At 32.1% G+C, this 57671-nt stretch carries 53 protein-coding genes and 1 pseudogene (1 of these 54 running past the window's edge); 22 read left to right on the top strand and 32 right to left on the bottom strand.

The window, feature by feature from the left end:
• The 6 genes in view from ACQYZ7_RS04155 to tssD are tightly spaced (at most 58 nt apart) and all read right to left on the bottom strand, a layout consistent with a single transcriptional unit that may run on beyond the window.
• Positions 1-531 carry the 5' portion of a hypothetical protein gene (locus tag ACQYZ7_RS04155; protein WP_430728521.1) on the bottom strand. The gene continues 57 nt to the left of window position 1, outside the view, so 531 of the gene's 588 nt are visible here — the first part of the coding sequence; its start codon is at positions 529-531; its stop codon lies off the left edge, out of view.
• Between the two features lie 4 nt (positions 532-535).
• Positions 536-1864, bottom strand: coding sequence for a tetratricopeptide repeat protein (locus tag ACQYZ7_RS04150; RefSeq protein ID WP_430728520.1), 1329 nt, complete (start codon positions 1862-1864; stop codon positions 536-538).
• 11 nt (positions 1865-1875) lie between these two features.
• Positions 1876-3636 carry a type VI secretion system Vgr family protein gene (locus ACQYZ7_RS04145; RefSeq protein ID WP_430728519.1) on the bottom strand — a complete coding sequence of 587 codons (1761 nt, stop codon included), beginning with the start codon at positions 3634-3636 and terminating at the stop codon, positions 1876-1878.
• Between the two features lie 12 nt (positions 3637-3648).
• Positions 3649-4251, bottom strand: a complete 603-nt coding sequence (locus ACQYZ7_RS04140; protein WP_430728518.1) for a hypothetical protein — start codon at positions 4249-4251, stop codon at positions 3649-3651.
• Between the two features lie 3 nt (positions 4252-4254).
• The gene (locus tag ACQYZ7_RS04135) at positions 4255-4752 is read right to left on the bottom strand and encodes a hypothetical protein (protein ID WP_430728517.1); all 498 of its coding nucleotides are present in this window, start codon (positions 4750-4752) and stop codon (positions 4255-4257) included.
• Positions 4753-4810: 58 nt separating this feature from the next.
• On the bottom strand, positions 4811-5209 hold the full coding sequence (gene tssD / locus ACQYZ7_RS04130; RefSeq protein ID WP_430728516.1) for a type VI secretion system tube protein TssD: 399 nt from the start codon (positions 5207-5209) through the stop codon (positions 4811-4813).
• 373 nt (positions 5210-5582) lie between these two features.
• On the opposite strand from tssD, the gene ACQYZ7_RS04125 reads away from it, so the two are divergent.
• Genes ACQYZ7_RS04125 through bioA form a run of 5 tightly spaced genes read left to right on the top strand, consistent with a single transcriptional unit; the run spans position 5583 to position 10096 of the window.
• Positions 5583-6710, top strand: coding sequence for an aminotransferase class I/II-fold pyridoxal phosphate-dependent enzyme (locus ACQYZ7_RS04125; RefSeq protein WP_430728515.1), 1128 nt, complete (start codon positions 5583-5585; stop codon positions 6708-6710).
• An 8-nt stretch (positions 6711-6718) separates the two neighbouring features.
• On the top strand, positions 6719-7099 hold the full coding sequence (locus ACQYZ7_RS04120) for a DUF2007 domain-containing protein (RefSeq protein ID WP_430728514.1): 381 nt from the start codon (positions 6719-6721) through the stop codon (positions 7097-7099).
• The gene (bioD, locus tag ACQYZ7_RS04115; RefSeq protein WP_430728513.1) at positions 7096-7704 is read left to right on the top strand and encodes a dethiobiotin synthase; all 609 of its coding nucleotides are present in this window, start codon (positions 7096-7098) and stop codon (positions 7702-7704) included. Before ACQYZ7_RS04120 ends, bioD begins: the two co-directional genes overlap by 4 nt.
• The gene (locus tag ACQYZ7_RS04110; protein ID WP_430728512.1) at positions 7705-8850 is read left to right on the top strand and encodes a hypothetical protein; all 1146 of its coding nucleotides are present in this window, start codon (positions 7705-7707) and stop codon (positions 8848-8850) included.
• The gene (gene bioA, locus ACQYZ7_RS04105) at positions 8831-10096 is read left to right on the top strand and encodes an adenosylmethionine--8-amino-7-oxononanoate transaminase (protein WP_430728511.1); all 1266 of its coding nucleotides are present in this window, start codon (positions 8831-8833) and stop codon (positions 10094-10096) included. The genes ACQYZ7_RS04110 and bioA overlap by 20 nt, the downstream gene beginning before the upstream one ends.
• Here the strand turns inward: bioA and ACQYZ7_RS04100 are convergent.
• Entirely contained in the window at positions 10082-10519 is a 438-nt protein-coding gene (locus ACQYZ7_RS04100) for a cytochrome c oxidase assembly factor Coa1 family protein (RefSeq protein ID WP_430728510.1), read from the bottom strand. The genes bioA and ACQYZ7_RS04100 overlap by 15 nt on opposite strands.
• Positions 10520-10607: 88 nt before the next feature.
• On the opposite strand from ACQYZ7_RS04100, the gene ACQYZ7_RS04095 reads away from it, so the two are divergent.
• Together ACQYZ7_RS04095 and bioB are read left to right on the top strand one after the other, a co-directional pair.
• The gene (locus ACQYZ7_RS04095; protein WP_430728509.1) at positions 10608-11771 is read left to right on the top strand and encodes a beta-ketoacyl synthase N-terminal-like domain-containing protein; all 1164 of its coding nucleotides are present in this window, start codon (positions 10608-10610) and stop codon (positions 11769-11771) included.
• A gap of 106 nt (positions 11772-11877) precedes the next feature.
• On the top strand, positions 11878-12975 hold the full coding sequence (bioB, locus tag ACQYZ7_RS04090; RefSeq protein WP_430728508.1) for a biotin synthase BioB: 1098 nt from the start codon (positions 11878-11880) through the stop codon (positions 12973-12975).
• A 16-nt stretch (positions 12976-12991) separates the two neighbouring features.
• Here the strand turns inward: bioB and ACQYZ7_RS04085 are convergent, their stop codons facing one another.
• The 4 genes from ACQYZ7_RS04085 to ACQYZ7_RS04070 form a co-directional block, all read right to left on the bottom strand.
• The gene (locus tag ACQYZ7_RS04085) at positions 12992-13588 is read right to left on the bottom strand and encodes a methyltransferase domain-containing protein (protein WP_430728507.1); all 597 of its coding nucleotides are present in this window, start codon (positions 13586-13588) and stop codon (positions 12992-12994) included.
• A gap of 108 nt (positions 13589-13696) precedes the next feature.
• Positions 13697-14284, bottom strand: a complete 588-nt coding sequence (locus ACQYZ7_RS04080; RefSeq protein ID WP_430728506.1) for a porin family protein — start codon at positions 14282-14284, stop codon at positions 13697-13699.
• 23 nt (positions 14285-14307) lie between these two features.
• Positions 14308-15081 carry a membrane metalloprotease gene (locus ACQYZ7_RS04075; protein ID WP_430728505.1) on the bottom strand — a complete coding sequence of 258 codons (774 nt, stop codon included), beginning with the start codon at positions 15079-15081 and terminating at the stop codon, positions 14308-14310.
• Between the two features lie 117 nt (positions 15082-15198).
• The gene (locus ACQYZ7_RS04070; protein WP_430728504.1) at positions 15199-16251 is read right to left on the bottom strand and encodes a hypothetical protein; all 1053 of its coding nucleotides are present in this window, start codon (positions 16249-16251) and stop codon (positions 15199-15201) included.
• Between the two features lie 128 nt (positions 16252-16379).
• On the opposite strand from ACQYZ7_RS04070, the gene ACQYZ7_RS04065 reads away from it, so the two are divergent.
• The 4 genes from ACQYZ7_RS04065 (at position 16380) to ACQYZ7_RS04050 (ending at position 21335) form a co-directional block, all read left to right on the top strand.
• On the top strand, positions 16380-16889 hold the full coding sequence (locus tag ACQYZ7_RS04065) for an RNA polymerase sigma factor (protein WP_430728503.1): 510 nt from the start codon (positions 16380-16382) through the stop codon (positions 16887-16889).
• Positions 16890-16938: 49 nt separating this feature from the next.
• Positions 16939-17850 (top strand): FecR family protein, encoded by a 912-nt coding sequence (locus ACQYZ7_RS04060; RefSeq protein WP_430728502.1) that lies wholly within the window; start codon positions 16939-16941, stop codon positions 17848-17850.
• Positions 17840-20368, top strand: a complete 2529-nt coding sequence (locus ACQYZ7_RS04055) for a TonB-dependent receptor (protein ID WP_430728501.1) — start codon at positions 17840-17842, stop codon at positions 20366-20368. The genes ACQYZ7_RS04060 and ACQYZ7_RS04055 overlap by 11 nt, the downstream gene beginning before the upstream one ends.
• A 94-nt stretch (positions 20369-20462) precedes the next feature.
• The gene (locus tag ACQYZ7_RS04050; protein ID WP_430728500.1) at positions 20463-21335 is read left to right on the top strand and encodes a cupin-like domain-containing protein; all 873 of its coding nucleotides are present in this window, start codon (positions 20463-20465) and stop codon (positions 21333-21335) included.
• Positions 21336-21369: 34 nt separating this feature from the next.
• Here the strand turns inward: ACQYZ7_RS04050 and ACQYZ7_RS04045 are convergent, their stop codons facing one another.
• From ACQYZ7_RS04045 to panB, 6 genes are read right to left on the bottom strand one after another with little or no spacing between them, the layout of a single operon-like run.
• On the bottom strand, positions 21370-21732 hold the full coding sequence (locus ACQYZ7_RS04045) for a hypothetical protein (protein ID WP_430728499.1): 363 nt from the start codon (positions 21730-21732) through the stop codon (positions 21370-21372).
• A 25-nt stretch (positions 21733-21757) separates the two neighbouring features.
• Positions 21758-22039 carry a TM2 domain-containing protein gene (locus ACQYZ7_RS04040; protein WP_430728498.1) on the bottom strand — a complete coding sequence of 94 codons (282 nt, stop codon included), beginning with the start codon at positions 22037-22039 and terminating at the stop codon, positions 21758-21760.
• Positions 22040-22074: 35 nt separating this feature from the next.
• Positions 22075-22467, bottom strand: coding sequence for a VOC family protein (locus ACQYZ7_RS04035; protein ID WP_430728497.1), 393 nt, complete (start codon positions 22465-22467; stop codon positions 22075-22077).
• 1 nt (position 22468) lies between these two features.
• Entirely contained in the window at positions 22469-22927 is a 459-nt protein-coding gene (locus tag ACQYZ7_RS04030) for a DUF1801 domain-containing protein (RefSeq protein ID WP_430728496.1), read from the bottom strand.
• Positions 22928-22951: 24 nt separating this feature from the next.
• Entirely contained in the window at positions 22952-23890 is a 939-nt protein-coding gene (locus tag ACQYZ7_RS04025) for a 2-hydroxyacid dehydrogenase (protein ID WP_430728495.1), read from the bottom strand.
• Positions 23891-23941: 51 nt separating this feature from the next.
• Positions 23942-24760: a 3-methyl-2-oxobutanoate hydroxymethyltransferase gene (panB, locus tag ACQYZ7_RS04020; RefSeq protein ID WP_430728494.1), complete on the bottom strand. Its 819-nt coding sequence runs from the start codon at positions 24758-24760 to the stop codon at positions 23942-23944.
• A 167-nt stretch (positions 24761-24927) separates the two neighbouring features.
• On the opposite strand from panB, the gene ACQYZ7_RS04015 reads away from it, so the two are divergent.
• The 5 genes from ACQYZ7_RS04015 to ACQYZ7_RS03995 all read left to right on the top strand — a co-directional run bounded on the left by ACQYZ7_RS04015 (position 24928) and on the right by ACQYZ7_RS03995 (position 27938).
• Positions 24928-25401 (top strand): nuclear transport factor 2 family protein, encoded by a 474-nt coding sequence (locus ACQYZ7_RS04015; RefSeq protein ID WP_430728493.1) that lies wholly within the window; start codon positions 24928-24930, stop codon positions 25399-25401.
• A gap of 5 nt (positions 25402-25406) precedes the next feature.
• Positions 25407-26327: a TolB family protein gene (locus ACQYZ7_RS04010; RefSeq protein WP_430728492.1), complete on the top strand. Its 921-nt coding sequence runs from the start codon at positions 25407-25409 to the stop codon at positions 26325-26327.
• 15 nt (positions 26328-26342) lie between these two features.
• Entirely contained in the window at positions 26343-26915 is a 573-nt protein-coding gene (locus ACQYZ7_RS04005) for a sigma-70 family RNA polymerase sigma factor (protein WP_430728491.1), read from the top strand.
• A 7-nt stretch (positions 26916-26922) separates the two neighbouring features.
• Positions 26923-27183, top strand: a complete 261-nt coding sequence (locus ACQYZ7_RS04000; RefSeq protein WP_430728490.1) for a hypothetical protein — start codon at positions 26923-26925, stop codon at positions 27181-27183.
• 113 nt (positions 27184-27296) lie between these two features.
• Positions 27297-27938, top strand: coding sequence for an O-methyltransferase (locus ACQYZ7_RS03995; RefSeq protein ID WP_430728489.1), 642 nt, complete (start codon positions 27297-27299; stop codon positions 27936-27938).
• Positions 27939-27990: 52 nt separating this feature from the next.
• On the opposite strand, the gene ACQYZ7_RS03990 is transcribed toward ACQYZ7_RS03995, so the two are convergent.
• Positions 27991-29109, bottom strand: coding sequence for a histidine decarboxylase (locus ACQYZ7_RS03990; protein WP_430728488.1), 1119 nt, complete (start codon positions 29107-29109; stop codon positions 27991-27993).
• Positions 29110-29274: 165 nt separating this feature from the next.
• Between ACQYZ7_RS03990 and ACQYZ7_RS03985 the strand changes: the two genes are divergently transcribed.
• Entirely contained in the window at positions 29275-29739 is a 465-nt protein-coding gene (locus tag ACQYZ7_RS03985) for an Lrp/AsnC family transcriptional regulator (RefSeq protein ID WP_430728487.1), read from the top strand.
• 19 nt (positions 29740-29758) lie between these two features.
• Here ACQYZ7_RS03985 and ACQYZ7_RS03980 read toward each other — a convergent pair whose 3' ends face one another.
• The 8 genes from ACQYZ7_RS03980 to ACQYZ7_RS03945 all read right to left on the bottom strand — a co-directional run bounded on the left by ACQYZ7_RS03980 (position 29759) and on the right by ACQYZ7_RS03945 (position 39618).
• Entirely contained in the window at positions 29759-30040 is a 282-nt protein-coding gene (locus ACQYZ7_RS03980) for a Sec-independent protein translocase subunit TatA/TatB (protein ID WP_430728872.1), read from the bottom strand.
• A 98-nt stretch (positions 30041-30138) separates the two neighbouring features.
• Positions 30139-30432 (bottom strand): FoF1 ATP synthase subunit delta/epsilon, encoded by a 294-nt coding sequence (locus ACQYZ7_RS03975; protein WP_430728486.1) that lies wholly within the window; start codon positions 30430-30432, stop codon positions 30139-30141.
• Positions 30433-30510: 78 nt separating this feature from the next.
• Complete coding sequence (gene atpD / locus ACQYZ7_RS03970; RefSeq protein WP_430728485.1) at positions 30511-32022, bottom strand: F0F1 ATP synthase subunit beta; 1512 nt, start codon at positions 32020-32022, stop codon at positions 30511-30513.
• A gap of 169 nt (positions 32023-32191) precedes the next feature.
• Complete coding sequence (locus tag ACQYZ7_RS03965) at positions 32192-33547, bottom strand: OmpA family protein (protein WP_430728484.1); 1356 nt, start codon at positions 33545-33547, stop codon at positions 32192-32194.
• A 119-nt stretch (positions 33548-33666) separates the two neighbouring features.
• Positions 33667-34860, bottom strand: coding sequence for a glycine C-acetyltransferase (gene kbl / locus ACQYZ7_RS03960; protein ID WP_430728483.1), 1194 nt, complete (start codon positions 34858-34860; stop codon positions 33667-33669).
• A gap of 46 nt (positions 34861-34906) precedes the next feature.
• The gene (locus tag ACQYZ7_RS03955; protein WP_430728482.1) at positions 34907-38029 is read right to left on the bottom strand and encodes a UvrD-helicase domain-containing protein; all 3123 of its coding nucleotides are present in this window, start codon (positions 38027-38029) and stop codon (positions 34907-34909) included.
• A gap of 75 nt (positions 38030-38104) precedes the next feature.
• Complete coding sequence (locus ACQYZ7_RS03950; protein WP_430728481.1) at positions 38105-38941, bottom strand: ZIP family metal transporter; 837 nt, start codon at positions 38939-38941, stop codon at positions 38105-38107.
• A gap of 8 nt (positions 38942-38949) precedes the next feature.
• Positions 38950-39618 carry a metal-dependent transcriptional regulator gene (locus ACQYZ7_RS03945; protein WP_430728480.1) on the bottom strand — a complete coding sequence of 223 codons (669 nt, stop codon included), beginning with the start codon at positions 39616-39618 and terminating at the stop codon, positions 38950-38952.
• A gap of 133 nt (positions 39619-39751) precedes the next feature.
• Between ACQYZ7_RS03945 and ACQYZ7_RS03940 the strand changes: the two genes are divergently transcribed.
• From ACQYZ7_RS03940 to ACQYZ7_RS03925, 4 genes and pseudogenes are all read left to right on the top strand, one after another.
• On the top strand, positions 39752-42106 hold the full coding sequence (locus ACQYZ7_RS03940; protein ID WP_430728479.1) for a TonB-dependent receptor: 2355 nt from the start codon (positions 39752-39754) through the stop codon (positions 42104-42106).
• Positions 42107-42241: 135 nt separating this feature from the next.
• Positions 42242-45022 (top strand): TonB-dependent receptor domain-containing protein, encoded by a 2781-nt coding sequence (locus tag ACQYZ7_RS03935; RefSeq protein ID WP_430728478.1) that lies wholly within the window; start codon positions 42242-42244, stop codon positions 45020-45022.
• A 95-nt stretch (positions 45023-45117) separates the two neighbouring features.
• Entirely contained in the window at positions 45118-47340 is a 2223-nt protein-coding gene (locus ACQYZ7_RS03930) for a hypothetical protein (RefSeq protein ID WP_430728477.1), read from the top strand.
• Between the two features lie 554 nt (positions 47341-47894).
• Positions 47895-48080: pseudogene (locus ACQYZ7_RS03925) on the top strand (thrombospondin type 3 repeat-containing protein); the annotation flags it as partial.
• A 657-nt stretch (positions 48081-48737) separates the two neighbouring features.
• On the opposite strand, the gene ACQYZ7_RS03920 reads toward ACQYZ7_RS03925, so the two are convergent.
• From ACQYZ7_RS03920 to rimP, 5 genes are all read right to left on the bottom strand, one after another.
• Entirely contained in the window at positions 48738-49163 is a 426-nt protein-coding gene (locus tag ACQYZ7_RS03920) for a hypothetical protein (RefSeq protein WP_430728476.1), read from the bottom strand.
• Positions 49164-49250: 87 nt separating this feature from the next.
• Positions 49251-50222 (bottom strand): M43 family zinc metalloprotease, encoded by a 972-nt coding sequence (locus ACQYZ7_RS03915; RefSeq protein ID WP_430728475.1) that lies wholly within the window; start codon positions 50220-50222, stop codon positions 49251-49253.
• Between the two features lie 362 nt (positions 50223-50584).
• Positions 50585-53473, bottom strand: coding sequence for a translation initiation factor IF-2 (infB, locus tag ACQYZ7_RS03910; protein WP_430728474.1), 2889 nt, complete (start codon positions 53471-53473; stop codon positions 50585-50587).
• Positions 53474-53596: 123 nt separating this feature from the next.
• Positions 53597-54853, bottom strand: coding sequence for a transcription termination factor NusA (gene nusA / locus ACQYZ7_RS03905; RefSeq protein WP_430728473.1), 1257 nt, complete (start codon positions 54851-54853; stop codon positions 53597-53599).
• A gap of 12 nt (positions 54854-54865) precedes the next feature.
• The gene (gene rimP, locus ACQYZ7_RS03900; RefSeq protein WP_430728472.1) at positions 54866-55327 is read right to left on the bottom strand and encodes a ribosome assembly cofactor RimP; all 462 of its coding nucleotides are present in this window, start codon (positions 55325-55327) and stop codon (positions 54866-54868) included.
• Between the two features lie 164 nt (positions 55328-55491).
• Here rimP and ACQYZ7_RS03895 point away from each other — a divergent pair, with 164 nt between their 5' ends.
• Positions 55492-56319 carry a universal stress protein gene (locus ACQYZ7_RS03895; RefSeq protein ID WP_430728471.1) on the top strand — a complete coding sequence of 276 codons (828 nt, stop codon included), beginning with the start codon at positions 55492-55494 and terminating at the stop codon, positions 56317-56319.
• Positions 56320-56459: 140 nt separating this feature from the next.
• Here the strand turns inward: ACQYZ7_RS03895 and ACQYZ7_RS03890 are convergent.
• Positions 56460-57671, bottom strand: a 1212-nt coding sequence (locus ACQYZ7_RS03890; RefSeq protein ID WP_430728470.1) for a hypothetical protein, incomplete at its 5' end; no start/stop codon positions are given.

The following is a 57671-nucleotide window of genomic DNA, read 5'->3' as shown; positions in this document are numbered from 1 at the left end:
ACCTCCAAATTTCATTAAAAATTTTAACCCTCCTAACATGGCAAGTTTCATAACAACTCCCATTAAATCGGGTACCTGAGGGCCACCTACAATAACAGGAGATCCTGACGGTATAGGTATTGTAGTAGTGGTAGGCGTATACATATTGGGCGACCCTAAAGGAATCCCTATGCAACTACAAGTCATCATGTTATAACTTGCAACACTAAAGTAAGAGCCATCTACTTCTACTGTTTTACTACCAAAAAAATGCAAGCCTTCGTGGTCTATTAATGGCATGGTTGCAGGGTAAAATCCAGCCCCTAAAGGAAAGTGTTTCATGGTGCCTAAAGTAGCCATAGTACCTGCATTTGCTCGCTTTTGATTGTTTACATATACATTGGTACCTATAACTGGAATATAATCCATTGGGTCAAAAATCATTCCTATAAAAGGATGAGGTATGGGAATTGGTGCTGGTGATGGTGGTATAGTTACAAAATGAATGTCTATACCCATTGCTATATTCGTATGTTTTGATGCTGGTTGCATAATTTTAGGTATTCGTTATCATATTAACTGGTTCTATCATCTCTTCAGGTTTGAGTTTTTTCCAATTCTCTCCCCAAATACTCTTCGCTAAGCTTTCAATTGTTGCAGCTATATCTAATTCATTATTTCCATAATACTTGTCATATAGCTTACCACACACTAAATAAAAAGTAGTGTAACGTAACATTGTTTTATCCAGTTCTTTTACTGTTTCTAAACAGTTATTAAGTAGCTTATAGGCTTCTTTACTATTAAATTGTTTTATAGATAATTCTGAAGCTAATCGAATTGCTTCAATATAAGTTGGATAAACCTGATAACTTTCAGCGATCTCTGCTGTTTTTAAATAGTATTCGATCGCTTCGCTTTTATTTCTTTTTACATGATAAGTAGCTGCTGTAAAGTTATACCCTTGAATTAAGAGGGTTTCACAAACTGTGTCATCTTGAGTAATTCCATCATAACATGTTGCTATGGCTCTTTTGAATTTTTTTAAAGCTTCATCATACTTTTTTAGCTGAAAATACGCACTACCGTAAGTAATAAGTACTGTTGCTTCTAAACTTTTACTTGCTGCTTCTTTGGCAACTTCTATACCTTTATTTCCCCATAACTCAACTCCTCGTAAATTTTCTTTTTGAAGTTCTTCAAATACATTTAAAAGACAGGTATTTATAGCAATTCCAGGTTCATGAGCATCTCCAGAAGAAGCTACTATTTCTTTCATGGCCTGAAACATTCGTAAATTAGCCTCTATACTTACTTCTTTTATATGAGCTGGTATGTACCTAAAAGCTTTACTGTCTTTATAATCTACAACCATTATTCGAAGGTTATCCGGTAAAATTTCTGTTAAAGAGAGCACCCAATTCCCCCACTGTTTCCCTAACTGTTTTAAGTTTTGAGGCAACAAAACCAACACCAACTTAGTACTATTAGAAACAGATTGCGCAAAAGAACTCATACATTCTAAAAATTCTTGTTCTCTATTTTTTACAACTGTACCTTCATAAGGTTGACTTTGCCATTTTGGTAAAAATTCTTTAGGTATTTCATCTCGGTACTCCTGATTGTTCCATGTATCAATCCATGCATCTTTGAGTTTTAAAGCAAAAGGTTTCTCTTTATTATCTTCAAAAGGTATTGTAAACGGGAAAAAGAATTCTGATAAAACTCCATGTTCTCCTGATTCTAACAATACAAAAGCTTCTAACATTCTGTGCTCATTCTCTTCAATAAGCCACCTTACTAGTTTAGTGTCTTTTTTAACTTTCCTAAACCATTTAGTTTGTAATTGTGTAATTCTATGGGTAATAGCATTGTTTTCTTGCATAGCTAATTGATTTAATTCAAACTCAATTTAGCATTCCCTTTTACACTAGTTGTTACACCTTGAATATCTACTTTTTTACCTTCTAAATTATATTTACTAGTTTTTATATCTTGTGTTTTAGATTCAATTTTAAGATTCGATTGAGTTTTAATCTCTATCAAATCACTTCCTTCTTGCACTATTTTCTTAGAGTTTACAGTAACCTCATCTTTACCATCAATAGTAACTGACTTACTGGCCTCTATTTTAATTTCTTCAGAACTAAGAGTTATACTTTTAGGAGCACTAACACTAATGGTTTCATCTCCATTCAGTGTAATTGTACTTCCACTAGGATCACTAACTGTTACTTTTCCTTTTCCTTCATTATCATCAAACGTTATCGTGCTTCCACTACGAGTAGTAATGCTTTTTATTTTATTATTATCGCTTCCTCCAGCACCTGTTTTTCCATTAAAAAAACTACCCATCACAAACGGGCGATTAGGAGTATTGTACCTAAACCCTATCATTACCTGATCGCCTTCTTCTGGTATAAAAACAAACCCTCTATTGGTACTTACTTGATCGCTTTTACCTCCATCAGGGGTTAATACAGGAATCCAATTAGATTTCATGTTCTCAACTTGCCATTGAAATTTAACTTGAACTCTACCTTTATTTTCTGGATCTTTATTAGATATTACCGTAGCTAGCTGTGGTTCAGCAACAGGAAAATCAACTTCATAGTTAGTAGGCAAAACCTCTATACTTGAAGCAATCGCTGTAAAACTATTTTGATAATTACCCTCAGCTGCTTCATGTTCTATCTCTGTGATAATATATTCTCCATAAGGTTTTACCTCTTTTCCTGACTCTCCATCTTTAAATCCTGTTGCTAAAACTTTTATCACTGACCCTATCGATAAACCTTGTTTGTTTGACTTTCCTTTAATCACATGGTTACCAACCGTTTCTGAAGCCCTTAAAGATTCTATAGCTTTTTCAATTTTAGATTTATCATTAAAAACACCATTTAAGTGCTGATTTGAAGCTAGTTTAAACACATCTTTAGATGCTTTAAATGAATGAGACCCTAGTTCATTTAGTCCTTTTACATTGCTTTTTGCTTTTTCTGAATGTTTTTCATCTAATAGGTTGTTATAGGAAAATGCGCTAAAATTGTTGGGTTTAACTTCAACACCTAGATGTAGAGAAGGTAAATCTTTTCCGTAAATCAGTTCTATTGCTCCTTTTTGAGAAGAAGGTTTACCAAATAATAGCTTTTTACCATCGTAGTATAACCACTCATTATACTGTTTAGCTAAGCGTTTAATTAATGTATAATGACTTTCGTTATACTGACACTCATACTCTATCTCTTCTTTAAAAACTGGAGTTACTTCAGCTTTAACACTAGCTTGTTCTGTTACGTCTTTTATTATGCCAGACAAATCTTTTTTTAACCAAGATTGTAAATGCTTTCCTGCTTCTAACAAAATAGTTTTAGAATAACCTGAGATATGTAACCTACTCTCAAACCCGTTGTTATGCACTAATTCTATATTAGTTATTACTCCTGAAAAGCTATAATCTTCAAAAACGATCATCATATCTTTTCCAAGCCATTTTTTAGAAGCATCTATTGTGTGCGTTCCTATTTTTTCAATAACTTGATAATCTAATTCAACACAAAAAAAGTGATGATTATATATTTGTTGCGCTAAACTTATTGATTCGTAATATTCTATAAACTCCCCGTCTATACTAATTTTAGTATCAAATTTTTTCATAATTTATTTTTTTTATTCATAAAAGGTAAGCCCTTCAACATTACCCTTCTCTTTTAGTAAAGCTGTTAAATGTTTTTTTATTTTCATCATTTCTACACTAATAACACTATGGTTATCAGAACTAATTCTGTAAAGATGATTTTCATAAATTAACCATATCCAATTTATAGTATTGAATTTTATTTCTTTTTCTCTATACTTTTTCAGGCTATTAAAAACTAAAGACGCATCATTAGTTTTTTCAAAATCCCACTCTTCAATACTTATACATAAATCATTGTATTCTTGTTTTTCTTTTAACGATAAAATAGATAGAATTTTTAAGTTTTTAACTTTTAAAAAAGCTTTGTTTTCAAAATTTTGTGATAACTCTTCTAAAAAAACTTTAGGGTACTTTTTATAAATATATTTTTGAGATTCAGTAACCTTACATAGGTTAAAATTATCCTTAAGTTTTTTAAACAATTCATTAAGAGAACTATTATCTTCTTTCAATTCTGAAAACACAGTATAATACTTATTATCAATCTTTTGACCTAATGATGATGTACTCTTACATGCTAGTAAGAAAAACAACAAGATACATGTGTAAGTATGTGTTTTTTGGAAAATCATTTATCAAGGTATTAATTTTAACTTAGGTCTAGTAGCTCTTTCATAAATAACCTTAGCTAACTCTTTCGAACTAACTTCTTCTTCATTACTACACTTTGTAATTTGTTTAATTAAAGTATTAAATCTATTCCATTCTCCAACTCCACATATCTCAATACAGCCTATAGAACCAAAACCCGCTAAAGAATTAGCAGGACCTCTATGTATAAAAAGACCTGAATAAGCTCGCCAAGCCATTTCTCGCATTGTAGTTATGTAACTCCATTGCAGTGTATACTCTTGATTATCTTGAAGACCTACAACATGTGCTTCTTTAATCTTTGTACGCTTTACACCAAACCTAATAGCTTTAAATTCATGTGTTTTTTGAGTCTCTAGATTTTTTACATAAACCTTATACAAAGGAACTTCATATCTTTTTTTATCAGGACGATAAGGATAACTAGTGATTCTAGCTAAACCTTCTTTTTCATTTGTAACAATTATTTCAACCTTTTTCATATAGCTTAGGTATTAAAAAATCAATGCCTAAGTTTTCAAACTTAGGCATTGATTTATATTAAGCTACTGGCCAACGGTTATATAAATTAGCATTACCGATAAGCAATTCTTCAGCTGAGAAAGTAACTGTTAATTTCATTGGAATTTCATTGTTTACATCTAAATCTTCTTTGAAGTAAACGATGTAAGCGTTTTTAAATTCCACTTCTTTCATTTTTGAATCTTCATCTGTTTTCTTAAAAACAATTTTTCCATCTACTGCTTTAAATTGGCTATTTATCATTGCCTCAATAACAGATGTATCTGATGTAGACTCGATAGTTAAAGTAACTCTACCTCCGTTTACACTTGAAGATGGTTTACCTTTTGTATCTGTGTTTCTGTTTAAGCTGTACTCAGCTTGTAATACGTCGAATTCTTTTCCTGCGAATTCGAAACTTGCTCTAAATGATCCCATAGTTTCTTTTTTTGGGGTTAAACAATTAATTAAAAATACTTTTTAGAGCTTTCTCAATAAAAAAAAGAGAAAGCTTTAAACAATATAAAACCTTCTCTTTTTTTATTTTTTGGCGCCATTCTATAATGAAGAAGAAGATAACAAATATTGCCTATGTTGTAACAAATATAAACTTAAATTACTAACTACCAAATATTTTACTTAAAAAAATAATTGTTTTTTTTATAGAATCTATAACAAAAACCTTATAAATACTGACTCTAAGAACATATTATTTTCTTGTATTTTTGCTTTTAAAGTATTTTGTTTCTTTCTTAAGAATTTATATAATTTAACCCTATAGCTTTTTAGAAAGCTTCTTTATTTTTACATTATGCATTTTCCTGAAAAACTAAATCGAAAACTTACCCAAAGAGCTAATCAAAATGCTTTAAGAGAGCTTGGTAAAGAAAACAACCTTATAGACTTCTCTTCGAACGATTATTTAGGTTTTGCTAAATCTGAAGTTATTTTTGATAAAACACATCAGTTTTTAATTGATAATAACTTCAAAATTAATGGAGCAACAGGTTCTCGATTGCTTTCTGGAAATCATAAACTATATGCAACAGTTGAAAAGCAGCTAGCGAAACTTCACAATATAGAAACAGCTCTTATTTTTAATTCTGGTTACGATGCTAATATTGGTTTTTTTGCTTCCGTACCGCAACGTGGTGATATTATTTTATACGATGAGTTCATTCATGCCTCAATACGAGACGGAATTCAGCTATCCAATGCAAAATCTTTTAAGTTTAAACACAATGGCGTAAAAGATTTAGAAAAAAAAATTCTTCGTTTTGCTCAAGACGATAATTCTGAAATTTATGTGGTAACCGAATCTATTTTTTCCATGGATGGAGACTCCCCCGATTTAGTAATGATGTCACAAATAATTAATAAACATCCTAATGTGCATTTAGTCGTGGATGAAGCACATGCTTTAGGAGTTTTTGGCTTCGGATTGATTCAAAAACTACAGTTAGAAAATGCTGTTTTTGCTCGAATCATCACATTCGGAAAAGGACTAGGATGTCACGGTGCTGCTATCTTAGGAAGTGAACAACTGCAACAATACCTCATCAATTTTGCGCGTAGTTTTATTTATACTACTGGATTGTCTCCTCATTCGTTGGCCACCATTAAAATTGCTTATGATGAATTAGTTATTAGCAATTCTAAAAAAAAACTTCTACAAAACATTCAACATTTTATTACGGAATCTAACAGACTACAATTAAATTTTATTGAGAGTAATTCTTCTATTCATTGTTGTATTATTTCTGGAAATGAACGCGTAAAAAACATCGCTTTACAATTACAACAAAAAGGATTTGACATAAAGCCAATTTTATCACCTACAGTTCCTCCACATCAAGAACGCCTACGTTTTTGCTTACATTCTTACAATTCTAAAGAAGAAATCACCAATGTTTTAGAGAACCTTGCTACTTTTGTTTAAAAAATACGATGCAAGATAATCACACCATTTTAGCGGTATTCGAATACTCTTCTGAAGCACAAGTAATAAAAGCTAAATTAGAATCAGAAGATATTAAAACTATACTAATGGATGAAAAAACAATTGACTCTGATCCTTTAATCAGTCAAGCTATTGGTGGGGTAAAATTACTAGTACACAACAATGATTTAGAAAAAGCTGCTACTATTTATAACGAAATAAGAGATTACACGAAGGATGAAAACGAAAACAATATTCATTGTCCTAAATGTAATTCAACAAAAATATTAGTTGCCGATTTACAACGTAAGAACATCTTTTTTATGCTCTTCCCATTTTTTGAAAGTAGAAAATTAATCTGCAACGATTGTAAAACAATTTTTAAATGAAAAAATATTTTATCACAGGAATATCTACAGAAGTAGGCAAAACTGTCGTTTCTGCCATCGTAACCGAAGCTTTAAAAGCTGATTATTGGAAACCAATTCAGTCGGGTGATTTAGACTCTTCCGATACTCATAAAGTTGAAAAACTGATTTCAAACTCAACATCTGTTTTTCATCCAAATTCATATGCTTTACAAACACCTATGAGTCCGCATGCTTCTGCAGAAATCGATGGGATTACCATTGATATCAACAAAATTAAAGAACCTTCAACAAAAAACCATCTAGTTATTGAAGGTGCTGGAGGTTTACTCGTTCCTTTAAATGATAAAAACACCTTGTTAGATGTTATCAAACCTGATTATAGAGTCATTGTAGTTTCTCGTCATTATTTAGGAAGTATCAATCATACATTATTAACGGTAAACTTACTAAAAGAAAAAGGATTTGATGTTTCTTTAATCTTTTCTGGAAACGAACATAAAACTACCGAAGATATTATCAAAAAAATGACAAATGTTCCCATAATCGGACGCATTGAGGAAGAGCCTTACTTTGATAAAAATGTGATTAAAGAATACGCAGAACTATTTAAAGATAAATTATAAATGAAACCTGTTACCGCAAAACATCTTTGGTCTTTCCCTTTAATCTTTGGTTTTTTAGGGGCTGTTATAGGGTTAGTCTTGCGGTATGCTTTTACTGGTAGTATTACCAACTTTCCTTTTAAATTTGTATTACACTCCCATTCTCACATCATGTTATTAGGGTTTGTTTTCAACGCTTTAATCGTATTACTTTTCACGCGATTTACTAACGGAATCGATAAAACATCCTACTACCTATATCTTTCATTACAAGTTTGCGTTGCTGTTTTATTAGTAGGGTTTATTATTCAAGGGTACGTTTTAGTCACCATTTTATTTTCGACTTTACACTTATGGTTTAGCTACTGGCTTACTATTAGGTTATGGAAGCGATTGATAGGTGAAAAATCAGATTTATCACTAATTAAAATGGGGATTATTTTTCATTTTATATCATCAATAGGCCCGTATGCTTTAGGTCCGTTAATGGCAATGAAAATGCAAGCTTCACCATGGTATCAACAAGCTATTTTTTTCTATTTACACTTTCAATATTTCGGTTCATTTTTCCTTTGGATGCTTGCCATACTCTTTCAAAAAACAGCAATTAAGCTATCAAAAAAACAAATTCTACTTATAGTTTTTTCTTTGATCTTACTATATGCGCACTCATTAAAATATAGCTTCAGTTATCTGGCTATTCAAATTGCAGGAGGGATTAGTGCTGGAATTTTAATCATAATACTTTTCAACCTTAAAAATTCATTTCCAAAGCAAAAATTACAATACCAATTATTCTTTGGAATTCTACTATTAATTGGAATTTTGAACTGTTTTGGTAGTATCCCTTACTTTTCAAACTTAGTAGTAACCAATAGGTTTATGCTAATTGCTTGGTTACATCTACTCTTTTTAGGAATGTATCTTCCTTTTATTTGGATAGAATTAAATAAAAACATTCATAAAAGCACTTGGATTTCTTACGCTTTTTTCTTTCTCGCTTCTGAGCTCTTTTTAGTATTTCCTGCATTTTTTTCTGAATTGTTTTCAACCCCTATTATGTGGTTATTGTTTCTTGCTTATTTTGGCGTAGTTTTATGCATTTCTATTGTACATTTGACAGCTCTTTTTCAAAAGAATAAAACATATGAACTTACAAGAACGTGATAAAAAACACCTGTGGCATCCACTAAAACAACACCAAACACACCCTAATAGTTTGGGTATTGTAAAAGCAAAAGGATGCATACTAACCGATGAGCACGGAAACGAATATATCGATGCTATTTCCTCTTGGTATACCTGTATGTTTGGACATTGTAACGATTTTATCACCAGTCGAGTTTACAATCAAATGCAAACATTAGATCAAATAATGTTTAGCGATTTCACCCATGAACCCGCGGTAAAATTATCAGAAGAACTCATTAAAATACTTCCTGAAAATCAAAATAGAATCTTTTTTAATGACAATGGTTCTACAGCTGTTGAAGCAGGTATTAAAATGGCATTACAATACTATTTTAATAAAGGTGAAAAGCGCACTACCTTTATTGCTTTTGAAGATGGATTTCACGGCGATACGTTTGGAGCCATGTCTGTTTCTGGATTATCCGTTTACAATGGACCCTTTGAAGATTTTTTAATGGATATTCAACGTATTCCTGTTCCGAATGGAGAAAATAATGAAGTTATCGCACAACAATTACAGCAGATAATTTCAGAAAATAAAATTGCCGGATTCATTTATGAACCTTTAGTACAAGGTGCTGCTGGAATGAAAATCCATAACGCTGAAGATTTGAATAAAATCTTAGAGATTTGCAAAAAAAACGATATCTTAACCATTGCTGATGAAGTAATGACAGGTTTTGGAAAAACGGGCAACAATTTTGCTTCTGATGAAATCACTACAAAGCCTGATATTATATGCTTAAGCAAAGCGCTAACAGCTGGTTTGGTTCCGATGTCAATTACTTCGTGTACCGAAGAAATTTATACTGCTTTTTTAGCCAACGACACTGCTAAAGGTTTCTTTCATTGTCATACCTATTCTGCTAATCCAATTGCATGTAGCGCGGCATTAGCAAGTATTGAGTTATTGCAAACCAAAGAAATTCAAGATAATATTGAGTATATTTCAAATACTCACAAGGCTTTTGCTAAGAAAATTGAAAACCATCCGAAAGTTACCTCTACGAGACACAAAGGTGTCATTTTAGCTATCGATTTAAACACCAACTCTGGTCGTTACGGAACGCTACGTGACCAACTTTTAAAATCTTTTATGGATGATGGAGTTTTCTTACGTCCGCTAGGAAACACCATTTACATTCAACCGCCTTATGTGATTACTAAAAAACAACTTGACAAAGTATATATGACAATTGAAAAGGTTCTAGATACTCTCTAGAATCTTTTCTTTCTCTAGTAAATTAATTTCTTCTTGGGTTTCTTTAATTATCACATATAAATCTTCGTAAATCCATTCTCCATCTACCTTAATTCCTCTAACTACCAAAGTACCTTCTCCCTTATTTCCTCTTATAGGAATGGAAAAATCTACATTTCCATCGTCGTTAGTAAGAGAAATATTTCCAGAGGGAATTCTGTATTGTTCAATCGGTTCTCCTAAATTCTCAATAACCAATTTATTTTTAGATGCTTGTTCAATAGCATATTCAACAGGGGTTGAATTTGTCATTATTTTTGACACTCCAAAAAATGCCGCTCCTACACCTAAAACAATTAATAAAATAAACCCTAGGCACCCCGTTAATGGTATAAACCACAACCAATTTCTTCCAAACCAACTTTTTTGACGTTGCTCACTCATAACTTTAATAATTTTATACCAAGATAAATATTTTTATTTTCTTTAGAATACTTGATTTTACCTTTATTTTTGCTGAAATTTTATCGTGTTGAAAGAACTCATCTCAATAACATCATTTGCTTCTGTTTCTGCCTTAGGAAGTACTCCTGAAAAAATATGGGAGTGTTATCTAAATAATCAACATTTTTTAAGTTTTAAAGACTTTGAAGATTCCAAAGCATGGGTAGCACAATTACCTGATGAAGATAAACGTGCTATTGAAGGTGTTAGAAACTCTGATAATAAATACAAAAATTTAGACCCGTCTGTTTTGTACACTCTTTTTGTTGCTAGAAAAGCAATGGAACAAACAAACTGGAAAGCTTCTGATAACTTCGGAATTAATATTGGTTCTTCTCGTGGCGCAACTTCCTTGTTTGAAAAATACCACAAAGAATTTTTAGCAACAGGTAAATCATCTACATTAAGCTCTCCAACAACTACCTTAGGAAATATCTCTTCTTGGATAGCTCACGATTTGCAAAGTAACGGGCCAGAAATTTCACATTCCATTACCTGTTCAACAGGATTACACTCCTTGTTAAATGGAATTGCTTGGTTACAATCGGGGATGTCAGAAAAATTTATGATTGGTGCTAGCGAAGCTTCATTGACCGATTTTACCATCGCACAAATGCAGGCTTTAAAAGTATATTCCAAAGAAAAAAACGGATATCCATGTAAGGCTTTTGACTTAAATAAAACGAAAAACACCATGGTGTTGGGAGAAGCTGCTTCGGTATTTTGTTTAGAACAAGGAGAGAAAAAAAATGCCTTAGCTTTTATTGAAGGAATTGGATATGCTACCGAAGTTCTAAAACACAACACCTCTGTAACCACAAACGCTGAGTGTTTTCAAAAATCGATGAAAATGGCTTTAGGAACAATTTCTCCTGATGAAATTGACGCCATTGTAATGCATGCACCAGGAACCATTAAAGGAGATCAGTCTGAAATTAATGCAATTCAAAAAGTATTTTGTAACAAAACTCCTTTTTTAACTACTAATAAATGGAAACTTGGTCACACTTTTGGTGCTTCTGGCTTGTTAAGTTTAGAGTTAGCAATGTTAATGATACAACATCAACAAGTAATTGAAGTTCCTTTTACTGAACCTCAACAAGCTCCTAAAAAACTCAATAAAATATTAGTAAATGCTGTTGGTTTTGGGGGGAATGCGGTTTCTGTTTTAATTACAACGAAAAACACTTAAAAGCAATCGATAAAGGCAATTCTCCTTCCGAAGAAAAATAAGACTCATAAAATTCCGCTTTCGAAGCGGAATTTTTTATTTTTACCACCACAAACAACTCGAATTTATGACTGAAATTAGACACGATTGGACGAAAGAGGAAATTCTAGAAGTATACAACAAGCCTTTAATGGAGCTTTTGTATGAAGCTTCAACTATGCATAGAAAATATCACGACCCAAACACTGTACAAGTAAGTACCTTAATTTCTATTAAAACTGGTGGATGCTCTGAAGACTGTGGATATTGTCCGCAAGCAGCACGTTATCATACCAATGTTGAAGGAAATGATTTGATGACTGTAAACCAAGTAAAAGCACAAGCCTTACGCGCAAAAGAAGGTGGTTCATCAAGAGTTTGTATGGGAGCAGCTTGGAGAAATGTAAAAGACGGACCTGAATTTGACCAAGTGTTAGAAATGGTGCGTAGTATTAATAAACTAGACATGGAAGTTTGTTGTACGTTAGGAATGGTGACTGAAAACCAAGCAAAGCGTTTAGCTGAAGCTGGTCTGTATGCATACAACCATAACATTGATACTTCAGAGGATTATTACGACGATGTAATTTCTACTCGTGCCTTTAAAGATAGAGTAGATACGATTGAAAATGTACGTAAAACAAATGTAACTGTTTGTTCTGGGGGAATTATTGGTATGGGAGAATCGTTAGAAGATAGAGCGGGAATGCTTGAAACCTTAACTCGTTTTTCTCCACACCCTGAGTCTGTACCTATTAACGCATTAGTAGCAGTAGAAGGTACTCCGTTAGAAGAGCAACCTCCTGTAAACATTTTTGAAATGGTTCGTATGGTAGCTACGGCTCGTATCGTATTACCAGACTCACAAGTGCGTTTATCAGCAGGTAGAACGCAAATGAGTAGAGAAGGTCAAGCAATGTGTTTTTTTGTAGGAGCTAATTCAATTTTTGCTGGAGATAAATTATTAACTACTCCAAACCCTGACATTAACGAGGATATGAAAATGTTTGAAGATTTAGGGTTAAACACTCAGAAACCGTTCTTTAAACACGAACAACGAGAATCTGTTGAAGCAGAGAATTCTCAATACGAAGCATTGGGTGAAAAACCAAAATGGACGAGACCAGATCATAAGATTGAACGTAACGAACAAAAAAAGCAAGAGGCTAAAGAAGTAAGAGCCTAATTAAATAAAAAAAACGTCAAATTAATTTGACGTTTTTTTTTGTCATTTTAATAAATAGTTCCATTCCTTGTCTGCTTCCCGATGAGTTGTAACAAGGTTCCATACTTCCTTTAAAATATGGTATAAAGTATCCTTCATATTCTTTTTTACTTCCTCCAAAAGGCGGATGGTCTTCATTTAGTACTGCATCAAACAGCAAGCCAACTAACTTTCCCTCGTCGGTTAATAATTCATTTACTTTTTGCACATACTTTGGTCGTAATTCAGGATTTATAGCGCAGAAAAAAGTTTGTTCAACAATTACATTAAAAGAACTTTTTAAATCGAAAAAATCAGCATGAATTAAATTTTCTTTTGGAAAGTTAGGAACTCTATTTTGTATTCTTTTTAAAGGTTCTTCAGCAATATCAACTACAAAAACATTCTTAAATCCTTTGTTGAATAAATATTCCGCCTCGTATGAGTTCCCTCCTCCAGGTATTAAAATCCGAATGCTTTTATCTTCTAATTGACTAAAATATTCTTTTAACGGATTTGAAATCTCTCCTAAATCCCATCCAGTTTTATTATGTAGGTATTTATTGTTCCAAAACGTCTCGGATAATTCAATCATTGCATTGACTTTAATATACTCACAAATTTAAGAATAATGTATTTAGCCTTGTTGCTTATGTTAAAATTGATAGAAATAAAAAAGCGATGTTTTAAACATCGCTTTTTATTAGAAGTCAAACCCTATGTAAAACTGCCAGACTCTATTTTTGGGTTTATCTTCATCATAAATATCATTTAATCCTAAATGGTATCTTACTCCTAAACTTACTCCGCTATTTGTTTTAAAACCACCTCCAAAATTCAAACCCCAATCAAAATTTCTAGGATCAAACTCTTTTGAGGTATCATACAGTATAAAGCCACTATCAAAAATTTCTTTATGTGCTATTGAAAGCCCTATTTGAGGTCCTATCTCTAAAAAAAAGTTTTGTGATGGGTACAGTTTTACCATTAGTGGAAGGTTGATGTAATCTAACTTCTGTTTATATGTACCTCCTCCATCTATAATCTTATATCCTTGTTGCGAATACAGTAATTCCAATTGAAGTGAAACATTACTACCTATAAACGATTCTCCATAAAAACCTATATGAAACCCATGTAGTTGTGCTGTTTCAGAATCCCCATCAAAACTCACTGCTGATAAATTATATCCTCCTTTAATACCAACTTTAGATTTCTTATCATCATTTTGTGCGTATATAGACACACTAATCATTGCTATAAATAATAGTATTAACTGATTTTTTCTCATTTTTATCGATTTAGTTTTATAATCTACCTTCCTCCATTAGCTTGTAAATCTGCTATACATTGGCTATCTAAAGTTGGTATTTGATTTGATGAAAATATATTTCCTATACCTTGGCTTGTTTCCGCTGCCCAATACATTAAACAATTTTCCTCGTTACAGTGTTTCGGATGCTCCGCATCTTCATGATTAGACTGTAAAGGAGTTCCTAAATTTGTAAGTCCTAGAATATGACCAAATTCATGATGAATTACACTAGATTCTAACAAACTTCTTTCTGGTTCAAATGCACCATTACTTAGTTCTCTAATAGTTTCTTCAAAAATTACAAATGACGTATTATAGTATGCAGTACCTAAAACAAAAGAAGAATCTGAGTCTTTTGATGATTTACCATTTACAAATAATGCCCAAACCGCTATAGTATTTTGTGTATTATAATAAGTTCTGTACTGATTTTCTATAGCTACAATGTCATTAATTGTATATACTTCTTTTCCAGTATCAGGTATTAGTTTCGTATATAACTCTACTCCGTTTGATTTAAAAGTTCTTTCTTCAATAAAGCTTTTAAAATTATTCTTTGCTTCTTCTGTAGGCTCAAAACCTTCAATATAAGCTAGCTCTACAATCATCTTTTTATAGATATTGTCTGATAACAAATCATTTGCTGATACTCCTGTAGGTTTTCTATTCTCTTTTACAACCTCAACATCATCATTAACTATTGATTCACTTTCTGTAGAGCATGCCCCAAATAAAACACTGAATAGTAAAACTGTAAAAAACTTTTTTCTCATTATTATTCCTTTACCTTACTTACGTAATTTTATTATCGTTGATTTTTAAAACTTTAGGCTACTACTAGAGTAGCCATAAAGTTCCAAAATCAACTAATTTAAGAGTTCTTTAATTCTTTATATCTTTTTAAATGTTAGCGTTACTGAAGTATCTGTTTTACTTTGCAATGTTAACAAAGTACTTGTGTAAGTGGTTACAACCCATTCATTATTTAAAGCACTTACGGCTGTTCCAGTTCCAAATTCTACTTCTAAAAGTACTCTGGTATCTGAATCTACATCATATTCTCCTTCAATATCTTCTTGAGTTGTGTCAATAGTGTTTTTTACTATCAATTTTTCATCATTTGTAAACTCTATAGTATATGCAGCAAAGTCTTCTACTTTATCTACACCACCTGTAACAAAGCTTTCTACTTTAAAAGTAGCTTTACTAACTATACTTTCTAATTCATCAGCTGACTCTTCTGCCGCTTCTTCTGCTTCTTCATAAGAAATACACTCTTCAACAGCATCTTCAAACTCAGAGTCATTATTAATTTCTACCGATGTACCATCACTTAAAGTTACAGTTATTGGATATTTTACAGAAAATAAGTCGTCTGAATCTAAATCATCTACAAAACTATACAACTGCTCTTCTGATTCTATTACAACAGCACCTGTTTGCTCTAAATTAATATCATAAGTTAGAATTGATATTGGAAAATCTATTTTTGCACAAGAGATTGCATCTTCCATATCATCAGAAGCTTCATCACATTTTCTATTTAATTCTTCTAATTCAGTTTGTGATGTAATGCTAACTTCTGTATAGTCGTTTAACTTTACTTTTATTGGAAACTTAAACGCTACTGTATCATCATCATCATTAAATTCATCTATTATTTCTAAAGCTAACTCATAATCTACTTCATTTTTTATGATTATTTCAATCCCATTCACAGTTGCTGTAACTGGAAATATCAACTCTGCACATGAATTTCCATCTAAAAAATCGTCTTTACCTCCATCATTCATTCCTGTTCGTTTAAACTTTTTTGCAACTTCAGAAGTTGGAGCAATCGCATTTGGATTATTTCCTATTTGTTCGTTTTCTTCTGATTGACAAGAGGTAAAAATTGTCAAAGTAGTTAATGTAATTATGGTTACTAATTTTATCGTTTTCATCTTAATAAATTTTAATTTTTTAAACATTTATTTTTTGAGCTCTTTCTGTCCTTTAGAAAACTATAAATCGTTTTACCCTACCTTTGTTTTCGATTTTTTTTCTATTTTAACTCTATAAAAGCATTCATATGTCTAAAAAATCATTATGTAACGAGGAAGATTTTAATGAATTCTACAAAACTAATATTCAATTCGTTACAAACTTCTCATCTTATAAATCTAATGATAAAGATACTGCCCTAGATTTAATACAAGAAGCTTTTTTAAAAATGTGGGAAAAATGTTCAGAAATATCATATGAAAAAGCAAAATCATATTTATTTACCAGTGTAAACAACCTTTTTTTAAACAAATTGAAGCACGAAAAAGTTGTTTTAAATTATGCTAAAAACACTCCTTATTTAGATATAAATAATCAGAGTCCGGAGTATTTATTAGAAGAAGAAGAATTTAAAAACAAATTAAAAAATGCTATTGAAAACTTAACAGAAGCTGAGCGAGAAGTTTTTTTAATGAATAGAATAGATGGTAAAAAATATCGAGAAATTGCTGAGTTATTAGGTATCTCTCAAAAAGCTGTTGAAAAAAGAATGTCTTCAGCATTAAAAAAACTAAGATCTAAAATAGAATTATTGTAAGGGTAGGGAAATTTACTTCTTTATTGTCTAAAAGTTAGTTAAGCACAAAATGAAAGATGAACAATACATATTAAAATGGTTAAACGGAGAAATATCTGATGAAGAACTGTCTCTACTAAAACAAGATAAAAACTTTAAAAATCTTGAAAAAATAGCACATTATTCTTCACAAATAGAAACCCCTAAAGTGGATCTTGAAAAGGCTCTTAAAGAATTTGAATTGAGAAAAGTTGCTACTAAAAAAAGCAAGGTTGTTCCTTTAAACTACAAGAACTTTTATAAATATGCTGCCGCAGTTATTGTTTTACTAGTTTCTTCTTATTTCTTACTTTTCAATAATTCAGTAAACTTTAGTACGCAATATGCAGAAACAAAAACCTTTAACTTACCAGACGAATCTGAAGTGATTTTAAATGCAAATTCTACTGTATCTTTCAACAAAAAGGATTGGAAAAACAGTAGAGACATACAACTTAAAGGAGAAGCTTTTTTTAAAGTCAAAAAAGGAAAATCTTTTACCGTAAATACTTCTGTTGGAAAAATTACTGTTTTAGGAACCCAATTTAACGTTAAAGAAAGAAATAATTATTTTGAAGTAAAAACCTACGAAGGTTTAGTTAGTGTAAACTACAACAACTCACTAATTAAATTAGCTAAGGGGAAAATATTTAAGGTTATAAATGGTAAAATTGACACTTTAAATACTTTTAATATTAATAATAAATCTTGGTTACAAGATGAGTCTAATTTTAAAAGTACTCCTTTACAATTTGTGCTAGACGATTTACAAAACCAATATGGTTATGTTATAAAAACTAAGGGTGTTAATTTAGAACAACTTTATACAGGTGGTTTTACCCATAAAGACATAAATGTAGCTTTGCAAGCAGTTACAATTCCCTTACAATTATCATATAAAATAGAAGAAAAAAGAATCACTATTTACAAGAATGGTCAATAAAAAAACTACTTTTTTATTTCTCTTCCTATTTTCCTTTGCTATCAAGGCACAGGACATTATTACCAAAACTTTACTGAAAGATGTCTTAGTTGAAATTGAAAAAAAGCATCAGGTAACTTTTACTTATTCCGATAAGGATTTAGAAAATGTATACATTGCTAAACCTGATGATAGCTTATCATTATCTGAAACTATAAACTACTTAGAGTCTGTTACCATCTTTAATTTTAAAACTTTAGATAATCAGTTTATTACTGTATCATACTTGGAAAAGAAAATTCCTATTTGTGGAACGATAGTAGATAGTAACACACTTGATCCATTGGTTTTAGCTACTATTTTAGTTAACAATACTAATAATGGGACTACATCTGATGATAATGGTGAATTCAATATCAATTCAGTTCCTGCGAATGAAAACATTACTATTTCTTATGTCGGATACAAACCTGTTACACTACCAGCAAAAGATTTATTCTCTCAAAACTTATGTAAAGAAATACACCTAGAAAGTTTGTCAGAAGAGTTATCAGAAGTAATTATTCCTAACTTTTTAACTACTGGTCTTCAAAAAAACATTGATGGAAGTACTGTTTTAAAAACTAAAAAATTTGGAATCCTTCCAGGTTTAATAGAACCCGATATTTTAAAAACTATTAAAGTACTTCCTGGTGTAGAAAGTGTGAATGAAAGTGTATCGAACATCAATGTTCGAGGAGGGACAAACGATCAAAACTTAATGCTTTGGGATGGAATTAAAATGTATCACACAAGTCATTTTTTTGGTCTAATCTCTGCGTATAATCCGTATTTAACTGAAAAAGCTACAGTGACCAAAAATGGTACAAGTACAAAATTTAGCGATGGTGTTTCAAGTACTGTAAACATGCAAACAAACAACAAAATTACGGATACGTTTTCTGGAGGTGCTGGTTTTAATTTACTTAGTGCTGATGCTTTCGTGCAAGTTCCTATAGCTAAAAAATTAGGAATCCATGCCTCAGCAAGAAGATCTTACACTGATTTTTTTGACACCCCAACCTATGACAAGTACTTTAGTAGAAGCTTTCAAGAAAACTCCATAGCTTCCAACAAAGAAAATGAAACTTCAACTGATTTCTATTTTTATGATTATTCTTTTAAAGTATTGTACAATATAAATCAAAATCATTTATTAAGAGCGAACTTAATAAACATCAAAAATAACTTAGAGTACACAGAAGAATATGCAAGCGATGATTCAACAGTAGAAGAAAACAGCAATTTAAAACAAGAAAACATTGGAGCAAATATTAGTTGGAATGCCACTTGGTCACCTGACTTTTCTACAGAGTTCTCTACCTTTATTTCAAATTATAAAATAAACTCATCAGATTTCAATAAAGAAACAGATCAATTTCAAACTCAGTTCAACAATGTTTTAGAAACTGAAATTAAGTTTAGTACTAACCTTCGTTTTTCAGAGGCTTTTCAACTTACTAATGGTGTTGTTTTTAATGAAATAGGTGTTGCTAATAAAACAACAGTAAATGCTCCTACATACTCTAAATCTGTAAAAGAAGTTTTACTTAAATCTGCCCTTTTTTCTGAAGTAACTTATCGCAAAAACAATACGTATGCAAGAGTTGGTTTTCGTGCAAATTACTTTCACGATTTTAATAAACTTATCATAGAACCCAGAATTAACCTAAAACAACAACTTACTAATAGTTTATTTTTAAAATTAGAAGGAGAGTTTAAAAACCAAACAACTACACAAAAAATAGACTTTCAAGATAACTTTTTAGGTATTGAAAAAAGAAGATGGGTTTTGGCTGACGATGATAAAACTCCAATTATTAAAAGTAAGCAAGTTTCTTTTGGTGCTGAATACTCTAAAAATAATTTACAGATAGACATTACAGGGTTTTATAAGTTTGTTAATGGTATAACCGTTGCTAATCAAGGTTTTTACAACAATGTACAAACGCTGAATTCTATAGGAGAATACAAAGTAAAAGGCATTGAATTTTTAATTAACAAAAAAACTAAAAAATTTAGCAGCTGGTTGAGTTATACTTTTGCTAAAAACAACTATACTTTTAAAACCTTTACACCAGACACTTTTCCTAGTAGTTTAGATATTACACACTCTTTCAGTAGTGCTGTAAATTATAATATTACCAATAACATCAAGTTCTCTCTTGGGGGTATTTTGCGCTCAGGAACGCCATATACTAAACCTATAAAAGATCATGAAACAATACAAGACGGTAACAGAACTATAGTAAACTATGATAACCCTAACAAAGAAAGGCATACAAATTTCTTTAGAATTAATGCTTCAGGAAGCTATGATTTCAATCTTTCAGAAGACCTAAAGTCTACTATAAGAATTGGTTTCACCAATGTTACTAATAGAAAAAATATAATAAACACGTATTATGTTGTTGATGAAAACAACATAAACAATGCTAAGGAAATAAATACCTACTCATTACCCTTTACTCCTAATCTTAGCTTTAGAATCAATTTTTAAACACCATTAAAGGTTGACCTAATTTTTTAACATTGTTAACTCAAAAAAACGTCGTAACAATTTCTTAACTTTGCTTCTCGAAAAAATTGAATGTATGGGATTACAGTTGCAACAAATAGACAGAGTAGAAACCATTACTAAAGAAGACTTCATAGAAAAATACTTCAAGCCTCAAAAACCTGTAGTTATTGAGCGTTTTATTGAAGATTGGCCAGCATATTCCAAATGGTCTTTAAATTATATGAAAGAAGTAGCAGGTGACAAAACTGTTCCTTTATACGACGATAGGCCTGTGGACTATAAGGATGGTTTTAATGAGCCTCATGCAACCATGAAAATGAGTGAGTATGTAGATTTACTTAAACGTGAGCCTACTAAATTTAGAATTTTCTTATGGAATGTTTTAAAAGAAGTTCCACAACTACAAAAAGATTTCTCTTTTCCAGATTTTGGTTTACGTTTAATGAAAGGTTTACCAATGCTTTTTTTTGGAGGACGTGATTCGTATACATTTATGCACTACGATATTGATTTAGCAAATATTTTTCATTTTCATTTTGAAGGAAAGAAGAGATGTATTTTGTTTGATCAAAAACAAAATAAATTCTTGTATAAAATTCCTCATTCATTAATTACTCGTGAAGATATTGATTTTAACGATCCTGATTTTGAAAAATGGCCTGCACTTAAAAACGCTAAAGGTCATGTTGCTGAAATTGAGCATGGTAATGTATTATATATGCCTGAAGGATATTGGCACTATATGCGTTATTTAACTCCTGGTTTTTCAATGAGTTTACGTGCTATTGCTCGTAACCCTAAAAACTTAGGAAAAGCCGTTTACAATCTTTTTGTTATGCGTACGATAGATAATGTTATGCGCCGTATTAAAGGTCAAAAATGGATTGACTGGAAAAACGAACAAGCTGTTGTTAGAACAAATAAAGCAAATAATATTGCATCATAAAAAAAGCGCCGATTGGCGCTTTTCTTTTTTATCCTTATTTTCCAAAGAGTCTTTGAAAAAAACTTTTCGTTTTGGTTTTTGTTTCTTTAATTTCACCTTTTGCTTCTTCAGCAAAATCAACTGCATGTTCACTAACTTCTCCAACAACCTCAGAAGCTTTCTCTGTTAAATCAGATAACACTTCTTTAGCTTCATCAGCTAATTCGTTTGCTTTAACTTTAGCTTTTTGAACATTTTTATCAGAAACAATTTCTTCAACTTTTTCTTTTACATCTTCTACCATGTCTACTAAATGCTCACTTACTTCTCCAGCCAACTCACTTGCTTTTTCTGTTACGTTATCCATAACTTCTTTAGCTTTATCTAAGTTATCCTTTGTATTTTTATCATCAGACATAGTATAGAATATTAAAAAAGAATGTTTAGAACCAACCTTTTTGATTCACTTGATAAGTTTCTACAAACTCCTCATCAGATTTTGTTAAATACATAATTCCTTCTATTAAACCAATTATGCTACTTATAAAACCACCCATCCCACAAGTTAAGATAGTTATTAACAACATTATTACACCTTCTTTAGTATATCCTAACACAAATTTATGAACTCCAAAAACACCTAAAAGGATACCTAAAACACCTGCTAACACACGTTTACTTTCTTGATTAGGAACAGTATTCCCATTTTCATCAATTACATTCATTTTTTTATTTCTTTATTTATTAGACGGTGCTAAATTTATAAAAAAGCTTCGTCTTTTGGCTCCCATAGTTCAATTTTATTTCCATCTAAATCTACAACCCATCCAAACTTGCCATAATCGTACTCTTCTACCTTGTCCATAACAGTGACTCCTTTTTCTTTTAGTTCTTCTAGTAATTCTACTAAATTTTCTACTCGATAGTTAAACATAAAGTCTTTTTTAGAAGGTTCAAAGTAATTAGTGTCTTTACTAAACGGACTCCATTGTGTTGAAGCTTTTTTACCTTCATTATCTTTCCACCAAAAAGTACAACCCCAATCATCGGTATTAAAGCCCAAGTTGTTCTTATACCAATCTTTTGTTGCTTTAGTATCTTCGGTTTTAAAGAAAACTCCTCCTATTCCTATTACTCTACCTTTTTTCTTCATTCTATTTCTTTTTTATTACGGATTCATAAATATTTATCCATTCATCAACGGATATTTTTGTACATAGTTTCGCAACTAATTCATACGGAATATCATCCATCTTTTTAAAACGGATACAACTTTTACCCATATCTAGCTTTCTTTTAGAGTGTTTAGGATATTCTGCTACAAACCAATCGTGTAACTCTTTTTCAGCATAAATTCCACTATGATAAAGATTCACTGAGTTTTTTTGTGAAGCCAAATTTATAAAAGGCAAGGGGAGTTTTGGGTCACAATGGTAACCATTCGGGTATTTTGAGTGTGGAACATAATAACCAATCATATTATAATTGATTCCTTCTTCAAATCCTTTAGGTAAGTTTTTACGAATAACTGTCTGTAGTTTTTTTACTACTTCTTGCCTTTCATTTGGTAATTGACTAATGTATTCTTCTACTGTAGATGCTTCGTATTTCATGTTTCATGAATTTGAAGCTACAAGTTAACAAAATTTTGCTTTGATTTTATCTACAATAGTCTGTGCTAGTTTTTCTTTACTTTCTATAGTCCAACCTGCAACATGAGGAGAAAGCAACACATTTTCAGCATTAATTAAATACTTTAATGCTTTAGGCATTTCTTGATCTGTAAATAAGTTTTCAAAAGATTTTTTTTCATACTCCAATACATCTAATCCTGCTCCCAAAATTTTCTTTGATTCTAACGCCGTTACCAAATCTTTTGTAACTACTGATTTTCCTCTAGCTGTATTGAGTAGCCAAAAAGGGTTTATAAAACCACTAATAAACTTATCATTTACCATATTCAAAGTAAGTTCAGTTTGAGGGGTATGTAAACTCAGCACGTCAACTTTTTCTTGTAACTCTTTTAAAGAAACTTGTTTACAATTTTCATCACCAACATTTGGTTTAATATCATAACAAATTGTCTCTACATCGAAACCTCGGAGTTTTTTAGCAAAGGCTTTCCCCATGTTTCCGTAACCTATAATTCCAACTATTTTTCCATCTAGTTCAACACCTCTGTTTTCTTCACGAAGCCATTTTCCTTCTCTCACCTCTGTATCTGCCTTATTAAGCTTGTTAAATAAGGAAAGTAACATTCCCAACGCATGTTCTCCTACAGCGTTTCTATTCCCTTCTGGTGCTGAAATTAAGTGTATTCCTTTCTTTTCAGCATAATCACAGTCAATATTTTCTAAACCTGCTCCAACACGTCCTATAAACTTCAGGTTTGTCGCTTTATCTAAAAATAATTTATCAATAGTAAATCGACTACGGATGATAATTCCGTCATACTCGTGAATTTTGTCTTCAATTTCTGTTTTTGAAGAGGTATAATCTTCATAATTTTCAAAACCGAAATCCTTTAGTTGATTTATTAAAAGAGGGTGATTGGTGTCTAAATGAAGTATTTTCATTTTTAAAATATATTCTAAAACAAAAAAGTCTTCCTTAGGAAGACTTTTATATTAATACTGTTCTTCTTCGTTTGGAAAGTCTTGACTCTTTACATCTGTAATATACTGTTCAAATGCATTTGTCATTCCTGTATATAAATCTAAATATCTACGTAAAAAACGAGGATTGAACTCGTGTGTCATTCCTAACATATCATGAGTTACTAACACTTGCCCGTCTACTCCTGCTCCTGCTCCAATTCCTATAACTGGTATAGTTAAAGCTTCAGCTACTTTTTGAGCTAATTTAGCAGGTACTTTTTCAAGTACAAGTGCAAAACATCCTAATCTTTCTAACATTAAAGCATCTTTCATTAACTTTTCTGCCTCTTCTTCTTCTTTTGCTCTTACGGTGTAAGTTCCAAATTTATAAATAGATTGTGGTGTTAATCCTAAATGTCCCATTACAGGTATTCCTGCATTTAAAATTCTTTTAATAGAGTCTTTTACTTCTTTTCCTCCTTCTAATTTAATCGAATGCCCACCACTCTCTTTCATTATACGAATTGCAGAACGTAACGCTTCTTTTGGGTCTGATTGATAGCTACCAAAAGGTAAATCAACTACCACTAAACAACGATCAATTCCTCTTACCACTGAGCTTGCATGATAAATCATTTGATCTAATGTAATAGGTAATGTAGTTTCATGACCAGCCATTACATTTGATGCTGAATCACCTACTAAAATCACATCTATACCTGCACCGTCAACGATTTTTGCCATGGTATAGTCATAAGCTGTAAGCATTGAGATCTTCTCTCCATTTGCTTTCATTTCAACAAGAGATTTAGTGGTAATTCTTTTATATTGTTTTTTTGCTACTGACATTTCTTTTGTTTTATGGATTGTAAAAATACATAATTATTCAATGGTTTTATTTATTATAGACCTATAAGCGTTTCGTTTTTTACTTTTTTCAATCTCGTTAATCTTCTGTTAATTAAACTTTATCCGTTTATTTTTTTAATAGTTTTACCTAACTAAACCAAACTAACATGCAAAAAATATTTACTCTATTAATTGTTTTTGTCCTTTCAACAGTTGTTAGTGCGCAAGAAAACTCAGAAAAGAAAGCTATTAAAAATACTATTGAAAATTTTTTTGATGGATTACATAAAGGTGATAGTACACTTGTAAGTTCTACTCTTAACTCTGCGATTAATATTAAAACTACTTTTACAAATAAAGAGGGGGGAAATGTTTTAGTTACTGAAAGTAAGACTAAACTACTTACCAATATTGCTAATAAAAAACCTGAGCATGCCTGTTTAGAGAAATTATTGTCATGGGATATTAAAGTTGATGGTAATTTAGCTTCTGTTTGGACACCTTATGAGTTTTATTTAAATGGAAAGTTTAGTCATTGTGGGGCAAATTCTTTTCAACTTTTTAATAATAACGGAAAATGGGAAATCATTTATTTAGTTGACATGAGACGTAGAGGTAATTGTGAAGCTCTTAAACAATAGTTTTTATGAAAAAAATTGGGTTTCTATTTTTATTTATTTCTTGCTTTACTTTTGCACAAAGTCCTAAATTATTTCTACCTGAATTGTTTAATGGATTACCTAATGTTAGAGATTTTTCAATGAGTAAAAATGAAAATGAATTTTATTTTACTGTTGAAAGTTATTTAAAGGAGTACTCTTTTATTGCCTACTCAAAAAAAGTAAACAACAAATGGCAAAAACCTGAAGTTGTTAGTTTTTCAGGTCAATATAAAGACTTAGAACCTTTTTTATCTCCAGATGGGTTGAAGCTTTTCTTTGCTTCTAATAGAAAAAATAATGACTCTGGGGAGGTAAAGGAAGACATGGATATTTGGTATGTAACACGAAAGACTCTGTCTGATAATTGGTCTAACCCTATAAATATAGGCTCTACAATTAATACTTCTGCCAATGAATTCTACCCTTCAGTTACAGATAAAGGAGATTTATTTTTTACAGCAGAATATGAAAACTCTAAGGGTAAAGAAGATATTTATGTAAGTAGACTTATTAATGGTGTTTACACCAAACCTGTTTCCCTTGATGCTGGAGTAAATTCTGAAAAATATGAATTTAATGCCTTTGTTGCACCTGATGAAAGTTTTATAGTTTTTACTTCTTACGGTAGAAAAGATGATTTCGGGAGGGGTGATTTGTATATAAGTAGAAAAGGAGATAATAACGAATGGTTACCAGCGAAACACTTAACTAATATCAATTCAAAAAGATTAGATTATTGTCCTTTTGTAGATCTTGTAAATAATAAAATTTACTATACAACCAGTAAAAGTAAAATCTCAAATAAATTAAATGAAAAGAAAAATTTTAAAGAAATAATTGATTTTATTCAAAAAAATCCTAACGGACTAAGTAGGGTTTATGTTACTTATTTCACCAAAAAATAACTTATCTTTGATTTAATGAATCTAACAAATCCTTCAAATACTTTATTTCCTGATAAATGGGTAGACAATTACGCTGACTACTTGTTTAATTACGCTATTGTACGTGTAAACAATTCAAATATTGCTAAAGATTTGGTGCAGGAAACTTTTTTTGCAGGATTAAAATCAGCAAAGAATTTTGAAGGGAAGTCTACAGAACGAACATGGTTAGTTTCTATTTTAAAAAGAAAAATAATCGATTACTACCGAAAAATAAACTCAAAAAAAGGACAAGCTGAAGTACGAATGAGTTTTTATGATAGTGGAGAAAATGAAGGAGATTGGATTGAAGAACGAGTGCCACAAACCTGGGGTAACGATGCTGACAAGGATATTGAAAATGAAGAGTTAAAAAACCAACTAGATTGGTGTATTGATAACCTTCCTGAAAAGTATGCTATGGTATTTAAAATGAAAACCATACAACAGTTTGAAACTGAAGATATTTGTAAGGAGCTAAATATTTCTCCGTCAAACCTATGGGTTATCATTCATAGAGCAAGAACACAATTAAGAGGCTGTATGGAAAAAAATTGGTTTAATAAGTAAAAAAATAATGTTTAAATTTTTTAAAATTACATGTGATGAGGCCACAACCATTTGCGACAAAAGTCAATATGGAGAAGCTTCAGTATATGAAAAATTACAACTTAATTGGCATTTATTTGTATGTAAAGTATGTGCTTTATATTCTAAGCAAAACAGAAAAATGTCACAAATTTTAAAAGTAAAAACTAATAGCTGTAATAAAGATAAAATTTGCTTGTCAAGCAAAGACAAAGAAGAATTAAAAGAACAATTAAGCAAGCTTAATTAGACAATTTTGGTTTTTTTAAAAAAACCATTTTTTGATTTTTTGTTAGATTGAAACGGAATTTATTATAGTGATAAATTCCGTTTTTTTAATTTTGCACACTAAAAATGACTTATATGCACTTTTTACCTGAAGAATTAGATAATTATGTTGTTAAACACTCTCAAGCTGAACCCAAAATACTACAAGAACTAAGTAGAGAGACTTGGCAAAAAGTATTAAATCCTCGCATGTTAAGCGGAGCTTTTCAAGGAAGAGTTTTATCTATGATTTCAAAATTAATTCAACCTAAATCAATTTTAGAAATTGGCACCTATACAGGCTACTCTGCTTTATGTTTAGCAGAAGGGTTATCAAAAGAAGGAATGCTTTATACAGTCGATAAAAATGAAGAGTTAGAAGAACTTCAATACAAGTATTTTCAAAAGTCTGAATATAAAAACCAAATAACCCAATATGTTGGTAATGCTTTGGATATTATTCCTACTATTGATTCTAAATTCGATTTAGTATTTATAGACGCCGACAAGTCTAATTATGTAAATTACTTCCATTTAATCATTGAAAAAATGAATAAAGGTGGCGTTATTTTATCTGACAATGTCTTATGGAGTGGGAAAGTCGTTGAAGAACTAGACCCTAAAGATGTTGATACTAAAATTCTTTTAGAGTATAATAGACTTTTAAATGAAGATAGTCGCTTAGAAACCGTATTACTACCTATAAGAGACGGATTAACTATTAGTAGAGTTATTTAAAACAAAAAGCAAACCATATGGTTTGCTTTTTGTTTTTATTTATAATAGAGGCTTAATTATAAGTTAACCTTTCGACTACAAATAGTTCTTTTTCATAATCTTTAATAAAACTATCTATTTGTTCTTTTTGTATTCCTGGAACACATATAATATGCGCCATGTTATTTTCTGAGGCTAATTGATGTTTTTTACATAAAGCTTCTGAAGGTTTTTCTAAAACTACCGTTAATGCCTCATTATTTCTCCACGCGTTAACTCCTATTTCTTTTAACCTTCTCTCTGTATATGCTGCTAATTCTTGAGCCTTTTTTGTTCTTACAGCTAAACCTTCTTTCCCGTGCTTTTCTATAAAAGACCATAATAGTAATGGTGTTAATCCATTTCTAGAACCTGTTATTGTTGTATCTAAAGTTCCAACATACGAAACTGAGTTCACAATTCTATCTCTGTGTTTCCTTTTTGCCAAAACAATTCCACAAGGAATAGGCCCTCCAATAAATTTATGTCCTGATATAGAGATACTATCTATTCCTTCTGAAAAATCAAATTTTGGCTTTGGTTCAACAAAAGGAGCAATACATCCTAAAAAAGCCGCATCACAATGAATATAATAATCTTTAATAGCGTACTTTTTAATAATGCCTTTTATTTTATCTAAATCATCCACAGCTTCTGTCATTGTTGTACCGATATTTAAAAAGAAAACAGCTGGTTTATCTCTATGAAGCGTTATAAGACTTTCTAAATCATCATAATCAATTTCTCCATTCTCCTGACTTCTTACAACTATATTTTTTAAGTTTAACAAGTGTAGATTCTTTTTAACACTGTAATGTGTAGACTCACTATAATAAACTACTGGATTATTAAAACTTTCTCTTGCCAAATACAAACCATACAGGTTGCCTTCTGTTCCTCCATTGGTAATATAACCCCACACGTCTTTAGTTGAAGAAGATAAGATATCAGCAAAGAAACTAACAACTTCTCTTTCTATATCTTTTGTATCTATTGATAAGGTTGAAGGAGATTCTGGATCACCTACATTATTAATACATAAATTTAAAAAAGGTGCAAACTCACTGTAGTTAAAATCTTTTGCCAAAGGATAACCTAAAAAATTAGATGAAGCTTCACTAATTCTATCATAAACTTCTTTTATTCTACTCATATCTACCTATTTTAAACGTTATTGAATTACTTAACAAATATATTATTAAAGAATAAAAAACTATTTAATAAGGTTAAATAAAGAAAAATAAACTAAATTTATTCGATATAAAGTATTAAATACTTTTATAGAGTACTAAAGTAATTTAAAACAGAAAAACTTACCATGCACCAATTAGATGATGTAGATAAAAAGCTACTAGATGAGTTACAAAAAGACTGTAAACAATCAATAAAACAACTAGCTAGCAAAGTAAACCTATCCATTACTCCAACTCATGAACGTATTAAAAAAATGGAGGTTAATGGAATAATAGATAAATATGTTGCTCTATTAAATTTAGAAACTGTTGATAAAAGTTTAATTGTATATTGTCAAGTAACTCTTATAAAACATCAAGAAAGTGCTTTTAAAGAGTTTGAAAAGTATATGTCTAAAATTGAAGAAATTATAGAAGTTTCTTATATAGCTGGAGTTTATGACTTCTTGTTAAAAATTGTATTGAAAGATATGAATGAGTATCAAGATTTTGTATTAAAAAGACTATCACAATTAGAAGTTATTTCTAATATTCAAAGTTCATTTGTAATGAAACAGGTAAAAAACACTACAAAAATAAAGCTTAGATAATGTTTCTTATTATTGTAGCTTAACGACTTCTTTTTATTGGACCTGTGAAATCATCAATATTATCTTTAACATCGTTAATTTCATTATTTATATCCTTAACAAAGTCAGTATCTATCCCTTGATTTTTCGCACTATCATTAATCTCTTTTTTAATATCATTAGTAGCGTCTTTAATTTGACGTATACCTTTTCCAAGCCCTCTTGCTATTTCGGGTATTTTATCTGCCCCAAATAACATGACTACAATTAACAAGATTACAAAAATCTCAGGTCCTCCAATAAATAAAAATATTCCATTCATCACTGCAAAGATAATTAAATTCAATCTGGTATTCTTTACTGAATAAAAAAAAGCCAAACAATATTTGCTTGGCTTTTAATTTTTATAGCTAAAACGTATTAATCTGCAAGAATAATCGCTTTATTATCTTTCATTTCTATAGTTCCTGATTTGATTTTTAAAGTTAAAACTTTATCATCTTCTGGTAACCTTTCAATGCTTCCATGTAAATCATCAAAAACTAAATGATCTTGAGTATGTACATGTACTTTTACTTTTCCTTCTTTTAAAATAGACACAACTGGTGCGTGATTATTTAAAATTTGGAACTCTCCGTTTATACCTGGAACTACTACAGAGTCTACTTCTGATGAGAATAAAATAGCTTCTGGTGTTACGATCTCTAAAAACATAGTTTTATAGTATTGAGTATTGAATATTGAGTTTTTTAGAAGTACTCGCCTCTAAATTCTCATATATCATTACTGGGTTTATGCTTCAACTAACATTTTCTCTCCAGCATCAATTGCTTCTTGAATTGACCCTTTTAAGTTGAATGCTGCTTCAGGATATTTATCTAACTCACCATCCATAATCATATTAAATCCTTTGATCGTATCTTTAATATCTACTAACACTCCTTTTAAACCAGTAAACTGCTCAGCTACGTGGAATGGTTGAGATAAGAAACGTTGTACACGACGTGCTCTGTGAACTACTAATTTATCTTCTTCAGATAATTCTTCCATACCTAAAATTGCAATAATATCTTGTAATTCTTTATAACGTTGTAAAATTTCTTTTACTCTTTGTGCACAGTTATAATGTTCATCTCCTAAAATATCAGCAGTTAAAATTCTTGATGTAGAATCTAATGGATCTACCGCTGGGTAAATACCTAACTCTGCAATTTTACGAGATAATACAGTAGTTGCATCTAAGTGAGCAAACGTTGTTGCTGGTGCAGGGTCAGTTAAATCATCTGCAGGTACGTAAACCGCTTGTACAGATGTAATAGATCCTTTTTTAGTAGAAGTAATACGCTCCTGCATAGCTCCCATTTCAGTTGCTAATGTTGGTTGGTAACCTACCGCCGATGGCATACGACCTAATAATGCCGACACCTCAGAACCTGCTTGTGTAAAACGGAAGATATTATCAACAAAGAATAATACGTCTTTTCCTTGCGCTTCACCTGCTCCATCACGGAAATACTCAGCAATTGTTAATCCAGATAAAGCTACACGTGCACGTGCTCCTGGTGGCTCATTCATCTGACCAAATACGAATGTTGCTTTAGAACCTCTCATTCCAGGTTTATCTACTTTTGATAAATCCCATCCTCCTTCTTCCATAGAATGCATGAAATCATCACCATATTTGATAATTCCAGACTCTAACATCTCACGTAATAAGTCGTTTCCTTCACGAGTTCTTTCTCCAACTCCTGCAAATACAGATAAACCTCCGTGTCCTTTTGCAATGTTGTTAATTAACTCCTGAATTAATACTGTTTTTCCTACTCCTGCTCCTCCAAATAATCCAATCTTACCTCCTTTTGCATAAGGTTCAATTAAATCAATTACTTTAATTCCTGTAAATAATACTTCGGTAGAAGTTGATAAATCTTCAAATCTTGGTGCTTGACGGTGAATTGGTAAACCATCTTTACCTTCCTTAGGTAAATCTCCTAATCCATCAATTGCATCACCTGTTACATTAAATAAACGACCGTAAATATCGTTACCTATTGGCATTTGAATTGGGTTCCCAGTAGCGATTACTTCTGTACCTCTACTTAATCCATCAGTTGCATCCATAGATATTGTACGTACCGTATTTTCACCTATATGTTGTTGAACTTCTAAAACTAAAATAGAACCATCAGCTTTTTTAATTTCTAACGAGTCATAGATCTTTGGTAATTCAGCATTTCCTGTATTAAACTCAACATCGATTACTGGACCAATAATTTGAGAAACTTTACCTGTTATTGTAGACATTACTATATGTAATTAAAGTTATTTTATTTACTATATGAGTTTTAACTCATTTTTTCAAGGTGCAAAGGTAATTTTTTTAGTGGAATTTAAAAAACCTTTCGGGGTATTTTTCTATAAAAAAAAGCCTCACAAATGTGAGGCCTTTATTGATGTTATGATTGTAATTAAATTACTTTACTAATTTAATCTCAACACGTCTGTTTTCAGCTCTACCAGCTCTTGTTTTGTTATCAGCAATTGGGTAGTCTTCACCAAATCCAGCTGAAGTTAATCTTTTTGAGTCAACTCCACCTTTAGTGATTAAGTAATCTAAAACAGCTTTTGCTCTTTTTTCAGATAATCTTTGGTTTAAAGAGTTAGATCCTGAACTATCAGTATGCCCTTGGATGCTAAAGTTAGCTTTAGGGTATTCTTTCATAATTCCTGCGATTAAATCTAATTTACCAGTAACTCCTTTTCTAAATGAAGTCTTACCTGAGTTAAAGTAGATAGCTCTTGCGAACTCGTTTAATTTCTTAACAGCTTCTTCCTTGATTACTACTTCAGGACATCCGTTGTTAGATGCTACTCCTGCTTCATTTGGACACTTATCGTCTTTGTCTAATACTCCGTCTCCGTCAGTATCTGGCCAAGGACATCCGTTGTTAGCAGCTGGACCAGCAGTGTTAGGACACTTATCTTTTCCGTCTACAACACCGTCTCCATCAGCATCAGGACAACCGTTGTTAGCTTTAGTTCCTTTTTCAGTTGGACAAGCATCGTCTTTATCAGCAATACCATCACCATCACCATCAGGACAACCATTTAAAGCAGCTAAACCAGCAACTTCAGGACAAGCATCGTCAGAATCTTTGATTCCGTCTCCGTCAGTATCAGGACATCCGTTGAATTCTTTTAATCCAGCAACTTCAGGACAAGCATCATCTTTGTCATATACTCCGTCTCCGTCAGTATCTTTTCCTCCGAATTTAAATACTAAACCAATTGAGTGTTGGAAGTGATCTTTTACTTTATCAGCAAATTCTTTCTTTCCACCAGTTTGGAAGTTCATTCCTAAGTTGTCGTTAAACCAAACGTTGAATCCAGCACCAGCATTTAACATACCTTCACCTTGATCATCAATAGAAGTATAACCTCCACCAACATATACATAAGGATCCCACCAACCTGTATCACCTACTAAATTGTTTAAGTCATACTTAACATTAGCATCAATTGCCCAGTAAAGCATATCTGAATCATCCTCAGTAAAAACAGTTTCAATTTTATTTAACGATCCTGCTAATTGTAATGTAAAACCATCACTTAAGTATCTATCAACAGTTACTCTTGAAATTGATGGTAAGATATTCCAGTCACTAGTACCGATATAATCTTTAGCATAATCTCCAAATTCCGAAGGGATCCTAACGTCTACTGCGTTAACCCCGAAACCAACCGCCCAAGGGTTGTCTGAATCCTGTGCGCTAACGTTCACTGCAGCAAACGCAAATAAAGCCATCACAGCTAATTTTAATTGTTTCATTATTAAAAATTTAAATTAAAAGTTCGTTTATATATTACGCAAATGTAAGTTGTTCAAACTTATTTACAAAAACAAATCTACAAAAACTTACAATAAATGCAAGTTTTTGTACAAGATATTTATATCACTTTTAGCTCTTCCCCAACCTTGATAAATGCGTTTATTGCTCTATCTAAATGCTCTTTTTCATGAGCTGCAGATAACTGTACTCGAATTCTTGCCTGTTCTTTTGGCACTACCGGATAGAAAAAACCTATTACATAAATGCCTTCTTCTAACAACTTATTTGCCATATCTTGAGACAGCTTCGCATCATATAACATAACAGGTACTATTGCCGCATCAGCTCCAACTAAATCGAAACCTGCCTTTTCCATTTCAGTACGGAAATAGTTTGTATTCCATTCTAGCTTATCACGCAATGTTGTGTCATTTGATAATAAATCAAATACTTTTAACGAAGCGCCTACAATAGCTGGTGCTAATGAGTTTGAGAATAAATATGGACGTGAACGTTGACGTAAAATTTCAATAATCTCTTTTTTACCTGTAGTATATCCTCCCATAGCTCCTCCTAGAGCTTTACCCAAGGTTCCTGTAACAATATCAACACGATCCATTACATTTTTCAACTCTACTGTTCCTCTACCTGTCTTACCAATAAATCCAGCTGCATGGCATTCATCAACCATTACCATTGCATCGTATTTATCAGCTAGATCACAAATTCCATCTAACTTAGCTACGATTCCATCCATAGAAAAAACTCCGTCAGTTACAATAATTTTAAATCGGTGACCTTGTTTATTCGCCTCAATTAATTGCTCTTCCAAAGAAGCCATGTCATTATTATTGTATCGGTAACGTGCCGCTTTACACAAACGAACCCCGTCAATAATAGAAGCGTGATTTAAACTATCAGAAATTATCGCATCCTCTTTTGTTAATAATGGTTCGAAAACTCCTCCATTAGCATCGAAAGCTGCAGCATATAAAATAGTATCTTCAGTAGTATAAAAGTCTGCAATTTTTTGCTCTAATTCTTTGTGAATATCTTGCGTTCCACATATAAAACGCACAGAAGACATTCCAAAACCATGCGTATCCATGGTGTCTTTTGCTGCTTGAATTACTTCTGGATGATTTGATAACCCTAAATAATTATTTGCGCAAAAGTTAATTACCTCTTCTCCTGTAGATATTTTAATAACTGCATCTTGTGACGAAGTAATAATACGTTCAGATTTATATAATCCAGCATCTTTTATGTCCTGAATTTCTTGTTCTAATTGTTCTTTAATTTTTCCGTACATAATTTATGTTTGAAAGTTGTTTGCTATAAAAGCCCAAAGTTAGTTGTTAAACTTCTTCAACCAAAATTTCTTCGTCAATATATACTAGTATTTTTTTTAACACTTCAATGTTCATTGACTTTAATACTCGTTCATATTTTAACAGCTGTTGATGGTATGCTTTGGATGGTTTCCCTGTTTTATAATCTATTATTGTTGCTTTATTTTCTATATTAAAAACTAACCTATCAGGAATTACAATTTGATTGTCTACATCTACTATTTCTCTTTCATTAAACACTTTTACTTCCTCAGAAAAGTATTCTTTTAACTCTGAATGATTTACAATTCGTTGTATGTCTTTTATTACTTCGGATGATTTCTCTTGCGGCAACACTCCTTGTTGCTCATAACGATACACAACTTTTTCCACATCATCGTTAGTAATAATTTCTGCCATCATTTCATGAATCAAATTACCAAATTCAATAGCTTTTCCTTGTTCAGTATCCCACAATTTTGATGCACTTGCTAACATATGTATATTATGTTCTTTCCAAGGTGTAGATATAAAACCTTGTTGTATTTGGACTTGTGATATTTTTTCTTCTCGAACACTTACTCTTTCTTTATTTCCAAAGGAATATTCTAAAACCTCATCATTCCATTCATCTATTTTTTTTAAATAATTTATAAATACCCCAGAGTAGAAATTGGTATTTTCTTCTCCTTTAGACGAAATCTTCTTTTCCGTTACTATATATAATTGCTCAACTGCTCTAGTAAGGGCAACATATAGTAAGTTAAAATTATCTAACTCTAACTCTTCTCTTTGTTGTTGATAAATTTCCAAACCTCTATCGTTTACATAATTCAAGTCTTTATTGAATGGAACCAATAACTCTTTGAAGCCATCATAGTTTTCTGGTAATTCATTTAACCAAACTTTCGGATTCACTTGTCGATACACATCTAAATCGTACGGAAAAATAACCACAGGAAATTCCAGTCCTTTTGACTTATGAATAGTCATAACTTGTACTGCATTTCCGCTTTCTGGGGCTACAATACTTAGTTTATCTTTTTTTTCTGACCAGAAATCTAAAAACTCTTGAATACTTGTTCCTTTTCGTTGTTGTTCTAAAACTACATCTAAAAAGAACTGCACATAAGCATCTGAAGAAGTAATTAATTGGAATCCTCGGATAGTTTCTTCTATTTTTTCATAAAATGGTAACTGATGAAACATCGATAATTCAAAAGACGTTCCGTAGCTTTTTAATTCTTGAAAAAGTTTTTCGTTTGGTTGATGAATCAACTCAGCTATAAACGAGTGTTTATCTTCTACAACTTTTAAGTGATTATGTAAAAAATAAAGAACTTCTAAACAGGTTTCTTTATCTTTTGGATGTTGAATTACTTGTAAAACGTTTGCTATGAAATTAACCTTTGAACTATTTTCTAACAATAATGTTTCTGAAGAAATGATATCAACTCCATGTTCTGATAAATAATTGGCTACAGCAATTCCGTCTTTCTTTTTACGAACTAAAATACAAATCTCATTCAAAGAAAAATCTGTTTCTAAACTTTTAACAAGCTCTAAAATTTTCTTCGGATATTTAATTTTCTCTTCCTCCTTATCTTCTTTTTCTAGAAAAGATAGTGATACAAAACCTCCTTTTTTAGTGGTTATTAATTGTTTATTTCCTTCAATAAACAATTGTTTATACGATTCGTTTTGAAGAAACCTTGCTGTGTGTTGAAAAAACTGATTATTAAAATTGATTACCTCAGCATAACTCCTGAAATTGGTTTCTAAGGTTTTTATTTCCTTAGTAATTTGAAACGGATTATCTTTTGCTGATCCTAATCCTATAAATTGTTCTGACTTCCCTCCACGCCAACGATAAATTGCTTGTTTTCCATCACCTACCAATAATAGGTTGCTATTTTCTTGCGCCAATGCATTATCAATTAATGGAATTAGGTTTTGCCACTGCAAGGTTGATGTATCTTGCATTTCATCAATAAAATAATGCATAAATCGCTGCCCAATTCGTTCATAAATAAATGGTGCTGGCTGGTCTTTAATATTATCTGAAATCAAATGATTAAACTCAGCATTTAAGCGTAAATTATTTTCTTCTTTTAAGTGCGATAATTCTTGATTGATATTGTTTAAAACTGCTAACGGAATAATACTTTTCAATGCTAATTTATTCATTGAAAACTGTTGATATAGCTGTTCTGATTCTGTATACAATCTTAACAATTCTGGCAAAACTCCTTCAATGGCAGATTTTACATCTTCTGATTTTGACTTAGAATAAAAATTACTCTCTTCAATTCGTTCTCTTAATTTACTTTGATCAAAAAACTTTGCTTTTTCTGGGGTTTGAGCCAACGCTACAAAATGATTTGGCAACATCGATCGGTAAAAATCTTTATGATCTAACTGTACTCCTTTTATTGCCTGTAAACCTTCTTCTCCCAGCTCTTTAAAGCGACTAACAATTTGCTTTTGATGCTTTTGTAACTTGTTTTTAAGTGAAGTAAAATTGTTTAATTTCTTATCTGCTAGTTTTTTAAAGTGCTTTGTATCATCTTCATTCAGCAAAATTTTAGCAAATTCATTGAGTTCACGAGAAATATCCCACGACTTATCATCATCAGCTTTATCTAAAGAAAAATCAATCAGTAATTTAGTTAACGCCTCATCACTTCCTATTTTAGAAATCAATACATCTACAGCCTCATTTAACAAAGAAACTGCATCCATTTCCACTTCAAAATTAAGTGGTAACCCTAAATCATAAGCAAAGCTTTTTATAATTTTATGGGTAAAACTATCAATAGTAGTAATTGAAAATGCAGAATAATTTCGAAGAATTTCATCCAGTATTTTTTTACTTCGATCTTTTACAACAGTTCTATCAAGCAATGTTTCTTCTAAAATAATCTCTAGCAAATCATTTGTTTCTCCTTCTGCAAAAGCCTGTAAGTTATCTAATACACGCTCTTTCATTTCTCCTGCAGCTTTATTGGTAAATGTAATTGCCAATATTTTTTGAAAGCGAAAAATATCTTCGGATTGTAATAAAACTTTCAGATACTCCTTTACCAGAGTAAATGTTTTACCACTTCCCGCAGAAGCATTGTATACTTGAAAAATGGATGGTTGCTGCACTAGTTAAATTTTATGCAAAATACAAAAAGCTAAACAGGATTTGTTTAGCTTTTTAAGTTTATTCTTATTTAGTTCCTATCCTAAACCAACATCTAACGACATCATTACAATAAACCCTCCAATGAAGCCTAGAGTTGCGATATCAGTATATTTATCTCGTTGTGTTTCTGGAATTACTTCTTCAACTACTACAAAAATCATTGCTCCTGCTGCAAACGCTAATGCGTAAGGTAAAATCGGTGTGAAAAAAGATACTGCTACAGCTCCTAAAACAGCTGCCATAGGCTCTACAATAGCTGACAATTGTCCGTACCAAAAACTTTTAAAACGACCTACTCCTTGTCTCCTTAAGGGCATTGCAACTGCAAATCCTTCTGGGAAATTTTGAATTCCAATACCAATAGCTAATGAAATAGCAGCGATAATCATTTCGGTTTGTTCTACTCCTACCATTGTAGAAGCCGCCCCAAACAACACTCCAACTGCTAAACCTTCTGGGATATTATGTAAGGTAATTGCCAACACTAATAAGGTTGTTTTGTGCCAACTTGTTTTTACACCTTCAACTTCATGCTCTTTAAAATTAATATGTAAGTGCGGTAATATTTTATCCATACCAAACAACGCTACAGCCCCCAAAGCAAAACCTATTGCTGAAGGAAGCACCTTTACAAATCCTTCTCCTGGACTGTTATCAATTGCCGGTGCTAATAAACTCCAAAAACTTGCCGCAACCATAACTCCCCCTGTAAAACCTAGCATTCCATCTAAAACAGCTCGGTTCATTTTTTTGAAAAAGAACACTAAACTTGCTCCTAAGGCAGTTAAACCCCATGTAAAAAGGGATGCATATAAAGCTGCTTGAATTGGGTGCTCTTTTCCAAAAGCTACTAATTGATCAAATGTATTCATATGGTTTTCTATAATTTTTTAATGTTTTTTTGCAGATATAAATTACTTGCTATTTTATTGGACACAGAAAGTATTTTCCCTTCCATCTCTATCATTAAAGACCCATCAAAAGGTTCTTTTTCTATAATTTTTATCTGTTTTCCTAAAGCGATTCCTTGTTTATCTAAAAAACGTAGAAATTCTGACGAACTATCATCAACACCAACACAAACTCCTACTTCATTTTTCTTTAAAGTAGACAACAAACTTTTTTCTATTATTTGCAAGTTTCCTTCTTTATCTGGAATAGGGTCTCCATGTGGATCTCTTTTTGGATAACCTAAAAAAGCATCTAGTTCATTAATCAATTTTGGAGATTTAATATGTTCTAACTGCTCTGCTACTTCGTGTACTTCATCCCAAGAAAAATTTAATTTGTCTACTAAGAAAACTTCCCATAATCGATGTTTACGAACAATATTCGCAGCTATTTTTTTTCCAAAATCGGTTAATGTCACTCCTTGGTACTTTTTATAGCTCACCACATCTTTCTCTGATAGTTTTTTAACCATATCTGTTACCGAAGATGCTTTTGTATCTAACTTTTTTGCAATCGCATTCGTGCTGATTCCTTTTTTATAATCAGCAGCCAAATGATACATTGTTTTTATATAATTTTCTTCAGACTGACTAAACATCACTATTTTTTTAGGTATGCAAATATATAGTTTTTGATTTAATTAAACATATTTTTAGCCAAGACTAAAAATTAATTTATATTTGCATAAATTTTTAATTCAAAAAGCTGTTCATCAGTAAATTATTTTTAACATGAAAAATCTCATTGCTCTTGCAATTATATTAGTATCAAATATTGTAAACGGACAAACGATTAAAGGAAAAATTACTTCTTCTTCAGGAGAAACCATACCGTTTGCTAATGTATTTATAAAAGGAACAGAAGACGGAACTACTACAGATGAATCAGGTAACTATCAATTAAAAACAACAAAAAACAAATTCGTTTTAGTTGCTTCAACTATTGGTTTTTTGTCAGAACGAAAAACAGTTACTCTAAACCCTTCAGAAGAAAAAACAATCAACTTTACATTAACCGAAACTGCTGAAATTTTAGATCAAGTTACTGTTACTGGAACACGTACTGATAAACGCAGAACCAATAGTCCTGTTATTGTAAATGTTATCAACAGTCAAACCTTGGCAGATGTACAAGCATGTAACTTATCAGAAGGATTAAAATTTCAAACTGGTTTACGTGTAGAAACCGATTGTCAAACTTGTAATTACACACAACTTCGAATGAATGGTTTAGCTGGCGGATATTCTCAAATTTTAATTAATGGTCGTCCTATTTTTAGTCCGTTAACTGGATTGTACGGATTAGAACAAGTACCTACCAATATGATTGAACGTATAGAAGTAGTACGTGGTGGTGGTTCTGCCTTATATGGTTCTAGTGCTATTGGTGGTACCGTGAATGTAATTACTAAAATTCCGAAGAAAAATAATTACAGTATAGGTTACACCTATCAAAATATTAAAGGAGCTTCAGACCATATTATTGCTGGAAACGCCACTATAGTAAATGAAGACAGAAATGCTGGTGCTTCATTTTTTATCAATAACAGAAAAAGGGAATTGTATGATGCTAATGGTGACAATTTTTCTGAGTTACCTGAATTAAAGAATAATTCATTTGGAACTAATTTATTTTTTCTTCCGACAGACAATCAAAAAATAGAAGTCAATTTTAGTAAGATGAATGAATATCGTTATGGTGGAGAAATGGTTGATAAAGCTCCTCATTTTGCAATGCAATCGGAAGAACGTGTACACGATGTTTATGTAGGAAATATTGATTATCAAATCAACTTTAACAATGACAAAAGCTCTATTATTTCTTATTTCGCTACACAATATACCGATAGAGAGCATTATACAGGAATTCGTCCTGATATTAACACTCCTGAAGACACTGAGCATTTAGCTAAACCTCCTTACGGAAACTCAACTACAACTACTTTTCAAGGAGGGTTACAATTCAACCATCAATTAGAAAAATTTTTAGGCGGAAATAATGTACTTACTTTAGGAGGTGAATTCGTGCAAGATGATGTTTTTGATGTTATTGAATCGTACGAATACAAGGTGGATCAATTAACTCAAAACTTCGGGTTCTTTTTTCAAAGTGATTGGGAGATAAACAAACAGTTAAATCTACTAACGGGTGTTCGTTACGACAATCATAAATTGAATGCTTTAAAACAAGACGGGACTCAAAAAACCATTGTTAACAATGTAGCTAGCCCTAGAGTATCTTTATTATTTAAACCTTTTAAAAACACACAAATTAGAGGTACATGGGGTACTGGCTTTAGAGCTCCACAGGCTTTTGATACAGATTTACATATTGCCTTTGCAGGCGGAGGAGTATCTCGAGTAGTATTAGCGGATGATTTAAAAAGAGAACGTTCTAACAGTTATACTTTATCCTTTAATTACGACAAACCTACAGAGCATTATATTTACGGATTCACTTTTGAGAGCTTTTATACTAATTTAAAAGATGCTTTTTATTTAGAACCTATTGAACAAGATACTTTTGGAGAAGTTTTTGAAAAAAGAAATGGAGATGGCGCAGTGGTACAAGGTGTTACTCTAGAAACTCGATTAAACTACGATGGTATTTTACAACTAGATGCAGGGTTTACCTATCAATCAAGTAAATTTGATACTCCTGTTGATAATTTTCATAATTTGCCTTCAAAGAGAGAATTTTTACGTACCCCTAATACTTATGGTTATGCTACAGCAACGTATACACCTAATCAGAAGTTTAAAACTGCATTAAATTTAGTTTATACTGGGCAAATGGATGTTTTACATATTGTACCTAATCCTGATTTCGATCCACCAACTGATGATAATGAAAATAAAGGTGAATACTTTACCTCTCCATCCTTCTTTAATTTAGGTATTAACAGCAGTTATACTTTTGAGATGGAAAAACTAAACACTAACCTAGAACTTACTGCCGGGATTAAGAATATTTTTGATGAATATCAGTCGAAATTTGACATAGGTAAAGAACGCGACAGTAATTTTATTTATGGTCCCGCTACACCAAGGACCTTTGTTATTGGTGTAAAATTTACAAACAATTAATACTTTAGTAACATATCAAAAACTAGTTAACATTAAAGAAACATTCTAATAATACAAACGTAATTCCTACATAACATTAGCTTTACTATTTAACTTGAATTTTGCGGGATAAATAAACAGAATTCAAAGATTAGAATGAAAAAAATATTATTTATAGCTTTTTTAAGCTTATGTAATTTAGCATTTTCTCAAAGCAAAGGTACTGTTAATGGTACAGTTACTGACAAAGAAATGAGCGGAGAGGCATTACCTTTTGCTAATGTCTTTATTAAAGGAACTTCTATCGGGGGGACAACCGATATGGATGGTAAGTACACTCTTAGCGTACCTACAGGAAATCAAACTATTGTTTTTAGTTTCGTTGGTTATAAAACCATTGAAAAACCAATTATTGTAAAAACAAATGAAACAATTACTGTTAATCAAGAATTAGGTGCTAACGAAGGGGTGGCATTAGATGAAGTTCAAATTAACGCTACTGTTAGCAGAGAGAAAGAAAGCGCTTTGCTTTTAGAACAAAAGAAAGCCGTTACCATTGAAACAAAAATAGGTAATCAAGAGCTTTCTAGAAAAGGTGTAAGTGATATCGCAACAGCAGTTACTAAAACTACTGGAGTATCAAAACAGGAAGGATCAGGAAGTGTTTTTGTAAGGGGACTTGGAGACAGATATAATGTAACAACGTTAAATGGACTTCCTTTACCGTCTAACAACCCTTCAAAGAAAAACATAGATTTAAGTATTTTTTCTACAGATATTGTTGAATACATTGGTTTAGACAAGACGTATTCAGTAAAAAACTATGGTGATTTTGGTGGAGCTAATATAAATATTGCTTCAAAAGTATACAAAGGTGATGGATTTGCCCAAGTTAGCCTAGGGTCTTCATTAAACACAGTTGCATCACAAAAAAGTAAGTTTTATACTGCTGATGGACCTAACAATTTTGGCTTTTATAAAACATATTATCCTGCTTTTCCTTTAAATAACTACAATTTTACAACTAGTTGGGACAGACAAACTGGTAACTTCCCAGTAAGTTCTTCTATAGCAATTAAAGGAGGAGATTCTTACAACTTATCTCCTGAAACCAAAATAAGTTTTTTTGCTGTTGGATCATTTGATAATGGCTACAACTATAAAGAAGGAGTAGCTAGAGGAGATGTTAACGTTTCTGGAGTAGCTAGAAAAGATTTAACTAGAGAATCTTATTCTTATGACACTAATACTACTTTTATGGGTAATATTAGATTAAAACACAAAGGTCAAGAGTTAAAGTATAACGCTTTAATGGTAAACAACTCTAGCAATTCTCATGATGATTATCAAGGAATATATGATGTTTTTGATAATGCGCCTGAAGGTGGAGCTGTAATTCAAAGGCAAACATTTATGAGAAACACTTTATATGTTCACCAATTATTAGGAGATCATAGAATTAGTGATGCTTTTAAAGCGGAATGGGGAGCAGCTTACAACTTCAACAAAAACAATGTTCCTGACCGTAGACAAACAACTGTATTACCACATAGAAACGACGATCCAAATGGTCCTAAATCATTTTTCTTAATCAGTAATGATTCTGACAACCATAGATTCTACTCAGATTTAGAAGAAGAAGAATTAGCAGCTAACGCAGCATTTACATATCAATTTGCTAAAAACAGTGATGATATATACAGAGCTAAAGTTAAATTAGGATATAGTGGAAGATTTAAAAATATAGATTTTGATGCTACTCAGTTTAACTTTGTAATTAACCAAAGAACAGCGCAACCATTCATTGATGATGTTTATAACTTAGACAGCTATTTTAACCAAGCAAACTTTAATGCAGGTTTATATTCTATTGGAACTTTTAGAGGAGGTTTAAATGCTTCTATTGATGTTTTATTACCTCAAACTTACGGAGGAAATCAAAATATAAACGCAGGTTATTTAGAGTTTGAATACAAATTCTCTGATAGATTCACAGGTGTTTTTGGTGTAAGAGGTGAGCAAGTTAATCAATCATTAGAGTACAATACGTCTGTTAACGCAGGTCAAAGCGAGTTAGATCAATTACAAATTTTACCAGCAACATCATTAAAATATACTCTTAATGACAAACATAACTTAAAGTTTGCTGCTAGTAAATCATATACTTTACCTCAATTTAAAGAAAGAGCTCCATTTCTTTACGAAGGCGTTGTAAACAGTTCTCTTGGTAACCCTAACTTATATTCTTCTGATAATTACAATGCTGATTTCAAATGGGAGTACTTCCCTGAAAGAGAAGAAATTATCTCTGTGGGTGTTTTTGGTAAATACATTGAAAACCCAATTAACGAAATCAGAATTAACTCTGCTTCTAACGATATTAGTTATGCTAATACTGGAGACTGGGGTATGGCTTATGGAGTTGAACTTGAATTAAGAAAAGTGTTATTCAACAAAGAAATTGGAGAAAATGCTTTAAACAACAAATTATCTTTTGGTTTAAACGCTTCATACATGAACCATGAGCAAGAACTAAATAAAGATAAAGTTATTAAAGAAAACCCTGGAACTAGTGTAGACTTTAGTAAAACTGAAGACGGCTTCTCTGGTGCTTCTGATTTACTAATCAATACAGATTTAAGTTTTTCAAAAGACTTCAATAATGGAATGAACTTTCAATCAACATTAGTATACAATTACTTCTCTGATAGAATCTTTGCTTTAGGTACTGATGGAAAAGGAAACTTAGTTGATAAAGGTTTCGGAACATTAGACTTAGTATTAAAATCTAAATTAAACGAAAGATTAAGCCTTGGGGCTTCTGCAAAGAACCTTTTAAACCCTTCAATAGAAAGATTCCAAGATAATCAAGACGTTAGAATACTTTCTTACAAAAAAGGTGTTGACTTTAAGTTATCATTATCATATAACTTTTAATTAACAATCCAATAACCCAACATTAATTTTAGCAGAACACTAAGTTAATGTTGGGGTCTTTCTTTTGTAGCATTAAAATAAATTAACTAAAAAAAATGAGAAAACAACTTTTTACTTTAATGATAGCAGCTGCTACCCTAACAACGGTAGTTTCTTGTGGAGAAGATGATCCAATACAGACTTCTTCATGTTCTGATGGAATTCAAAATGGAGATGAAACAGGTGTAGATTGTGGAGGATCTTGCCAACCATGTACTTCAGTAGATTTAGCTGGTGAAGTAACTACAGAAGTAACTTTAGACGCTAGCGTTACTTATAAATTAACTGGGTCTTATATAGTAAAAGAAGGTGGGATTTTAAGAATTTCTGCTGGTACAAGAATCGAAGCTACTGGTGGTACTTCTGCTTACATTGCTGTAGCTCAAGGAGGAAAAATATTTGTTGATGGTAGCAAAGAAAACCCAGTAGTAATGACATCTGGTGCAGCTACTCCTGCCGCTAAAGATTGGGGAGGATTAGTAGTGTGTGGTCAAGCACCAACTAACGTAGGTAATACAGCTACTTCTGAAGTTGCTGGTTTAACTTATGGTGGTAACATCATTGATGATAACTCAGGATCTATTCGTTATTTAAGAATTGAGTATACTGGAGCTACTTTTAACTCTTCTAAAGAATTTAACGGACTTTCTTTATTCGGTGTTGGTTCAGGAACTACTGTAGAATACGTTCAATCTTTTGAAGGTGGTGATGATGGTATCGAGTTTTTCGGAGGTACTGTTAACGGTAAATATTTAGTTGCAACTAACTCAGGAGATGATTCAATTGACTTTGCTGACGGATGGGCCGGAACTGGTGAGTACTGGTACATTTCTGGAAGTGCTAGAGCTGGTATCGAAGGATCTAACAACGGTAACGATGGTGATGCTGCTCCTGTGACTAATGCTACTTTAAAAAACATTACAGTAGTAGGTCCTGTAGGTGAAGGAGCTTTATATTACAAAGAAGGTGGAGGTAACTTTACTATCGATAATTTCTATATTTCTGGAGTAGACTTAGGTGTAAAAGTAAAATCTATTGCTGACGACCCTCAAGCCTCTGTTAGAATTGAAAATGGTGATTTAAAAATGACTAATGTTCAATTTGCTGAAAATGTTGATGGTTTTGCTTTAACTGACTATGCTGGAGTTAATCAAGATTTCATCGGTCAAGGAGTTACATCTGGTGCTGGTAACGGTGCTGCTGCTCCTGATTGGACTGCTGGTTGGACAAGAGGATTAAGTAATAGTGGAGTATCTAAAGAAAACTTAGCTGGTGAAGTTACTGGTGAAGTTACTTTAAAAGCTGATGTTGAATACCAATTAACAAGCTCTTTCATAGTAAAAGATGGTGGAAAATTAACAATTCCTGCTGGAACAGTTATTAAAGCTACCGGTGGTACTTCTGCTTACATCGCTGTAGCTCAAGGAGGGCAAATCTTCATCGATGGTGAAGCAAACAATCCTGTAGTTATGACTTCTGGAGCTACTACTCCCGCTCCTAAAGACTGGGGAGGATTAGTAGTATGTGGTCAAGCACCAACAAACGTAGGTTCAATTGCTACTTCTGAAGTTGCTGGTTTAACTTATGGTGGTAACATCGTTGATGATAACTCAGGATCTATTCGTTATTTAAGAATTGAGTATACTGGAGCTACTTTTAACTCTTCTAAAGAATTTAACGGACTTTCTTTATTCGGTGTTGGTTCAGGAACTACTGTAGAGTACGTTCAATCATACGAAGGTGGTGATGACGGAATCGAGTTCTTCGGAGGTACTGTTAACGGTAGATATTTAGTTGCAACTAACTCAGGAGATGATTCAATTGACTTTGCTGACGGATGGGCCGGAACTGGTGAGTACTGGTACATTTCTGGAAGTGCTAGAGCTGGTATCGAAGGATCTAACAACGGTAACGATGGTGATGCTGCTCCTGTGACTAATGCTACTTTAAAAAACATTACAGTAGTAGGTCCTGTAGGTGAAGGAGCTTTATATTACAAAGAAGGTGGAGGTAACTTTACTATCGATAATTTCTATATTTCTGGAGTAGACTTAGGTGTAAAAGTAAAATCTATTGCTGACGACCCTCAAGCCTCTGTTAGAATTGAAAATGGTGATTTAAAAATGACTAATGTTCAATTTGTAAATAATGCTGCTGGATTTGTATCTACAAATTATGAAGGTGCTAACCAATCATTCATTACTGAAGGAACTGCTACAGGTGCTGGTAACGGTGCTGCTGCTCCTGACTGGACAAATGGATGGACAAAAGGTTTATAGCAGTAACTTAAACTAAAAAATTATAAAAAAACCGAGCAAATTGCTCGGTTTTTTGTTTTTATATTTTATTTACTTTTTAGTAATCTATGGTTAACTCATAAACAAGAAAAAAGCCAGATTTTTATAATGATTAATTATAATACATAAAAACTATGAAAAAAATTACATTAATTACATTATTTATTTTAAGTTTCTCATGCTTTTCTCAAACCATAGATGTTATAGACTTTAAGGTAAATGAAACAAAAGGACTAACCTTTCCTGCTAGCACAAGATTTGATTTTGAATTTAAAATTAGAGGTGATTATAGCTACGGCACACATAGACACCATCAAATAGACTTAATTGTTTACAAAGACGCTGTAAACTCTTCAAATGAAATAGCCAGAAGTTATTGGAACCGTGAAGACGATGTTGACTTAATATTTTCTTCTTACACTTTAAAAAATTGGTGGAATACTTCACTTATAGATTACTCTACTGAACTAAATAAAAAGTTTCTTTTGGTGGTAAAGTATGCAGGTTTAACTAAAACTTTGACCTATATATTTCCTGATGGAGATAATGATGGAGATGGTATTTTGAATAGCCAAGACAATTGTCCTAACATTTCAAATGCAAATCAAAACGATATCGATAATGACGGTATTGGTGATGCATGCGACTTACAAGATAATAGAGATTCAGATGGTGATGGGGTACAAAACTGGCAAGACAACTGCCCTAACCAGGCAGGTCCTTCTTCTAACAATGGATGCCCTGTTGGTGACCCTGATTTTGTTATCGTTAGTATGTCTATCAACGCAGGAGGAACTTATACGAACACAGACTCATCTGGAGCATTAACTCTAAGAACCAACCAAAACCATAAATTCTGTGTTAATATTAAAAACATAGGGCCTGCAACCGGTACAATTAATAATACAGCTTTAATTCTAACAAACAGCTCAAGCCTGAATAGTTCAAGTATTGTAGCTAACCTTCCTTATCCTAGCTCTTCGTTAAGCATAGCTCCAAACCAAACTAAAGAGATGTGCTCAGAAATATATATATGGGATAATTATTTAGGATATAACCTTTCAAGCTTTAATTATTTACATGCTATAGCTGACTATTATGATAATACCTCTGAATCTAATGAAGGTAACAATCAAGCTTACGCTAGCGTTAATTCTTCATCATTTAAAACCCCAACTCAGTTGACTATTCATGATGTAAACGGGAATAAGGTTAAAGAAACTACTATCAACAATAAAACAGAAGAAACTGATGTTATTAAAAGCCTACCTGAAGGTTTCTATTTTATTGATAAAGACGGTAAAAAAAGTAAAATTTATAAAAAGAATTAATATTCTTTCTTTTAACAAAAAACCGAGCAAATTGCTCGGTTTTTTTGTTTATTCTTTTAAATCAGAAAGACTGTATAATAAATCTTCTAGCTTTTTTAATTCTTTTGGCGGATTACCAGCATCGAATATGCTTGATTTATATTCCTTATCAGCTATTTTAATAGCGAATTCTGCATGCAAAGCTCCATCTGTTATTCTTTTTTCGCTTGGTGCCTTTAAACCGCTTATTTCATCTAAATTTAACTCATTAACTATCCTTTTTAATTCTTCTAATTGTTCTTTTGTTACTTCTTTAGTCCCTTCCTTTTGATACGTTTTGTATGATAATTTATTTCCTTCAATAGTTAACTGCACCAAACTTCCCCTTGTTTGAGCTTTATAAACTATTTTATCAAACTCTTTTGTATTATTCTGCGCTGCACAATTCATCATTAATAAAAATACTACAGGAACTATTATTTTTAAATATTTCATCTATTCTTACTTTTTAGTTTATGATAATAAAAAGACGCTCTTTTAAATAAAGAACGTCTTAGTATATGAATTTCGTATTAAAACAGATTAGTCTGCCATAGTAGCTCTGAACCCTCCTGAAGCAAATACTGCATCCATTCTAGCTTTTTGACCTTCTGTAAACATATACATACAGCTATCATCAGAATAATCCATAAAGTTCATAGTCATGTTAGCACTTCCACACTCAATTACTGGGTAAGTAGGACATCCTCTACTATTTCCATCAGCATCTGGAGTATCAGCAACAAAGTCACTAGCACCACATCCACCATCACCCCAAATGTGACGTAAGTTTAAGTAGTGACCAACTTCGTGTGTTGCAGTTCTTTGATTACGACCAACAAAGCTATGTGCTAAAACTACACCATCAGTAGACCAACTACCTCCTGGGAATTGCGCATATCCTAAGATTTGCCCTCCTCTATATGGCATCACATTTACAATCCAAATATTTAAAAACTCTTGTGGATTTACAACATCACTTCCTCCTGAAGATGAAAATTTCATTGAATCATCTGGTCTCCAACTTCTCTTTTTTGAGTTTTGTACTCTAATTATATCTTCAATAACAAAATCAACATTTACATTTGCTTCAACTCCTGCAAACTCAGCAGGCATAGCTCCTCTATTAGGGTTTTGCATGTTAAAGTCTTCATTTAAAGCATCTATTTGATCTTGTAATACCGATAATGATAAGTTTTCACTTGCTTGACGGTAAATTACATGATAAACAACTGGTATTTGGATTTTTCCATTTACTAACCTTGCTTGAACTTCTCCAGATTTTACTTTTTGTAAGTAAGAAGCTGTAAAATTTTCAATGTTTTCCATTTTACTTTTTAAGCTAGGATCGTTAGCCATCTTCGCCTCTAGAACATCATTAGCAAAACATTGTTTTTCTGCTTTCTGTAACGTCGTTACATCTGCTTCTGGTTCTAAACTCGGGTTTTGTTCATTTGTTTGACAACCTACTAAAATTCCAGCAGTGATTGCCATGGTAAGAAAAATTCTTTTCATGTTGTGAAAATTTAAAAATTAGTATTAGAAACACTAAAAAGTGCTATTTACTGTGTTAAAAAACTACAAACAAAACTCTTTTAAACAAAAGAATGTGTTAATATTTTATTATATCAATAATAATCTGAAGGATTTTTTAACGATACGCAATATATAATTTTCAAAACACAAACAAAACTTTTTTTTCTTACTCGTTTACAACACTTTAAGACCTTTAAACATCACTTACGAGCAATAATAGACAATAATGTCTTTTTTTAAATACCTAATAGTAAACAGGTTAAAAAAAGTCAATTTTATATATTAAGCACAAAAAAGGCACCTAATTAGGTGCCTTTTATATTCTGTATTAAAGTAAGTGATTACTTAAGTTTTTTCTTAACTGCAACTTCAGTATAAGCTTCTAATGTATCTCCTTCTTTAATATCGTTATATCCTTTTATTTGAAGACCACAATCGTATCCTTTAGTTACTTCTTTAACATCGTCTTTAAAACGTTTTAACGACGTTAATACACCATCATGAACTACAATTCCATCTCTAATTACACGAATCTTAGAATCTCTTGTGATTTTCCCTGTGATAACCATACATCCTGCAATGTTACCAACTTTAGAAATTTTATAAACTTCTCTAATTTCTACATTACCAAGAACCTCTTCTTTCATTTCTGGAGATAACATTCCTTCCATGGCATCTTTCAAGTCATTAATAGCGTCATAGATGATTGAATATGTTCTGATATCAACTTCTTCTCTATCTGCTACTGAACGTGCGTTTCCTTGTGGACGTACGTTAAACCCTACTATAATCGCATCTGAAGCAGTTGCTAATAATACATCAGACTCTGTAATTGCTCCAACTCCTTTATGTAAAATATTTACTTGAATTTCTTCTGTAGATAGTTTCTGGAACGAATCTGTTAAAGCTTCTACTGAACCGTCTACATCTCCTTTTAAGATGATATTTAATTCTTTGAAGTCTCCTAATGCAATACGTCGACCAATTTCTGCAAGCGTTAATGTTTTTTGTGTTCTAACTGATTGCTCACGTTGTAACTGAGAACGTTTAGCTGCTATTTGTTTAGCTTCACGCTCATCTTCAAATACATTAAATTTATCACCTGCTTGTGGTGCTCCATCTAAACCTAAAATTGATACTGGTGTAGAAGGACCTGCTTCTAATACTTTTCTTCCTTTATCATCAAACATAGCTCTTACTTTACCACTATGTTTTCCTGCTAACATATAGTCTCCAATTTTTAATGTACCTGCTTGTACTAAAATTGTAGATACATATCCTCTACCTTTATCTAATAAAGCTTCAACAACAGCCCCATTTGCATTCTTATCAGGGTTAGCTTTTAACTCTAATACTTCTGCTTCTAATAATACTTTTTCTAGTAATTCATCAACTCCTTGCCCTGTTTTAGCAGAAATTTCTTGTGATTGAATGTTACCACCCCAGTCTTCTACTAATAAGTTCATAGAAGAAAGTTGAGTTTTAATATTATCTGGATTCGCGTTAGGCTTATCTATTTTGTTTATTGCAAAAATAATTGGAACTCCTGCTGCTTGCGCGTGAGAAATTGCCTCTTTTGTTTGCGGCATCACATCATCATCGGCAGCTACTACAATAATTACTAAATCAGTAACCTGAGCTCCACGTGCACGCATTGCTGTAAAGGCCTCGTGACCTGGTGTATCTAAGAATGCTATTTTTTGATCCCCCACATTTACTGCATATGCACCAATGTGTTGAGTAATACCTCCTGATTCCCCTTCAATTACATTCGCTTTACGAATATAATCTAATAACGAAGTTTTACCATGATCTACGTGTCCCATTACTGTAATAATTGGTGCACGAGTGGCTAAATCTTCTGGTTTATCTTCAATCTCTTCTATAGACTCCTCAACTTCAGCACCAACAAATTCAACTGTATAGTTAAACTCTTCTGCTACAATTTGTAATGTTTCAGCATCTAAACGTTGGTTCATTGTCACCATCATTCCCAGCATCATACAGCTAGAAATAATTTGAGTAACAGGAACATCCATCATCGTAGCTACTTCACTTACCGTAACAAACTCAGTTACTTTTAACACTTTACTTTCCGCTTGTGCAGCTTGTAATTCAGCTTCACTTTGCTGACGGTGTGCGTCTCTTTTATCTCTACGGTATTTTGCACCTTTTCCTTTTTTAGACTTACCTTGAAGTTTTTCTAAGGTTTCTCTAACTTGTTTTTGGATTTGTGCTTCTGTTAACTCTTCTTTTGGAGCTGTAGCTGGTCTTCTACCTCTTTGACCTCCTCGGGTTCCACCTCTTTGGCCTCCTCGATTCGGGCCAGTTCCTCTATTATTTCCTTGAGGTCTTGCTCCTGTACCTGGGGTACCTGGTTTGCTAATTCTCTTACGTTTCTTTTTGTCTCCGTCAGTAGTCTTAGCTTCTGGTTTCTTCTTCTTTGGTCTTTCAAATTGTTTTAAATCAATCTTTTGACCTGTAAAATTAGGACCTTCTAATTTTTTATACTGAGTTTTAATTTTCTCAGCATTTTCTGGAGTAACCTCAGTTTCTTTTTCTGATTGCTTCACCTCTTTAACCTTTTTATCAACAGTCTTTTTAACTTCTTTAGGCTGTTCTTTCTTTACTTCCTTTTTAGGAGTGTTAACTGTTTGTTCTTTTGGCTTTTCTGTTTTTTGAGGCTCTGGCTTTTTCTCTTCAACTTTTACTGGTTCTTCAACTTTTTTCGTTTCTTGAACTGGTTGAACAGACTCTTCTTTCTTCGGTTCTTCTACCTTCTCCTCTTTTTTTGCAGGCTCTACTTTTGCTGGTTCAACTTTTGTTAGTTCAGCTTTAGTTGGTTCTGGTTTTTCTTCAACAGCTTTACCAGTTTCAACATCTATTTTACCTACAGTTTTAACTTCTAACTTTTCAGCTTTGGCTTTTAAAACTTCTTGTTTTTTTGCTTCTTCTTCTAATCGCTTTCTTTCTTGCTCTTGTTCTAATTGCTGACGAATTGCCTCTTTCTCTTTTTTCTTTTCTTCGCTAACTTCTTTAGAGGCCACCTTTTTAGATTTATCAGTTTGAAAACCATCAAATAAAATTTGATATTCTTTATCTGATATTTTGGTAGTAGGGCGAGCTTCTATATCATAGCCATTTTTAGCTAGGTGTTCTACAGCTCTATCTAAAGAAATGTTTAATTCTCTTAAAACCTTATTCAGTCTTAATTTTTTGCCTTCAGCCATATATTATTTTATACTTTTTTATTGAAAAAACACACTTTATACGTGCTAAGTATAGTTATGCTTTTTTTCTCTTTTTTGCTAGATTTTACATTAAAAGCAGGAAACTAGCTTCCTTTATATATTTTAGTCTTCGAATTCTTCTCTTAAAATTCGTTGAACATCTAATATTGTTTCTTCTTCTAAATCGGTTCTCTGTACTAGCATTGATACGTCTTTTTCTAAAACACTCTTCGCTGTATCTAAACCAATCTTCTTGAATTCTGCAATTACCCAAGCTTCGATTTCGTCTGAGAATTCTGTTAACTCTACATCTTCTTCTTCAATTCCTTCTCTTTGAACATCTATTTCGTAACCTGTTAATTCACTTGCTAAACGAATATTAACACCAGCTCTACCAATTGCTTTTGATACTTCTTCTGGCTTTAATAAAACATTTACACGTCCTTTTTTACCATTTTTCTCTTCTTCGTACATCTGAATTTCTACAGAAGTAACTTTAGCAGGACTTAATGCTCTTGCAACAAACAATTGTTCGTTTTTAGTGTAATTGATTACATCAATGTTTTCGTTTCCTAATTCACGTACAATACCATGAATACGAGATCCTTTTACACCAACACAGGCTCCAACAGGGTCAATTCTATCATCATAAGAATCTACTGCTATTTTTGCTTTATCTCCAGGAATTCTTGCAACACCTTCAATAGTAATTAAACCATCGAAAACCTCAGGAATTTCTTGTTCAAATAATTTTACTAAGAACGCTGGCGAAGTTCTTGATAAAATAATAGCTGGTTTATTACCTCTTAACTCTACTGATTTTATCACTCCTCTAACTGCATCTCCTTTTCTAAAGAAGTCAGAACGAATTTGTTCACTCTTTGGTAAAACAATTTCATTTCCTTCGTCATCCAACAAAATTACAGCATTATGACGAATATGGTGCACTTCTGCACTATAAATTTCTCCTTCTAAATCTTTAAATTGTTTAAAGACGTTTGTACTATCGTGCTCGTGAATTTTAGAAATTAGGTTTTGACGTAATGCTAAAATAGCACGTCTTCCTAAATCTATTAGCTTTACTTCTTCAGAAACATCTTCACCAATTTCAAAATCTGGCTCAATTTTTCTTGCCTCTGAAAGTTCAATTTCCTCATTATCGTCTTCAGACATTCCATCTGCCACCACCACTCGGTTTCTCCAAATCTCTAAATCTCCTTTATCTGGGTTGATAATGATATCGAAGTTTTCATCTGACCCAAACCTACGTTTTAAGGCTGCACGAAATACTTCTTCTAAGATAGACATTAATGTTACTCTGTCTATACTCTTATTATCTTTAAACTCCGAAAATGATTCTATTAACGCAATATTTTCCATTTCATTCTCTAATTAAAATATGATCTTCACTTTTGCTTCTTTAATATCTTGATACGCTAGTGTTTTTGTTTTCTCTACCGTATGCTTTCCTTTACCTACTGGCTTAGGCTCTCTTGCTTTCCAAAATAAGGTAATAGTATCTTCTGTTACCTCAGTTAATGTTCCTTCAAACTCTTCAGTTGCTGTTTTAACTTTTAGAATTCGATTGATATTCTTTTTATACTGACGCTTTACAGTTATTGGATGCGCAATATCTGGCGTTGTAACTTCTAACGAAAAGTCTTCTTCTTCTCTATCTAAGTTATGTTCTATATTTCTACTAATACGAATACATTCGCTTAGCGGCACGCCTGAATCACCGTCTACTATTACTTTTATTTTATTGTCTGCCAAAAACTGTAAGTCTATTAAATATAACGACTCATTTTCTTGTAAGGCTTCTTGTAATAATTCTTTAACTCGTTCTTGATTCATCTTAGGTATAAAAAGAGGGGACTCACGTCCCCTTCATCTATCTGATTAATAAATTTGCTGCAAATATAGTAAGTTATTCATTAACACACAAATATCTTTTCCTTGTTACATTAAGTTGTTTTTTCGTATATTTAAATGACTATCTCTCTTTAAATCTTCTTATTATGAAAAAAATACTAGTACCAATCGATTTTTCAAAACCTTCTGAGCACGCTTCGAAGTTAGCCTCGACAATAGCTAAAAAAGCTAATAGCGAAGTTCACCTACTTCATATGGTTGAACTCCCTACTGGATTTGTAGACATGGGATCAGGAACTAATTTTAGCATCCCTGAAAGCATGTTGTATATTAGAAAAGTTCGTGATAGAATGCTTGATTACAAAAAAACATTTTTTCCTGAAAACGACAACGTCAAACATGCTATCCGGTTTCAGCCCCCTTATGATGGAATTCAAGATTATTCTAAAAAAAGCGGAATAGACCTTATTGTTATGGGGGCTAAAGGTCACACTAACTTAGAGGAAATTCTTATAGGCTCTAACACCGAAAAAGTTGTAAGAAATTCTAATATCCCTGTTATTGTTACCAAAAAAAATGGAGAGAATTTTAATCCTGAGAACTTTGTTTTTGCTTCAAGTTTTAAGCCTAATAAAAACCAAGCATTTGAACGGTTTTTAGATTTTGCTAAAAATTTTGATAGTAAAATTCACTTATTAAAAATAAATACTCCTCAAAAATTTGAAAACACTCAAGAAACCAATCAACGCATTAAAAAATTTATCGATAAATATGGTTTAAAAAACTACACTATTAACGCTTATAACGATTCTTCAATCGAGAAAGGAATTTTAAACTTTTCTAATAAAATTGATGCAGATATTATTGCTTTAGCTACTCACGGAAGAAGTGGTTTATCTCACATTTTTAACGGAAGTATTACCAAGCATTTGTCTAAAAAATCAATAAAACCTATGCTTACTTTCAAAGTTTAAAAATTTCCAATAAAGAAAAAAGCGCTAAGGTTAACACCTTAGCGCTTTTTATGTTTGATTAGTTTCAGCTTTTAAGGATATGCTTAGAGAAGCTTGTTTTTAACTAGACTTCTCTAAACAGTTCATATCCATAATTCAGATTACTTTCTCTTCTTAGGTCTCATTGCTATAATTTTCTTATTAACAACACCTCTACTTGTAATCATTCTTACAATTAAAGCTTGATTTTGCACATTTGATAAGTCTATTATCATTTGCTCTTTGGTTCCTTTGATATAAGAATTGTTTTCAACTCTTTTAATCAAAATACCATTCATACTATAAATCTCAATAGCTACATTAGTATCAAATTTATAATTGTACTCTAATGTCAACTCATTTTCAAACGGAACAGGATAAGCACTAAAGCTTAATGGTTCTTGTTGAACTAACTCAACAACCTCTTCTGAACAGTTTACAGATCCTTCTGGAGTAAACGTTCCACCATTATCAGTTGACTCATGACATCTACAAACTTCTTCACAAACTTCAGCATGAGCAATAACATATATTGGTCCACTTGCTTCTATAGGTCCTACTGTATAATTAGATGCATAATCTAATTTCGTAGTATTGAAGTTATACTGTCCTGGCGCTACGGTTTGTTTATTACCTTTTATAGGATACTTCTCACATCCTACATATACGTGCGCGACACTCATTACATACCCTTCAAACAAGTTATATTCTACTGAAACATAACCATCTTGGTAAGTAACTGTTACCTCTCCAGATTGTATTCCTTTTGAAGGATCACATTCTGCAGCTCCTGAATATAATGGTAAAGTATAAACCCCCTCTGTTTCAAAGTAATTTGTCCAACCCCAACGGTTAAATCCATCACTCAAGAAACAAGTATTATCGTTACCTCTTGCAAAAGCAGTTTCACAATTTTCAAATAAATCTGTTTTATTTGACATTGTAACTGTTTCTGTGACACTATTACCACAATCGTCTGTAGCTGTGAACACATAATCTGCATATTGAATACAACTTTCTTCTCTTATGTTTGTAGGATACGCTATCAGGTCTCCTCCAACTGAACAATTGTCTGTCCATCTAGCATTCAACATTTCTGGTAATCCTTCATCACATAACTCAAGACTTTCAGGTAAATCAACTATTACAGGATCTGTCTCGTCGTATTGTCTCGTTACTCGGATTACTACTTCTGTAGCTGCGTTTCCACAGTCATCGGTTGCATTGAATGTGTAATCTCTGTATTGTGTACAGCCATCTTCTCCTGCCATTACTTCTCCTGCGACTCCGTTTAAACTACCCGAAGTTTCTCCGCCGATTCCACAGTTGTCTGT

The sequence above is a fragment of the Tenacibaculum sp. SDUM215027 genome (genome assembly GCF_050566205.1).
In the GTDB taxonomy this organism is placed as follows: Bacteria; Bacteroidota; Bacteroidia; order Flavobacteriales; family Flavobacteriaceae; genus Polaribacter.
The sequence above is the reverse complement of the archived record's forward strand: the minus strand, read 5'-3'. Positions and strand labels throughout refer to the sequence as shown.

Bases quoted from the DNA above. Each gene is read 5' to 3' on its own strand.
- ACQYZ7_RS04150 (WP_430728520.1), bottom strand. From the start codon at position 1,864: ATGCAAGAAAACAATGCTATTACCCATAGAATTACACAATTACAAACT.
- ACQYZ7_RS04145 (WP_430728519.1), bottom strand. From the start codon at position 3,636: ATGAAAAAATTTGATACTAAAATTAGTATAGACGGGGAGTTTATAGAA.
- ACQYZ7_RS04140 (WP_430728518.1), bottom strand. From the start codon at position 4,251: ATGATTTTCCAAAAAACACATACTTACACATGTATCTTGTTGTTTTTC.
- ACQYZ7_RS04135 (WP_430728517.1), bottom strand. From the start codon at position 4,752: ATGAAAAAGGTTGAAATAATTGTTACAAATGAAAAAGAAGGTTTAGCT.
- tssD (WP_430728516.1), bottom strand. From the start codon at position 5,209: ATGGGATCATTTAGAGCAAGTTTCGAATTCGCAGGAAAAGAATTCGAC.
- ACQYZ7_RS04125 (WP_430728515.1), top strand. From the start codon at position 5,583: ATGCATTTTCCTGAAAAACTAAATCGAAAACTTACCCAAAGAGCTAAT.
- ACQYZ7_RS04120 (WP_430728514.1), top strand. From the start codon at position 6,719: ATGCAAGATAATCACACCATTTTAGCGGTATTCGAATACTCTTCTGAA.
- bioD (WP_430728513.1), top strand. From the start codon at position 7,096: ATGAAAAAATATTTTATCACAGGAATATCTACAGAAGTAGGCAAAACT.
- ACQYZ7_RS04110 (WP_430728512.1), top strand. From the start codon at position 7,705: ATGAAACCTGTTACCGCAAAACATCTTTGGTCTTTCCCTTTAATCTTT.
- bioA (WP_430728511.1), top strand. From the start codon at position 8,831: ATGAACTTACAAGAACGTGATAAAAAACACCTGTGGCATCCACTAAAA.
- ACQYZ7_RS04100 (WP_430728510.1), bottom strand. From the start codon at position 10,519: ATGAGTGAGCAACGTCAAAAAAGTTGGTTTGGAAGAAATTGGTTGTGG.
- bioB (WP_430728508.1), top strand. From the start codon at position 11,878: ATGACTGAAATTAGACACGATTGGACGAAAGAGGAAATTCTAGAAGTA.
- ACQYZ7_RS04085 (WP_430728507.1), bottom strand. From the start codon at position 13,588: ATGATTGAATTATCCGAGACGTTTTGGAACAATAAATACCTACATAAT.
- ACQYZ7_RS04080 (WP_430728506.1), bottom strand. From the start codon at position 14,284: ATGAGAAAAAATCAGTTAATACTATTATTTATAGCAATGATTAGTGTG.
- ACQYZ7_RS04075 (WP_430728505.1), bottom strand. From the start codon at position 15,081: ATGAGAAAAAAGTTTTTTACAGTTTTACTATTCAGTGTTTTATTTGGG.
- ACQYZ7_RS04070 (WP_430728504.1), bottom strand. From the start codon at position 16,251: ATGAAAACGATAAAATTAGTAACCATAATTACATTAACTACTTTGACA.
- ACQYZ7_RS04065 (WP_430728503.1), top strand. From the start codon at position 16,380: ATGTCTAAAAAATCATTATGTAACGAGGAAGATTTTAATGAATTCTAC.
- ACQYZ7_RS04060 (WP_430728502.1), top strand. From the start codon at position 16,939: ATGAAAGATGAACAATACATATTAAAATGGTTAAACGGAGAAATATCT.
- ACQYZ7_RS04055 (WP_430728501.1), top strand. From the start codon at position 17,840: ATGGTCAATAAAAAAACTACTTTTTTATTTCTCTTCCTATTTTCCTTT.
- ACQYZ7_RS04050 (WP_430728500.1), top strand. From the start codon at position 20,463: ATGGGATTACAGTTGCAACAAATAGACAGAGTAGAAACCATTACTAAA.
- ACQYZ7_RS04045 (WP_430728499.1), bottom strand. From the start codon at position 21,732: ATGTCTGATGATAAAAATACAAAGGATAACTTAGATAAAGCTAAAGAA.
- ACQYZ7_RS04040 (WP_430728498.1), bottom strand. From the start codon at position 22,039: ATGAATGTAATTGATGAAAATGGGAATACTGTTCCTAATCAAGAAAGT.
- ACQYZ7_RS04035 (WP_430728497.1), bottom strand. From the start codon at position 22,467: ATGAAGAAAAAAGGTAGAGTAATAGGAATAGGAGGAGTTTTCTTTAAA.
- ACQYZ7_RS04030 (WP_430728496.1), bottom strand. From the start codon at position 22,927: ATGAAATACGAAGCATCTACAGTAGAAGAATACATTAGTCAATTACCA.
- ACQYZ7_RS04025 (WP_430728495.1), bottom strand. From the start codon at position 23,890: ATGAAAATACTTCATTTAGACACCAATCACCCTCTTTTAATAAATCAA.
- panB (WP_430728494.1), bottom strand. From the start codon at position 24,760: ATGTCAGTAGCAAAAAAACAATATAAAAGAATTACCACTAAATCTCTT.
- ACQYZ7_RS04015 (WP_430728493.1), top strand. From the start codon at position 24,928: ATGCAAAAAATATTTACTCTATTAATTGTTTTTGTCCTTTCAACAGTT.
- ACQYZ7_RS04010 (WP_430728492.1), top strand. From the start codon at position 25,407: ATGAAAAAAATTGGGTTTCTATTTTTATTTATTTCTTGCTTTACTTTT.
- ACQYZ7_RS04005 (WP_430728491.1), top strand. From the start codon at position 26,343: ATGAATCTAACAAATCCTTCAAATACTTTATTTCCTGATAAATGGGTA.
- ACQYZ7_RS04000 (WP_430728490.1), top strand. From the start codon at position 26,923: ATGTTTAAATTTTTTAAAATTACATGTGATGAGGCCACAACCATTTGC.
- ACQYZ7_RS03995 (WP_430728489.1), top strand. From the start codon at position 27,297: ATGCACTTTTTACCTGAAGAATTAGATAATTATGTTGTTAAACACTCT.
- ACQYZ7_RS03990 (WP_430728488.1), bottom strand. From the start codon at position 29,109: ATGAGTAGAATAAAAGAAGTTTATGATAGAATTAGTGAAGCTTCATCT.
- ACQYZ7_RS03985 (WP_430728487.1), top strand. From the start codon at position 29,275: ATGCACCAATTAGATGATGTAGATAAAAAGCTACTAGATGAGTTACAA.
- ACQYZ7_RS03980 (WP_430728872.1), bottom strand. From the start codon at position 30,040: ATGAATGGAATATTTTTATTTATTGGAGGACCTGAGATTTTTGTAATC.
- ACQYZ7_RS03975 (WP_430728486.1), bottom strand. From the start codon at position 30,432: ATGTTTTTAGAGATCGTAACACCAGAAGCTATTTTATTCTCATCAGAA.
- atpD (WP_430728485.1), bottom strand. From the start codon at position 32,022: ATGTCTACAATAACAGGTAAAGTTTCTCAAATTATTGGTCCAGTAATC.
- ACQYZ7_RS03965 (WP_430728484.1), bottom strand. From the start codon at position 33,547: ATGAAACAATTAAAATTAGCTGTGATGGCTTTATTTGCGTTTGCTGCA.
- kbl (WP_430728483.1), bottom strand. From the start codon at position 34,860: ATGTACGGAAAAATTAAAGAACAATTAGAACAAGAAATTCAGGACATA.
- ACQYZ7_RS03950 (WP_430728481.1), bottom strand. From the start codon at position 38,941: ATGAATACATTTGATCAATTAGTAGCTTTTGGAAAAGAGCACCCAATT.
- ACQYZ7_RS03945 (WP_430728480.1), bottom strand. From the start codon at position 39,618: ATGTTTAGTCAGTCTGAAGAAAATTATATAAAAACAATGTATCATTTG.
- ACQYZ7_RS03940 (WP_430728479.1), top strand. From the start codon at position 39,752: ATGAAAAATCTCATTGCTCTTGCAATTATATTAGTATCAAATATTGTA.
- ACQYZ7_RS03935 (WP_430728478.1), top strand. From the start codon at position 42,242: ATGAAAAAAATATTATTTATAGCTTTTTTAAGCTTATGTAATTTAGCA.
- ACQYZ7_RS03930 (WP_430728477.1), top strand. From the start codon at position 45,118: ATGAGAAAACAACTTTTTACTTTAATGATAGCAGCTGCTACCCTAACA.
- ACQYZ7_RS03920 (WP_430728476.1), bottom strand. From the start codon at position 49,163: ATGAAATATTTAAAAATAATAGTTCCTGTAGTATTTTTATTAATGATG.
- ACQYZ7_RS03915 (WP_430728475.1), bottom strand. From the start codon at position 50,222: ATGAAAAGAATTTTTCTTACCATGGCAATCACTGCTGGAATTTTAGTA.
- infB (WP_430728474.1), bottom strand. From the start codon at position 53,473: ATGGCTGAAGGCAAAAAATTAAGACTGAATAAGGTTTTAAGAGAATTA.
- nusA (WP_430728473.1), bottom strand. From the start codon at position 54,853: ATGGAAAATATTGCGTTAATAGAATCATTTTCGGAGTTTAAAGATAAT.
- rimP (WP_430728472.1), bottom strand. From the start codon at position 55,327: ATGAATCAAGAACGAGTTAAAGAATTATTACAAGAAGCCTTACAAGAA.
- ACQYZ7_RS03895 (WP_430728471.1), top strand. From the start codon at position 55,492: ATGAAAAAAATACTAGTACCAATCGATTTTTCAAAACCTTCTGAGCAC.